The following is a 56,582-nucleotide window of genomic DNA, read 5'->3' as shown; positions in this document are numbered from 1 at the left end:
CTCGGTCACCCAGGCGCCCTGAACGCGCAGGGGCTTGGCTGCACCCATCGGCAGGAACAGGCCGTCACCCTGACCGATGAGCCGGTCGGCACCCGGCTGGTCGAGGATGACGCGGCTGTCGGTGACGCTGGTCACCGCGAACGCGAAGCGGGACGGGACGTTGGCCTTGATGAGACCCGTGACCACGTCGACGGACGGACGCTGCGTGGCCAGCACCAGGTGGATGCCGGAGGCACGGGCGAGCTGAGTGATGCGCACGATCGAGTCTTCGACGTCACGCGGGGCCACCATCATGAGGTCCGCGAGCTCGTCGACGACCACCAGCAGGTAGGGGTAGGGCTTGAGCACGCGCTCGGAGCCGGCCGGGAGCTGGATCTCGCCCGCCACCACGGCCTTGTTGAAATCGTCGATGTGACGGAACCCGAACGACGCGAGGTCGTCGTAGCGCATGTCCATCTCCTTCACGACCCACTGCAGCGCCTCTGCGGCCTTCTTGGGGTTCGTGATGATCGGAGTGATCAGGTGGGGCACGCCCGCATAGGCGGTGAGCTCCACGCGCTTGGGGTCCACCAGCACCATGCGCACCTCGCTGGGCTTCGCGCGCATGAGCAGGCTGGTGATCATCGAGTTGACGAAGGACGACTTACCCGAACCCGTGGATCCGGCCACGAGAAGGTGGGGCATCTTCGCGAGGTTCGCGACCACGAACCCGCCGCCGACGTCCTTGCCGACGCCGATGGTCATGGGGTGCTTGCTGCTGGTGGCAGCCGCGGAGCGCAGCACGTCACCGAGGGTGACCGTCTCGCGATCGGTGTTGGGGATCTCGACGCCGATCGCGCTCTTGCCCGGGATCGGCGCGAGGATGCGGACCTCGTTGGAGGCCACCGCGTATGCGATGTTGTTGGTGAGGGCGGTGATTCGCTCGACCTTGACGCCGGGCCCGAGCTCGATCTCGTACTGCGTGACCGTCGGTCCGCGCGAGAAGCCGACGACCTTCGCGTCGACCTTGAACTGCTCGAGGACCTCGGTCAGCGCCGCCACGACGGCGTCGTTGGCCGCAGAACGGGTGACCCCCGCTGGACCCGTTCCGAGCGTGGTGATGCTCGGCAGGTGATAGGGCGCCGCAGGAGCCTGCGGGCCGCCGGGACCGGGGCCGTCCGTGCCGAAGCTGGACAGTCCGGGAAGGTCGTCGTCCTCGTCCTCGAGGTCGACGCCGAGATCGTCCATCATGCTGGTCGCGCCGTGCGGAGCCGCCGGGCTGCTCAGCGAATCCGCGACGGCACGCACGTCCGAGAGGACTTCCGTGGCGGCATCCGGCGAGGCAGCCGGCACGCTTCGTGTGGGCGTGGGTGAGGTGATGGCCTGCTCGAAGCTGCCCTCGATACTCGGCTCCAGGAGCGCGGTGAGATCGTCGGAGCCGAGGTGCCCGTCCTGGTCCTCCTCGCGGCCGGTCTTGTTGCGCCGCCACCACGGCAGATCCGCCTGAGCGGGATCCGCGTTCTCTTCCTCATCGGACGGCTCGAAGCGCGGTTTGCGCTCACGCGGCTCGCGCGGCTCGGCGCCGAAGAGCCAGGCGTACAGCTCACCCAGACGGGAGAAGATCTTGTTCGGCGGCGTCTTGGTCAGAATCAGCACGCTCAGCAGGGCGAGGATCGAGAGCACGATGTACGCGCCGATCGCGGACAGCAGGGAAAGTGGCTGACCGAGCATCCAGCCGAACAGGCCCCCGGCACCGCTCAGCGCAGGCAGGCCCTTGGTTGGCTGCGGCAGGCCACCGGCCACGTGGCAGAAGCCCGCCAGCGAGAGCGTGAAGAGGATGAAGCCGATGCCGATGCGGCCGTTGTCGTGCACGGAGGACGGGTGGCGGAACAGCCACGCCGCCAGCAGGACCAGCATGACGGGGAAGACGAACGCGACACGGCCGATCAGCGCGCCGAACGAGTACGCGGAGATGTTGGTGGCGACCTCGGCGCCGATGAAGAACCACTCCACCACGGCGCCCGCGATGGCCAGCAGCACGAGGAAGAAGGGCAGCCCGTCGCGGCGCTGATCCTTCTCCAGGGTCTCCGGACCGAAGGCGCGGAACAGCCCGCCGACGGCGTGGGCCAGTCCGTTCCACGCGCGCACGGCGACGGGAGGCCTGTCGGCCTCGTCGACGAACTTTTTCGGCGCCGGTTCGGTCTTCCGTGCGCGCGGCGTCGTCTGCTTGGCCGGGGCGCGCTCCGTCTTGGCGGGCAGGCGCTCGGTCTTGGCCGTGCTGTTGGACGAACGTGGCATGCTCCCACGGTACGTCCGGCGTCCGACATCAGCCCGGATCGACGCGGCTTTTCAGCGGAGAGACGGGACGGCGAAGGCCGCTGCCGCAACGCGGCAGCGGCCTTCCGACGCTCTCAGGCGGAGATCACCAGCGGGACGATCATCGGCCGGCGACGCAGCCGCTGGTTCACCCAGCGCCCGATCGTGCGCCGGACGATCTGGCTGAGCGCATGCGTGTCGCGAACACCGTTGCCTGCGGCCTCGGCCAGCGCTGCGGCGATCTTCGGCTTGATGTCGTCGAATACGGCGTCGTCCTCGGCCATGCCGCGGGCGTGGATCTCCGGCCCCGAGATCACCTTGCCGGTCTTGGCGTCCACCACGACGATGATCGAGACGAACCCCTCCTCCGCGAGGATGCGGCGGTCCTTCAGCTCGTTCTCCGTGACGCCGCCCACCGAGGAGCCATCGACGTACACGAAGCCGAGGTCGAGCTGACCGACCACCTTCGCATCGCCGTCCTTGAGGTCGACGACGGTGCCGTTCTCGCCGATGATGGTGCGATCTGCCGGGATGCCGGTGTCCTGGGCCAGCCGGGCGTTGGCGACCAGGTGACGGTACTCGCCGTGGATCGGCATCACGTTGCGGGGCTTGAGGATGTTGTAGCAGTACAGCAGTTCGCCGGCGGCCGCGTGGCCCGACACGTGAACCTTGGCGTTGCCCTTGTGGACCACCGTCGCACCGAGCTTGGTGAGGCCGTCGATCACGCGGTAGACCGCGTTCTCGTTGCCGGGGATGAGGCTGGAGGCGAGGATGATGGTGTCCCCCGGGCCGGGCTCGATCGCGTGATCGAGGTTGGCCATGCGCGAGAGCACGGCCATCGGCTCGCCCTGCGAACCGGTGGACATGTAGACGATCTTGTCGTCCGGCAGGTCCTTCGCCTTCTTGTAGTCGATGAGCACGCCGTCGGGCACGTGCAGGTAGCCCAGGTCTTCAGCGATGGTCATGTTGCGCACCATCGAGCGGCCGAGCAGCGCGACGCGACGGCCGTGCTTGTGAGCCGCATCGATCACCTGCTGCACGCGGTGCACGTGGCTGGAGAAGCTCGCGACGATGACGCGGCGCGGCGAGCGGCCGATGACATCCTCCAGCACCGGGCCGATCGCGCGCTCCGTGGGCGTGAAGCCGGGGACGTCGGCGTTCGTGGAGTCCACCATGAACAGGTCGACGCCCTCCTCGCCGAGCCGGGCGAAGGCGCGCAGGTCGGTGATGCGGCCGTCCAGCGGGAGCTGGTCCATCTTGAAGTCGCCGGTGCCGAGCACCGTACCCGCCGGGGTGCGGATGACCACGGCGAGGGCGTCGGGGATCGAGTGGTTGACCGCGACGAACTCGAGGTCGAACGGGCCGACGGACAGCCGCTGGCCCTCGCGGACCACGCGGGTGTCCGCCTTGATGCGGTGCTCCTTGAGCTTCGCCTCGGTGAGGGCGAGCGTGAGCGCCGAGCCCATCAGGGGGATGTCATTGCGGTTGCGCAGCAGATACGGCACGCCGCCGATGTGGTCTTCGTGGCCATGCGTCAGCACGACGCCCTCGACGTCGCGGAGGCGATCGCGGATCGGCTCCATGTCGGCGAGGATGAGGTCGACGCCGGGCTGGTGCTCCTCGGGGAAGAGCACACCGCAGTCGACGATGAGGAGCTTGCCCTCGTACTCGAAGACGGTCATGTTGCGACCGACCTCGCCGAGACCGCCGAGCGGTGTGATGCGGAGGGTTCCCGCTTCCAGTGCGGGAGGAGTGACGATCGTGGTGCCTGCCATGTGGGCCTTTCAGCGTGTTGTGCCGTGCACCTTCGGCAGGGCTCCACCCGCCGCCGCGTTGCGATCCGGGCGGAAGTTGGAGAAGTCGACGCCCTCGACATCGGTCACGAGCGCCAGCTCGTCCTCGATGATCGCGGCTTCCCACTCCTCCGGCCCCACCAGGGGAAGGCGAACGCGGGGGCTGGAGATGCGTCCCAGCCCATGCAAGATGTACTTCGCGGCGATGGTCCCCGGCACATGCGTCATGGTGGCGCGAACCAGCGGTTCGAGCTTCTTGTGCTGTGCGGTGGCTGCCGCGAGGTCGCCGCGGTTGACCGCGTCGACGATGGTCCGATAGGGCGCTGCGGCGATGTTCGCCGTGACGCCGATGAGTCCGGTGGCGCCGATCGCGAGGTGCGGGAGCACGTTCGCATCGTCGCCGGAGAAGTACATGAGGTCGGTCTGGTTCAGCACGCGGCTGACCTCGCTGAAGTCGCCCTTGGCGTCCTTCACGGCGAGGATGTTCGGGTGCTTGGCCAGACGAAGGATGGTCTCGTACTTGATCGGGACGCCGGTGCGTCCGGGGATGTCGTACAGGATGACCGGGAGATCCGTCGCGTCGGCGACGAGACGGAAGTGCGTGAGGATGCCCGCCTGGGTGGGCTTGTTGTAGTACGGGGTGACGATCATGATGCCGTCGGCTCCGGCCTTCTCACTGGCCTTGTAGAGCTCGATGGCGTGCGCGGTCTCGTTCGAGCCGCCGCCGGTGATGATCTTCGCGCGACCGGCTGCGACGTCCTTTCCGACCTCGACCAGGCGCAGCTTCTCGGCGTCGGTCAGGGTGGAGGTCTCGCCCGTGGTTCCCGTGACCACGATGCCGTCCGCACCGCTGCGGATGACGTCGTCGATGTGCTTCTCGACGGAGGGCCAGTCGACCTCACCGTCGGCCGTCATCGGAGTGACGAGCGCGACGAGCACCTGTCCAAAGGGATTGCTCGTTTGCGTCATGCTCTCAGGGTACCGGTCCGAGGCGGTGCCGACGCACCGAGCCGTCACCGCACGTCTCGGGAGACGGCACAGCGCGCCGGTGCGTGCGTAGGCTGAGCGGATGACGTGGACGACGCGCGGATCGCGCACGGTGTACGAGAACCGCTGGATCAGCGTGCGCGAAGACCAGGTGACCGGTCCCGCGGGCGACGGCGTCTACGGTGTGGTGACCATGCAGCATCCGGCGGTCTTCATCGTGGCGGTGGACGACGCGGAGCGAGTGTGCCTGGTGCGTCTGGATCGATACACGACGGGGACGGGGTGGGAGGTGCCTGCCGGCGGAACCGACGGCGAGGAGCCGGAGATCGCCGCGCGACGGGAGCTGCGCGAGGAGACTGGTCTGGTCGCGACGGAATGGGCGATGATCGGCCGCATGAACGCCCTCAACGGCATCGCCGAGGCCCCGGAGTACGTCTTCCTTGCCCGCGGCGTCCGCGCGGTGGCCGACGATGGCGCCGAGCAGGCGTTGGAGGGCATCGACGCGGTGCGATGGGCCCCGCTGCCGGAGGTGCTGGCGATGGTGCGCGACGGTGAGATCTCCGACGGCGAGAGCGTGGCAGCGCTGCTGTACGCGCTGATCCATCTGCGTCCGGAGCTGCTCGCGCGCTGACAGATCACTGCCCGGCCTCGGCGTCCCGCACGCGATCCTCCAGCGCTCGCACGCTCCCCCGCAGCGCGCGTTCGGCGTCCCACCCGTTCTCGCGGGCCTGCGCGACGAGTGCGAGCAGGGCGTCCCCGAACTGCGCCTCATCGGCCGGCGCGACGCCGGGCGCAGCCGCCCGCACCCCGACCGACGACGCGCGACCGAGCACCTTCTGCGCGCGCGCCAGCGCAGGCATCGCGGCGGGGATGCCGTCGAGCACGCTGCGACGCTCGCGCTTCTCCGCCGCCTTCGCCGCGTTCCAGTGCCGGAGTACTTCCTGCGGAGTGCGGGCGATCTCCCCCGCGAAGACGTGCGGGTGGCGTCGGATCATCTTCTCGGCCAGATCATTCGCGACATCGTCGATGCCGAACTCCCCCGCACGCGCCGAGATCTCGGCATGGAAGAGCACCTGCCAGAGCAGGTCTCCCAGCTCCTCCCTCAGGTCGGCGCTCGTGCCCGTCTCGACCGCCTCGACGACTTCCGCACTCTCCTCCAGCAGGTACGGGATCAGCTCCTCGTGCGTCATCTGCTGCGTCCAGACGCATCGTTCTCGGACGTCGTGCATCACCGCCGCCGCGCGATCGAGGCCGGATGCATCGGAGAGGTGATCGCTCATGAGCCCGACGATACCCGCGCGGGAGGTGTCAGCCGCGCGCGGCCCGCGCCGCGTGTGACTGAGCGCGGCGGTAGGCGCGCGCTCGCACGCTGACGAACACCGCGGATGCGAGCATGGCGATCACGGAGCCGCCGAGCACGGCAAGCGTCACCTCGGCGCCGAGCTCGTGATCCGCACCGAAGGCGAGCTGTCCCAGCAGGAGGGAGACGGTGAATCCGATGCCACCCAGCGTTCCCGCCATGAGCAGATCCACGAGCGGCAGGCGCGCCGCCGTGCTCGTGCGCAGCAGCCGCTGGCCGATGAGCCCGGCCGCAGTGATGCCCACGATCTTGCCGACCGGGAGGGCGATCAGCACGCCCCAGAAAGCGGGGCTGAGGTTGGCCGGCTCGACAGCGGGAACGACCACGGCCGCCGCGACGAAGGCGAACACGGGCAGCACGACGCCGTTGACCGCCGGCTCCAGCACATGGGCGGTGCGATCCGCGGGGCGCGGGGCCATCGCCAGTCCCAGCGTGACACCCGCGATGGTCGCGTGCACACCGCTGGTCAGCACGGCGGCCCACGTAGCGACCGCGACCACGACGAGGAGGGCGACCCACAGCCCGCGTCCCCGCTTCGGACGCATGCGGCTGAGGAACGCGAACAGACCGACGAGGACCACGGCCAGCACCAGCGCGCCGATCTGCAGGTCCGCGGTGAACAGCACCGCGATGAAGACGATGCCCACGATGTCGTCGAGGATCGCCAGTGCCAGCAGGAAGACCCGGATCTTCGCCGGGAGCCCGGTACCGAAGACGGCGAGTACGCCCAGGGCGAAGGCGATGTCGGTGGCCGTGGGGATGGGCCAGCCCTGCGCGGTCCCCTCCCCCGCCGCGATCGCCAGGTACATCGCGACCGGGACGACCACTCCGCCCGCGGCCGCGATCGCCGGCACGAGCGCCTCCTTCGGCCGACTCAGGCGACCCACCGTGAGCTCGTGTCGCAGTTCGACCGCCGCCGTGAAGAAGAAGACGGCCAGCAATCCGTCGGACACCCAGTGGGCGATGGACAGCTCGAAGGGAGTGCCCGGGAAGAGCGGATGCGCCTCCAGCACGGAGATCAGGGCCGCGCCGACGGGAGAGTTGGCGAGGAGGAGCCCGAGGGCCGCTGCGGCGAGCAGCACGACGGCCGGAAACCGCGCCGAGCGGAGCAGGGCGACGAAGCGATGCGCGGGCGCCGGTGTGGCGGCGTGCTGCGGGGACGTGGGCGCAGGGGTGTTCTTCTCGTTCACGGGTGCCTTTCGCGTCATCACGAGGAGTTCTCTCCTCGCGGTCGACCAGGCTTCCCGACACACCGTGGCCCGAGGGCCCCACCCAGTCTACCCGGTCGGGTGATCGCTGCCCTCAGAGCGCCCGATCGGAGCGGTGTCGGGACAGGGACCGGCCGTAGCGCTCCGTCAGCTGCACCATGACGTCCGGGGTGTCGCGATCGACGCCGAACACGAAGCCGGGGAAATCCAGCTCCCGTTGCGCGGCGGCGATGCGGTCGTGCTCGTGCGGCGGGAGGATCTCGACCGGATCACCGATCGCGACCCACCCGATCGGGACGACGGTGTCCGGCGGAAGCACCGTGCGCAGATGAACGACGGCGTTGATGCGCACTTCGCTGCGCTCGCCGATGCGTGCTCCGTTGAAGACCCGTGTGCCGGTGGCGAGGAAGACCTCGTCGCCCACAGTGGCACCGCTGATGCTCGCCCCGGGCCCGATGAGGGTGTGGTCGCCGATGTGCACCGGGGCGGATGCGACGGCGCGGATCACCGCGTTCTCCATCACGATGACGTTCTCGCCGAGCGTGATGGCACCGCCCTCCGCCGTGATCACCGCGCCGTGCAGGATCTGGCAGTCTGCTCCGACCGTGACGTCCCCCGAGATGACCGCGGTCTGTGCGACGACCGCGTCGGGGTGCACCCGCGGTCGCACTCCCTCGTGCTCGAACTCCATGCCGTCACGCTAACGCTCCGCCGCACGGGGCGCCAGGAGGGGATCAGGCGGCGGGCTTCGGCTCCGGCAGCGGGTACAGCGCGGTGAAGAGCTGATCGACCCAGGCGATGAGTTCCGCATCCGGCATGGCCTCGCCACCGGGACGGGGAATGGGAACCACCACGGCCTCGCCCGAGGCGATCAGCTTGGCGTTGGGGTAGAGCCGCTGCATGCGCACGCGAATCGAGTCGGCGAAGTGCGCCGGGGCGATGCGCAGGTTGGGGCCCATCGCGACGACGTCGGTGAGACCGGCCTGCGCCGCTCGGCGTCGGAGGCGGGCGACGGCGACAAGGCCGACGACCTCCTCCGGGAGCGGGCCGTATCGATCGACCAGCTCGTCGATGACGAGATCGATCATGTCGTCCTTGGAGGTGGCCGTGGCCGAGGAGGACAGCTTCTGATACGCCTCCAGCCGCAGACGCTCGCTGTCGATGTACGACTCGGGGATGCGAGCATCCACCGGCAGCTCGAGCCGCAGCTCCGTGGGCCCCTCGGTCTCTTCGCCGCGGAACGTGGCCACGGCTTCCCCGACCATGCGCAGGTAGAGGTCGAATCCGACGCCCGCGATGTGGCCCGCCTGCTCAGCGCCGAGCATGTTGCCGGCGCCGCGCAGCTCGAGGTCCTTCAGTGCCACCTGCATGCCGGAGCCGAGATCGTTGTTGACGGCGATGGTCTGCAGACGATCGGCGGCGGTCTCCGACAGCGGCTTGGTGTCGTCGTAGACGAAGTAGGCATAGGCCCGCTCGCGGCCGCGGCCGACCCGCCCGCGCAGCTGGTGAAGCTGCGACAGCCCGTACTTGTCGGCCCGGTCGATGATGATCGTGTTGGCGTTGGAGATGTCCAGGCCGGTTTCGATGATGGTGGTGGACACCAGGACATCGAACTTCTTCTCCCAGAAGTCGTCCACCACCTGCTCCAGCTGGTGCTCCCCCATCCGGCCGTGCGCCACTGCGATGCGCGCCTCCGGGACGAGTTCGGCGAGTTCGTGCGCGACCCGCTGGATGGACTGCACCCGGTTGTGGACGTAGAACACCTGTCCCTCGCGCAGCAGCTCCCGGCGGATGGCCGCGGCGATCTGACGGTCGTTCTTCGGCCCGACGAAGGAGAGGATCGGGTGACGGTCCTCCGGCGGGGTGGCGAGCGTGGACATCTCCCGGATGCCGGTGACAGCCATCTCCAGCGTCCGCGGGATGGGGGTGGCACTCATCGCCAGGATGTCGACGTTCGTCTTGAGCTTCTTCAGCGCGTCCTTGTGCTCCACCCCGAAGCGCTGCTCCTCGTCGATGATCAGCAGACCGAGATCCTTGAAGATCACCTTGTCGGTGAGGATCCGGTGGGTGCCGATGACCATGTCGACCGTCCCGTCCAGCAAACCCGCCAGCACGTCGCGCGCCTGCTTGTCGGTCTGGAAGCGCGAGAGCGGGCGCACTTTGACGGGGAAGCCGGCGAAACGCTCGGTGAACGTCTCGAGGTGCTGCTTTACCAGGAGGGTGGTGGGCACGAGCATCGCCACCTGCTTGCCGTCCTGAATGGCCTTGAACGCGGCGCGGACGGCGACCTCGGTCTTGCCGAAACCGACATCGCCGGAGAGCAGACGATCCATCGGGATCGGGCTCTCCATGTCGTGCTTGATCTCGTCGATGGTCTGCAGCTGGTCGGGCGTCTCCGCGAAGGGGAACGCCTCCTCCAGCTCGCGCTGCCACGGGGTGTCGGGTCCGAAGGCGTGGCCCTTCGCCGCCATGCGCGCCGAGTACAGCTTCACCAGCTCCACGGCGATGTCGCGCACCGCCTTGCGGGCCTTCGACTTGGCGGCCGCCCAGTCGCTGCCGCCCATCTTGGAGAGCACGGGGGCCTCGCCGCCGACGTAGCGGCTCAGGAGGTCGAGCTGGTCAGTGGGTACGAACAGCTTGTCGCCCGGGTAGCCGCGCTTGCTGGGCGCATACTCGATCACCAGGTAGTCGCGCAGACTCTTCTGGGCGTTGCGACCGCCGGTGGACACCTCGCGCTGGGTCATCTCGACGAAACGTCCGATGCCGTGCGTGGCGTGCACCACGTGGTCTCCCGCCTTGAGCTGGAGCGGGTCGACCACGTTCTTGCGGCGCGACGCCAGCTTCTTCACCACCTGCGAGCCACCGATGGTACGGCCGTAGAACTCGCTCTCGGTAAAGACGGCCAGTTCCGCTTCGGCGGAGAGGAATCCGCTCTCGATGGTGCCCCGCACGAGCGTGGCCACACCGCGCTCCGGCGCTTCGGTGAGTTCCTCGACCACACGAGCCCCGAACCCGCGTTCGGACAGCACGTCGCGGGCTCGTTCGACCAGCCCGGTTCCCGCGGCGGCGACCACCACGGCCCAGCCACGGGCGAGCAGGTCGCCGATGTAGCTCGTGGCGCCCTCCACGTTGCCCTGGAACGACGGCACCGGTGAACCGGGGACCCGCACGTCGTCCGCGTCCTCCGCATCGCCCGGGTCGAACGGGCTGAGACTCCACCACACGCCGCGGCGGGCGTGCACCGCTTCTCGCAGCGCGCCCAGGGTCAGAAAATCGCCCGCACCGAGGTCGACGGGCGCGTCCGCTCCCCCTGTGGCGGCGTTCCACGCGGCCTCTAGGAACTCCCGGTTGGTCTCGCCGAGAGTGATCGAGCGAGACGTCGCGCGCTCCGGATCCACGAGTGCCACCGCGGCACGCTCCGGGAGGTAGTCGGCGAGGGAGACCAGCGGCCCGGCAACGGCGGGGCTGAGGGATTCCATGCCCTCCACCGGAATGCCCTCGGCCATCTTGGCGAGCATGCCCGCTACCCCGGGAAACGCCGGTTCGAGTTCCGCCGCCCGCGCCCGCACCGGCGCCGTCAGCAGCAGCTCGCGGCTGGGCGGGAGCACGACGGCGTCGATCTCACCCGGCAGCGAACGCTGATCGGCCACCGAGAAGGCACGGATCTGATCGACCTCGTCGCCGAAGAACTCAATGCGGTACGGGTGGTCGGCCAGGGGCGGGAAGACATCCAGGATGCCGCCACGCACCGCGAACTCGCCGCGGCGGGACACCATGTCGACACGCGCGTAGGCGAGCTCGACGAGAGTGGTGACCACCGTCTCCAGCTCGTGTCCGCGCTGGCGCACGGCGAGCTCGATGGGTGCGATGTCACCGAGCCCGGCGGCCAGGGGCTGCAGCGCTGCGCGCACCGATGCCGTCACCACGAGAGGCGCGGACTCGTCCCACTTCCGCAGCCGCCGCAGCACCGCCATCCGGCGGCCGACGGTCTCGGCGCTGGGGCTGAGGCGCTCATGCGGCAGCGTCTCCCAGGCGGGGAAGCTCATGACCTCCGCGCCCGGGATGAGGCACTCCAGGGCGGAAGCAAGGGATTCGGCACGGTGTCCGGTCGGGGTGATCGCCAGCAGCACCGGCGGACGGCCCGCGGCCGCACGCCGGTCCAGCAGCGCCGCCAGCGCTGGAGCGTCCAGCCCGTCGACCAGCGCGAAGTCGGCGTCGGCGGGCGCGGCGTCGCGCAGCGGCGCGAACGATTCGTCGGTGTTCAGAACGCGGACGATCCCAGACAACATCACCGAACGAGTCTACGCGGGGCCTCGGACACCGACTCCGCGGGCCGACGGCCGCAAAGCCCCTCGGGCCGGCCGGCGGTGAATGCCGAAGGCCGGCCGGCGGTGAATGCCGGAGTGTGCGGCGCAAGCATGAGGGTGTCCGCAGATCCGTCATGACTTCGCCGCCTGGTCCTCGGTTCGCGACATCGTCGGGTGTCCCTGCGGGCTCCTAGGATGGGCGTGTGAGCGACGCGAATCAGCGGCAGTACGACCCGACGACCGGCTTCGGATCGGATACCCCGGTGCCGCCCCCGGCCGCTGCCCCCTGGGGGCCCGACGCCCCCACGACTCCGGTTGCTCCGCCGACAGCACCAACGTACGGTTCCGCACCGGCGTATGGTGCCCCACCGATCCCCGGCGCCGTCTCTCCGGGCCCGGTCGACGCTTATGGAGCGCCAGCTGCTCCCCCTTACCCGGGCGCACCGGCGTATGCAACGACGCCTGCACCGTCGCCCGCCACGCCGCAACTCAACCCGGGCACTTCGGCACAGCCGTATGCGTCACCGTGGACGCAGCAGGTGAATGCCGCCTACGGCACCGGGCTGGATAACCCGCTGGGCCCTCGCCCGAGCACGCTCGGCACCGTCGCCCTGGTGCTGAGCCTGATCGCGACCGTGGGAGCCTCCCTCACCGCGGGCATCGCGGCGGTGCGGATCAGTCCGGCCTTTCTGGAGTTCGCTGCCAGCGGCGCGGACATCTCGGGCAGTCTCGCGTGGCTGAGCCCCGTGGCCGGATGGGAGCTCCTGGCGGAGATGTCTTTCTACGCCGGCACGGTGCTGGGCATCCTCGCCATCGTGCTGGGATTCGTGGCCGCGGCGCAGCGACGTGGACGGGGACGGGGCATCTGGGCGATCGTCCTCGGTTTCCTCGGGCTACCGGTCTTCTCCGGTGCGGTCGTCCTGGGCCTGGTCATCGGCGCGACACTCTGAGGTCCGCAGCCACGGTTTCAATCGGCCACGGTGTCAATCAGCCACGGTGTCAGTCCCGCGGAGCGTGAAAGCGCTGCTGCGCCGCGAGCAGGCCCTCGTCCACCGTCATCTCCACGGCGTCCGCGGCATCGGCGATCAGCATCGCCAGTTCCTGGCGCTGCGACGCAGGGAAGGGTGACAGCACCCAGTCCGCGGGATCCTGCCGCCCGGGCGGACGACCGATGCCCACGCGCACGCGCGGGAACTCGGGGGTGCCGAGCGCCTTCGCGACGTCCCGGACGCCGTTGTGCCCACCGTGGCCGCCGCCGACCTTCAGCTTCACGGAATCGAACGGGATGTCCAGTTCGTCGTGGATGATCACCACATGATCGGGCGCGATGCCGTAGAACTTCGCGAGCGAGGAGACTGGACCCCCCGAGACGTTCATGAAGGAGTTCGGCTTGGCCAGGATGAGCTTCGCCGCTCCGGGACGCAGCCAGGTCTCCGAGACGCGTGCACCGGCCTTGTGAGAGCTGAAGCGCTCGCTGCGGCGGGCGGCCAGCTCATCGATCACCATCTGCCCCACGTTGTGACGGGTCGCCTCATACTGCGGTCCCGGATTCCCGAGCCCGACGATCAGCCAGGTATCGGCCATGTTCCCTCCCGAAGAAAGCGCAGCAACAGTCTCTCAGCACCGTGACGGTGACCGGAGACGACGAAGGGGGCACGCCGAGCGCACCCCCTTCGCGAAGATCCGGATTACTCGGCGGACTGCTCCGTGGCCTCGGCCGCGTCGGCCTCGGCGATCTCCTCGGCTGCGACGTCGGTGGCGACCGGGATCGCGACAGCGACGATCAGCGTCTCCGGGTCGGCGGCCAGCGACGCGCCCTTCGGGAGCTTCAGGTCGGCAGCCGTGATGTGGGTACCGTCCTCGAGGCCCTCGACGGAGACCTCGACGTGCTCGGGGATGTGGGTGGCCTCGACCTCGAGCGCGATGGTGACCGCGTCCAGGTTGGCCAGCGTGCCGGGAGCGGACTCACCGACGAGCACGACGGGAACGTCGACGGCGATCTTCTCGCCCTTCTTCACCACGAGCAGGTCGATGTGCTCGATGATCTGGCGCACCGGGTCCTTCTGCACGTCCTTGACCAGGGTGAGCTGGTCCTTGCCGTCGACCGACAGGTCAAGCAGCGCGTTGGCCTTACGGATGATGAGGCTGACCTGGTGGCCCGGCAGCGCGACGTGCACCGGCTCGGTGCCGTGACCGTAGATGACGGCGGGGATCTGGCCGGCCGCACGCAGACGGCGGGCGAAACCCTTGCCGAAGTTGGTGCGGAGCTCCGCGATGACCTTGTTGTCGTCAGACATAGTGGTTCTCCTTCAAGCACACGGAATCGTGTGGTGGTCTGTGTTGGAGCCTCGACACGGGGGAAGCGAGCGTGGAGGCGTCCCGGAAGGGCCACTCACCACGTCGATCACGGACGCACGAATGCGTCCCTCGCCGAGGCCGATTCACCATCTTACCCGACGAGCCGGTAGCGTGGAACCACACCGAACCTGGAGGAGTGCGCATGACTGCCGCTGACGTCACCCACATCATCTTCTGGGCGATTCTCGCTCTGACCGGCCTCGGCACGGTGGGCGCGATCGGTGCCATGTTCTCCATGGGCCGCTCGGGCTACCGCAAAGACTGATGACAAACGCCACAGGCCGCCGTCGATGACGGCGGCCTGTGGCGTTTGTGCGTCACTGCACGCCGGAGCGGAGATCTCGCACGACGCGTTCGATCACCATGTCCAGGGGGTCGGCGATGTCCACCACACTCGCGTGCTCGTCTACGTCGGGACGCTCCAGGGTGTCCAGCTGCGACTGCAGCAACGCGGGCGGCATGAAGTGACCGGTGCGCGCCGCCGCCCGCTCGGCGAGCAGCTCTGCCGAGCCGTCCAGCAGCACGAAGTGCACGTGCGGCGCCGCCGCCCGGATCCGATCGCGATAGACGCGGCGCAGCGCGCTGCACGCGATCACCACGCCAGCACCGGCGTGAGCGGCGAAGGTCTCCCCCACCACGTCCAGCCAGGGCCACCGATCGTCATCGGTGAGCGGAGTCCCCGCGGCCATCTTGCGACGGTTCGCCTCAGGATGCAGGTCATCGCCATCGATGAAGGGAACGCCGAGCTCGGTCGCCAGGCGGGCGCCCACGGTCGACTTCCCCGATGCGGACACCCCCATCACGCACACCTGCGGATTCGTCACCAGTCGTGCACCGTCCCATCGGCCAGTCGGTTGAACGGCAGGTAGGCCTGCTCGTACGGGTACTTGCCCGCCTCGTCCTGGTTCAGCTCGACGCCGAGGCCGGGCCGGTCGCCGGGGTGGAGCAGGCCGTCCTGCCACGTGAACGACTGCTCGAACACCTGGTCGGTGGCCTCCGAGTGCTGCATGTACTCCTGGATGCCGAAGTTGTGGATCGCCAGTCCCAGGTGCATCTGCGCAGCCATGCCGACCGGGGAGATGTCGGTGGGGCCGTGGAAGCCCGACTTGATCTGGTACATCGCCGCGTAGTCGACCGTCTTCTTGAGGGGGCTGATACCGCCCATGTGAGTGACGGCACCTCGAACATAGTCGATGAGCTGATCGCGGATGAGGTCCTTGAAGTCCCACACCGTGTTGAAGATCTCCCCAATGGCCAGCGGCGTCGTGGTGTGCTGGCGCACAAGCCGGAGTGCCTCCTGGTTCTCCGCCGGCGTGCAGTCCTCCAGCCAGAACAGGTCGTACGGCTCCAGGGATTTGCCGAGCTTGGCGGCCTGGATCGGCGTCATCCGGTGGTGCCCGTCGTGCAGGAGCGGCAGGTCCGGTCCGAACTCGTTGCGGACGGCCTCGAACACGCCGGGCAGGTGACGAAGGTACGCGCGCGTGTCCCAGTCCTCCTCCACCGGCTTCGCCCCGCGTCGGGCCGGCTCGTGGTCGTAGCGGGCATCCCCGCCGCCTGCGTCCGCCGACTGCGATGCGATCCCGTAGATGGCTTTCAGGCCCGGTACGCCGGTCTGCACGCGGATCGCGCGATAGCCCTGTTCCTGGTGGGCGCGGATCGAGTCGAACAGCTCGGGGATGTCGATGCCGGATGCGTGCCCGTAGGCGAGCAGACCCCGGCGGCTGGCCCCTCCAAGCAACTGATACAGCGGCAGCCCGGCGGATTTGGCCTTGATGTCCCAGAGCGCCATGTCCACGGCGGCGATTGCGGCCATGGTCACGGGACCACGGCGCCAGTAGGCGCTGCGGTACAGGAACTGCCAGGTGTCCTCGATGCGATGAGCGTCGATCCCCTGCAGCAGCGGCACCACGTGCTCGGTGAGGTACGCGACCACGGCCAGTTCACGACCGTTGAGGGTCGCGTCTCCGAGACCCGTGATCCCGTCGTCGGTGGTGAGCTTCAGGGTCACGAAGTTGCGGCCCGGGCTGGTGACGATCACTTCGGCGCGATCGATGATCATGTCAGTCTCCTTCTGCTGCGAAACGGCGCAGCACCTCGGTTCGTTGTGACGCTGCCGGCAGCGCCCGCAGGTCGTTCGCGAGCGCCGCGGCGGCGGCATCGGGCGGGGCGAGCTCCACGATCGAGCGGACCCAGGTGTCGATCGCGAAGAGCTGGGCTGCTCCCGCGGTCAGGCCCGCGCGTTCCCGGGCGCGCAACGGCGCCAGCAGACGAGGGCCGATCTTGTGCTCGCTCCCCCGCGCGATCTGTTCCAGCCGGTGAGAGATGCGCGGGTTGTCGAAGCGGGTGCGAAGCTCCTCCAGCCAGGCATCGATGTCGTCGGCGTCCAGGTCGATGATCACCCGCTGCTCGGCCCACAGCGCCTCGGTCTCGGCGCGCAGCACCGGATCGGCGAAGGCCTGGTCGACCGTCTCATAGCCCGCAAGCCGTCCGGCTGCGGCAAGGTGGGTGTGGCCGGCGTTGAGCAGCCACAGCTTGCGCTCCTCGTACGGCGTGACGTCGGCGGTCAGCACGGCGCCGGCGATCTCCCAGGCCGGGCGGCCCGCGGCGAAGGCGTCGGCGATGACCCATTCGGAGAACGGCTCGCAGACTACGGGAACCCGGTCGTCCTCACCGGTGAGCGTCTGAACGGCCCGCACGTCGTCGGCGGTGACGGCCGGAGTGATCCGATCCACCACCGTGTCGACGAACGCGATGTTCTCGGCGATCCATCCTGCGTCATCGCCCGCCGCTGCCAGCACCGCGGCCCGCAGCGCAGTGCCGTTGCCCAGCAGGTTGTCGCAGCTGACCACGCTCAGCGGCCCGCCCCCGGCCCGGCGCCGGGCCGCCAGTCCTGCGGCGATGCGCGCGGGCGGCTGCGCACCGGAGCGGTATCCGGCTTCCGTGACCGTGACGGTGAGCACCTCGACGTCGCCGCTCGCGATCGTCGCGACCCACGTGTCATCGCCCGCGACTCCCGTTGCCGTGATCGACTCGATGATCGTCGCAGCATCACCGTCGGCCGAGCGCTCCAGCAGGGTGTACACGCCGTCCTGCGCCTTCAGCGCGTCGGCGAGCTCGCGGGAGCGGGATCCGAACGAGGCGATGCCCCATCCGTCGTCCGCAGCCGCATCGTTCGTCCGCTGCGTGTACCAGGCCTGATGGGAGCGGTGAAAGGCGCCGAGTCCGAGATGTGCCACGCGGACGGGCGGACGACCGCTGTGCGCCCTCATACGGCATCGACGGGTGCGTCACGCAGCTCGTGAAACAGTGCCAGCGCATCGCGCAGACGCTCTTCCAGCGGAAGCTGTGTCGTGAAGTCCTCCAGCGTGACCCATCCGTCGTAGCCGAACTCCCGCAGTGCCCGGAAGTAGTCGGGAACGCTGGCCTGACCGCCGCGCAGCGAGGCCCATTCCGGCGCCCACCGCACGTCGCCGTGGGGCCCGACCTCACCGGTGGGCTTCCACACCGCGTTCTTCACGTGGACGTGCGCGAGGTGATCGCCGAGGACCGACAGCGCGGCGCGGGTGAGCTCGTTGCCCTCGATGATCAGGTTGCCGAGATCGTGGATCACACCGATGTGCGCAGGATCGAACCGGTCGATGATCCGCATCGCGGCCGACGCCGAGGGGGTGATGGTCCGGTGGTGCAGCTCGATCAGGACCTTCACGCCCAGTTCCGCCGCCAGGGCCGTGTGATCGCTCAGCTCGCCGCGGGTGCGATCGGCGACGACACGGTAGTCCGCGACGTCGTTGGACGGCATGGTGACCCGCACCTGCCCGGCACCGAGCGTCGCGGTGGCGCGCAGCATGCGCTCGACATCGGCGGCGTTCGACGACTGCGCATAGCCGCCGAGGCCGCTCATCGCCAATCCCGATTCCGCGGTGATCCGGGCGATGTCGGGCAGCGAGTCCTCCAGGCCGGTGAGCGGCCAGGTGGAGCGGTTACCCGCCCAGAATCCGGGAGGCGTGGCATCCTCCTGGTCGGTGATGCGCCATTCGATACCGTCCCAGCCCTGGGCGGCGATGTTTCGCGCCGCCTCCTGCGGAGTCCAGTCCGGCGTCGATGCGGTGAAGACCGAGAACCTCATGCGATCACCCCTCCCGTACGCACGCCGGCATCGCTCAGTTCGCCGCTGAGGATCGCGTCGATGCGTACCGGCTCTCCGCTGGTCGCCGAGACGTACATTGCGCGGACGACGGCCAGCGACAGCAGGGCCTCTGGGACGCCGACGCGGGGCGCGCGCTCCTCCCGGATCGCCGCGAGGACGTCCCGGTACTGGCGGGCGTGGGCCTCGGCGAAGCTCGCGGGCCCCTTGTCGTCGCCGACGCGCTCGCCCTCGGGCACCACATCGGCGCTGCGCTCGCGCTCGTCGCCGTCGACGTAGAAGGCACCCAGCTGATCGTCCTCGACCGTGCCGGATCCGGCTGATCCGTAGACCGCGACGCGCACGGGAGCATGCGGGAAGGCGGCCGTGGTGGCGTGGAAGACTGCGAGAGCACCCGACTCGAAGCGGAGGGTGGCCGTCGCGACGTCCTCGATCTCGATGCGCTCGTGGGCGAGCAGGCCGGTCTGGGCGAAGATCTCCACCGGACGTCCCAGGAACCACACCAGCAGATCCACCGTGTGCACGCCCTGGTTCATGACCGCGCCGCCGCCATCCAGAGCCCATGTCCCCCGCCAGGCGCCGGAGTCGTAGTACTCCTGCGACCGCCACCACGGAACGCTGGCCACGGCGCTGGTCACGCGGCCGAACCGGCCGGAGTGGGCGGCCTCGGCGACGACGACCGCGCCGGGGTCGAACCGGTGCTGGCTGATCACGGAGACGACGAGCCCGCGTTCGGCCGCCGCTTCGGCAGCACGTGCCAGACGCAGACCCCGCTCCATCGACACATCCAGCGGCTTCTCGAGCACGACGTGGGTGCCGCGGGCGAGAGCGCGTTCGGCGAGGTCGACATGCGTGCCGCTGGGCGTGCAGATGGCCACAAGGTCGACGTCGGCCGGCATGTCCTCGATCCGCGCGTACTCCGCCGGCCGCTGGCCGCTCTCCGCCGCGATCTGGTCCGCGAGCGCGGTCGCCATGGCGGGGACGTCGTCGACCAGTGCGGTCACGCGCAGCCCCTCGACGCGGGCGATCGCCTGAGCGTGGTTGACGCCGATGATGCCGCAGCCGACGATGGCCACGGACAGGGGTGAAGGGGTGGTCATGACAGCGTGACTCCGATCCGGTCGGTGAGTGCGCGGAAGGCCCGGCCCGCGCGACCGAAGGCCGCGGGGCCCGAGAAGCCGCCCAGCGCGTTGTAGTCGGTGAGGTGAGGCTCCAGCGATGCGAACCCGGTGAAGCCGTCGTCGCGCAGCGCGGTCACGGTCTCCAGCAGTTCCCCGTCACCCTCGCCCGCGGGCACGACCACGCCGGTGGCGGCGATCGCGTCCTTCACCTGGAGGTACTCCAGATGCGGGCGGAGCATGGCGTACCCGTCGCTGAACGGGCGAACGCCCACCTGCACGAAGTTGGCGTTGTCCCAGGCCACACGCAGCCGGTCCGATCCGACCGACTCGATGACATCGAGCACGCGTTCGGGGACATCGCCGTAGATGTCCTTCTCGTTCTCGTGGACGAGGGTCACGCCCTCGCGCTCGGCGAGCGCCGCGAGTGCCGCCATCCGCACCAGCACGTCGTCGCGGATGCTCTCGGCGGTGCGGCCCTCCGCACGGAAGAAGGAGAAGATGCGGATGTAGGGCGCCTCCAGCACACGTGCCGCGGCGATCGCGCGCTCCAGCCGCGCGACCTCATGCTCCACCGGCAGGGAGACATCCACCTTGCCGATGGGCGAAGCGATCGCCGACACCCCCATGCCGCGATCCACCAGGAGCGAGCGCAGCTGCCCCAGCTGCTCATCGGAGAGGTCGACGATGTTGACGCCCCAGGCGCTTCGCACCTCGATGTGGCGGGCCCCGAGCGCCTGCAGCACGCCGATCTGCAGTACCGGGTCCGCATCGATCTCGTCGCCGAACCCCGAGAGGGTCCAGGCTGGTGACGTTTCGGTCATTTCACTCCTCCAGCGGTGAGGCCTCCGACGAGGTAGCGCTGGAACACGAGGTACAGCACGACGACGGGCGCGGCGCAGATGAGGGAGGCGGTCATCATCTGTCCGTACAGCGGAAGGGCACCGGTCTCCTGAGTGGCGCCGAATGTCTGCAGCGCCACCGCAGCGGTGCGTGAGGTGGCATTGGTCATCACCGACGCGAACAGCACGTCGTTCCAGCCCTGCAGGAAGGCGAAGATCGCGGAGACCACGATGCCGGGCCAGCTCAGCGGCAGCACGATGCGCGTGAGGATGCGGATGTTCCCGGCGCCATCCATGCGGGCGGCGTCCTCGAGCTCGCGCGGCAGGCCGCGGATGTAGGTGACGAGCACCCAGGTGGAAAACGGCAGGGCGAAGGTGAGGTAGGTCACGAACACAGCCCAGTGCGTGCCGATGGTGGGGATCCGCAGCGCTGCCGACATCGTCGAGAACACGACGAACACCGGCAGCAGCATGAGGGTGCCGGGCACCGACTGCAGACCGACGAGACCGCGGAGGATGGTGATCCGGCCGATGAAGGTGAAGCGCACAAGCACCCATGCCATCGACAGGGAGACCGCCGCGCACACGATCGCGACGGCGCCGCAGATCAGCAGGCTGTTGACGAGGCCCGTGCCGAGGTCGACGGAGGACCACACCTTGATGTAGTTGTCCAGGCGCAGCTCCCGCGGCCAGAACTCACCCGCCGCCACCGAGACGTCCGAGTTGATCGAGGCCAGCACCATGTAGAGCACGGGCCCGAGCACCAGCACACACAGCACCGTGTTGATCACGGCCAGCAGTGGCGTGGGCAGCAGGCGGGTGATGTGGGAGGAACGGGTGGAGCGGCGCTGGCGCGGATTGACCTGCGCGATGGTCGTGGTCACACTCATGACTTCGCCTCCTCACCGGTGTCGAGACGGACAGCGCGGAGATAGATGAACAGCGGGATGGCCACCAGCGCCAGCGATGCGACCGCCATAGCCGCCGACAGCCCGAAGCGGAAGCTCTGGAAGCTCGTCATGTACGTCAGCACCGGCAGGACCTCGATGTCCTTCGGGGCCGGGATGCCGAACAGCACGAACGGCATGGTGAAGGCGTTGATGTTGTGCAGGAAGGTCAGCAGGAACGCCAGCAGGACCGATCCGCGCAGGTAGGGCAGGATGACGCAACGAAGCTTGATGCCCCAGCCGGCCCCGTCAATGGCCGCGGCCTCGTGGACCTCGGGATCCACCGCCTGCAGGCCGGCAAGGGTCAGCAGGTAGATGAACGGCCAGCTCACCCAGAGCTGCGCGATGACCAGCGTCCAGTAGCTCAGCGGACCGTTCAGCCACAGTCCTGGCTGCACCCCGATCAGGTTGAACATGTGATCCACCGCGCCCGCGGGCTGGAACATCGTGCGGAACACGCTGGCCACCACGAATGCGGGCAGGATGTACGGGATCAGATAGACCGAGCGCACCAGACCGCGACCGCGGAACGCATTCTGCGTGGCGAGGGCGGCGAGCACCCCGATGGGTACGCTCAGCACCGAGACGATGAGGGCCACGCTCGCGCTGATGGCGATGCCGTGCAGAAGCGGAGACGACGTGACCGCCTCGACGAAGTTCCTGATCCCGATGAACGGGGCCGCCGTCCACTGCCGGATCGTGTACTGATCCAGATCGAGCAGGCTGATCCAGAAGGCGATCGCCAGGGGGACCAGGATCACCAGCACCATCAGCAGTCCGCCCGGAGTCAGCATCCAGAGCGGACGGGGGCGCTCCGCCGGCGGCACCTGCGAACGGCGCACGCGCCCGATCGATCCGCGGCGCGGGGAGACGGTGACGGCGGCCGCCGTGTCGGCAGGGCTCTCCCCTGCCGACACGGGTGTCGCCGACGTATCGGAGACGGGATTCATCGCGGGTCGCTCACTTGGCCTTGTCCAGCGATGACTGCGCCGCGGAGTTCGCCTCCGCGATCGCGGCGTCGATGTCCGATGCGGCCAGCCCGCCGGACTGCAGCTTCGGCAGCGCCTGGACCACGACGTTCGTGAGGGCGAGCTGGGTGTCACCCCACGCTCCCGTGAAGGGGGTGCCGACCGACTTGGCGGCGGCATCCAGAAGCGGTGCGAGGGTGGGGTTGTCCTTCTGCACCTGCTCGGCGGCAGCCACCGTGGTGGGCATCTCGCCGAAGGTGGCGAAGTACTCCAGTTGGGCCTCCGGCTCGGTGAGGATGCGGATCAGCTCGAAGGCCAGATCCTGGTTCTGGGAGTAGTTGGCAACCACCCAGTTGTCACCGGAGAGAATGCTGGCGGCCTCCACGCCGTCGGCTGGACGGGTCGTCTGCCCGGGCGGAACGGTGGGAAGCACCGCGTAGGCATAGCTGTCCTTGACGGCGGAGGCGTCCAGCGCCACCTTCGAGCTGGCCGAGACCATGGGAAGGAACGCAGCCTTGCCGTCTGCGAAGGCGGCAACGGCGTTGGAGTTCTTCCAGCCGATCGATGCCGGATCCACCGAGCCGTCGGTGAACCAGCCGAAGTAGGTCGCGTACGCGGCCGCCACAGCGGGGTCGTCGATGGTGGCCTTCTTGTCCTTCAGATCCAGGATCGGGTTGCCCGCCTGCTCGGCCATCCCCCAGATGAACTTCCACGGGTCGTAGCCGTCGGCATATCCGACCGCCAGTCCGTAGACGCCGTTGCCGGTGAGCTTCTTGGCATCCGCCGTGAGGTCGTCCCACGTGGTGGGCGGTTCGGTGATGCCGGCCGCAGCGAGCAGTTCGGTGTTGTACGCCATCACGAACGGACGGCTGGCGAAGGGGATCCCCACCTCCTCGGATTCGCTCGGGCCGGAGATGCCCAGGAGCGAGCTGACGAACTTGTCCCGGCCGCCGAGCTTCTCCCACTCGGCGTCACCGAGGGTGACGAAGGCACCGGTCGAGAAGGCGGTGGGGGTGAACGTCGTACCGAGGCCGTAGATGTCCGGGCCCTGACCGCTGAGCACGGAGGTCTGGATCTTCGTCAGCTCGTCGTTCGCGGAGGCGAAGGTCTCGAATGCCACCTTCGCGCCGGTCGCCTCCTCGAACTTGTCGCTGACGGACTGGAACCACGCCTTCTGCTCCTCGGGGTACAGACCGTTTGCACCGACCAGGACGTTGAGCGTCTTGCCGGTGCCGTCGATCGTGGTGCCGGACGTCGCGGAGTCCCCGCCTGCGCCGCCGGACGTGTTCGGATCACTGGATCCACTGCAGCCGGCGAGCGCGAGCGATGCGATCGCGAGGGCCGCGATCCCGGTCACCGTGTGCCGCAGAACATGCCGTTCTTTCATCGGAACTCTCCCTTGAGTGTGCGAGTGCTGTGCCCTCACAGTACGAACATGGCAAGCATGCCGCAAGCGCTTGCCACACTTTGCCACCGTGTGGTTATGTGTTCGCATGCCCACCGAATCCGCCGGCCAGCGTGGCCCGCGCGCGACCCTCGCCGACGTCGCCGCGGCCGCCGGCGTCAACCCTTCGACGGTGTCCCGTGCCCTCGCGACACCCGGACGCGGCAATCCGGAGACCCGCGAGAGGATCATCCGGATCGCCGAGGAGCTCAACTACACGCCGAGCCCCTCGGGACGTGCTCTCGCCTCCGGGCGCACCGGCGCCGTCGCGGTGCTGGTGTCGGATGTGACGAACCCGTTCTACTTCGGCATCATCCGCGGTGCCCAGCATGAGCTGCGCACCGCGGGGTACTCGCAACTGCTCGTGCACACAGAAGAGGATCCGAGCATCGAGGAGAGCACGCTCGTGCGGATGCGCGGCTCATTCGACGGCGCGATCCTCTCCGCTCCCCGCCTGTCCGACGCGCGTCTGGCCGAACTCGCCGCCGAGATTCCGCTCGTGGTCATCAACCGTCCCACAGCGGGGGTGCCGTCGGTGTTCATCGACACCCCGCGTGGATTCGAGCAGTCGGTGGAGCATCTGGTCTCCCTCGGCCACCGGCGCATCTGCTACGCCGCAGGTCCCACCAACAGCTGGGCCAGCGACATCCGGTGGCGGGCGGTGCGAGCGAGCGGAGAACGGCTCGGCATCGAGACCATCCGCATCGGGCCGTTCGAACCTCGCACCCGCTTCGGCGGCGCTGCCGCCGACGCCGCCCTGAACACGGGCGCGACGGCGTGCGTCGCCTTCAACGACCTGCTCGCCATCGGGATGCTCTCGCGGTTCGCCGAACGCGGCGTCCGCGTCCCCGAGGACATGAGCATCGTGGGCTGCGACGACATCTTCGGCGCCGACTTCTGCTCCCCGCCGCTCACCACGCTCACAGCGCCGATCGAGCGGGCGGGCCGCGTCGCCGTGTCGATGCTCATGGAGATGATCTCCCCCACCGCTCCTCAGGTCCCCGCGCGCACCGGTGTCCTGTTGGCCACACACCTCACCATTCGTTCCTCCACCGGCCCGTACTCCCCATCCGAACAACCCACCCCGTCTGGAGCGTCATGACAACGCTGTCCCCGCACCCCGACCGCCTCTTCCCCGCGGACACCGCAACGCGTGAGCTTGCGCGCAGACTCTACGAGTCCGTCCAGGCCGCGCCGATCCTTTCCCCCCACGGCCACGTCGATGCTGCCCTGCTCGCCGAGGACGAGCCCTTCCCCGACCCCGCGACGCTGCTCATCACCCCCGACCACTACGTCCTGCGCCTGCTGCACGCGACCGGGACCTCGCTCGATGCACTGGGGCGGGGGCCGTCTCCGGCTGATCCGCGCGAGGTCTGGCGAGCGTTCTGCAGCAACTGGGACGTGTTCCTGGCCACGCCCGTGCGCTTCTGGTTCGAGAGCACCTTCGCGGATCTCTTCGGCATCGATGAGCAGCCTTCCGCCGCGAATGCCGACGAACTGTACGACCACATCGATGCCCTGCTGCGCACCGAGGAGTTCCGCCCCCGAGCGCTGTTCTCACGGTTCAACATCGAGGTGCTGGCGACCACCGACGATCCGGCGGACGACCTCGCCGCCCACGCCCGCCTCGCTGCGGACCCGACCTTCACGGGCCGGGTCCTGCCCACCTTCCGGGCAGACCGCTACATGACGCCCACCGTGTCCGGATGGACCGAGTCGCTTGATCGCCTGAGCGCCCGCGCCGGCATCGCCTGCGACACGCACGCCGGATTGCTCTCCGCGCTGCGCGCGCGCCGGGAGGCCTTCCGGGCGGCGGGCGCAACGGCCACCGACACCGGCGTCGCCGATGCCGGCTCCGAGCCGCTGAGCGACACCGAGGCCGAGCGCATCCATGCCGCCGCCCTGCGCGGCCAAGCCACCGAGGCCGAGGGTGTCGCCTACCGGCGCACCATGCTGTACCGGCTGGCCGAGATGGCGGCCGAGGACGGCCTGGTCATGCAGCTGCATCCGAGCGTGATCCGCAACCACCACGCGCCCACGCTGCGCCGGTTTGGCCCGGACACCGGCCACGACCTGCCCGACGTGGCGTCCTACACCCGTCCGCTCACTCCGATCCTGCGCGACTTCGGCACCTCGGAGACGTTCCGGCTGGTGCTGTTCACCGTCGATGAGACGTCCTTCAGCCGGGAGATCGCACCGCTCGCCGGGTTCTACCCGAGCGTCTACGCGGGCGCCCCGTGGTGGTTCATCGATACCCCCGACGCGATCCTGCGCTACCGACGCGCCGTCACCGACAGCGCTGGTTTCACGAAGACCAGCGGGTTCATCGACGACACGCGCGCGTTCTGCTCGATCCCGGCGCGTCACGACATGTCGCGTCGCGTGGACGCGCGGTATCTCGCCGAGCTCGTCGTGGAGCACCGCCTCGACGAGGAGAGCGCGTTCGCCGTGGCGCACCGCCTGGTCGACGACATCCCGCGCCAGACCTTCCGCCTGTGACGGGCGGCCGTCACATCGCCGGGTCCGCACCGGCGAGCGCGGTAGCCTGAAAATCCACCTCTCACGTCTGGAGCAATCGCGTGTCTGAAACCACTCCTCGTGCCAACATCGGCGTCGTCGGCCTGGCCGTCATGGGATCGAACCTCGCCCGGAACCTCGCCAGCCGCGAGGGCAACACCGTCGCCGTGTTCAACCGCAGCTACGAGAAGACCGCCGATCTCATCGAGACGCACCCGGAGGCCGGATTCATCCCGGCGAAGGACTACGCCGAGTTCGCGGCTTCGCTGCAGACCCCGCGCACCGCGATCATCATGGTCAAGGCCGGCCGGCCCACCGACGCCGTGATCGAGTCGCTGCTCGAGGTGTTCGAGCCGGGTGACATCATCATCGACGGCGGCAACGCGCTGTTCACCGACACCATCCGCCGCGAGCACGCCGTGCGGGAGACGGGCGTCCACTTCGTGGGCATGGGCGTCTCCGGCGGTGAGGAGGGCGCGCTGAAGGGCCCGTCCCTCATGCCGGGCGGCTCGGACGAGTCGTGGGTCACCCTCGGCCCGATCCTGCGCTCCATCGCCGCGGTCGCCGAGGGCGAGCCCTGCGTCACGCACGTGGGTCACGACGGCGCCGGCCACTTCGTCAAGATGGTGCACAACGGCATCGAGTACGCCGACATGCAGCTCATCGCCGAGGCCTACGATCTGATCCGTCGTGGCACCGGCAAGACCCCGGCCGAGATCGCTGACGTGTTCGCCGAGTGGAACACCGGCGAGCTGGAGAGCTATCTCATCGAGATCACGGCAGAGGTGCTGCGCCAGGTCGACGCTGCCACCGGTCAGCCGCTCGTGGACGTGATCGTGGACGAGGCCGGTGCCAAGGGAACCGGCGCATGGACCGTGCAGACGGCCCTGAACCTGGGGACGCCCGTGTCGGGCATCGCCGAGGCGACGTTCGCGCGCTCGCTCTCCTCGCACCGCGAGCAGCGGGACGTCGCCGGCGTGCTGCCGAGTTCGGCCGTGCCGCTGTCGATCGACGACGCCGACGCGTTCATCGAGGACGTCCGCCTGGCGCTGTACGCCTCGAAGATCGTGGCCTACTCGCAGGGCTTCGACGAGATCCGCGCGGGTGCGGCCGAGTACGACTGGAACATCGACCTCGGCGAGATCGCCAAGATCTGGCGTGGCGGCTGCATCATCCGCGCGCAGTTCCTGAACCGCATCACCGACGCCTACCGCTCCGGCGAGGACCTGCCGGTGCTGATGGCGGCGCCGTACTTCGTGGAGGCTCTCGAGCGCGCACAGCAGGCGTGGCGCCGCGTGGTGGTGGCGGCGGCCCAGTCCGGCATCCCGGCACCTGCCTTCTCCTCCTCGCTGGCGTACTACGACGGCCTGCGCGCCGAGCGTCTCCCCGCCGCACTGATCCAGGGTCAGCGCGACTTCTTCGGTGCCCACACCTACCGTCGCACCGACAAGCCCGGCACGTTCCACACGCTGTGGTCCGCCGATCGCTCCGAGATCGAGGCCGAAGACACGCACTGATCCGCGGCCGCCTCCGCGAGAGATCCCGCAAGTCCGAGAAGCCCCGCCAACGCGGGCTTCTCGGACTTGTTTCGGTTTCGGGCGTTGTGTGGCGAGCGCAGCGCCGCGGGTGAGAACACCCTCATGCAAGATTTCGTGCCATATATGCGAGGTCTTGCTAATGTTCCAGACACCCCACCCCACGCATCCCACGGAAACACCTATCGAAGGAGATAGACATGTCCACTGCGGATGTGAACGACCGCATTTCCACAGCGATGCTGCACGCGATCGTCGGAGGCGAGATGAGGGTGCACCGCTACCTCACCGTCCGCCAGGATCGCGCCGTCTGGCTGATCATCATCGCCATCGCCGTCATCATCCTGATGGGGCTGATGGCGGCCTGGTTCGCCTACTGCCGGTGGCAGGGCGGATGGCCCGCCCTGAGCATGCCGAGCTGGACCACCGGCGGGGTCTGGAAGCTCTACTGCGAGAACTGATGCGAGGTGATGACGTGGTGGCAGCGACCCCTCGGTCCCGTCCGATCCTCGACGTGCAGGGCATCGGCAAGAGCTATCGGAAGACGCCTGTGCTCGTCGATTTCTCCCTGGCGATCGCGCCCGGCGAGATCCACGGCCTGCTCGGCCCCAACGGGTCTGGCAAGACCACCTGCCTCCACGTCATCACCGGACTCATCGGCGCCGACTCCGGATCGGTGCTGATCGCCGGGCTCAGCGTCGCGGACAAGCGCAGCAGGCACAGTTTCGGTTTCGCCCCGGATGATCTTCCCCTCCCCGAGGCCCTCACCGGCCGGGAGCTGCTCGCTTTCCACGATGCCCTCCGGGGCCGCGATGACCGCCGACGAGCCGCGGAGTTCGCCGGGCTGCTCGGGCTGGACGATGCACTCGACCGGCCCGTGGCGGAGTACTCGCACGGTATGCAGCGCAAGATCCAGCTCATCGCCGCCACGATGCACGACCCCGACCTCCTCATCCTCGACGAGCCGTTCCGTGGTCTCGATCCCGAGGCCGCCGCCACCCTTCGCACCCTCATCTCCGCGTTCGCCGCCTCGGGGCGCGCGGTACTCATCGCGACCCACGACATGCTGCGCGCGGAACGGGACTGCGACCGCGTCACGATCCTCTCCACAGGACGCACCGTCGCCACCGGTTCTCCCCACCGGCTGATCAGCGCGCACCCGGGCGCTGCCACATTGGAGAACGTCTTCATGTCGGCCACGGGACGAGCCGAGACCGCCACCCATCGAGCCGCGGCGATGTCCGTCGCCTTCCGTCAGAAAGAGAGCAGCAGATGAGCGTCACCCTTCGCATCATCGCGCACGCCATCGCGGGCATCGTCATCGGCTTCAGCAGCGTGTTCATCGCGGCGGCCGCGTGCCTCGTGGCCGCCTTCGTCGGTCGCTCCCGGGTTGTGCTGCCCGGCATCGTCGACGCGTGGACCACCACCGAGAACGGCGCCGCGGCGATCAACATCGATCCGAGCTTCACGGGAATGCTCATCGCGGCGCTCGTGATCGCGGTGGTCTACACAGCACTGAGCAGCGCCGCGGTGATGCGCCAGCGGCGACGAGCCACGGAGACGCCATGAGCGCGACCTCTGCGGTGGCTCGTGCCACCCTGACGCTCTGGGTGCGGGATGTGGCGCGCGTGACCCACACCTCGACACGCCAGGTGTTCGCCGGGGTCATCGTCTCCGCCGTGCTGGCGACCGCGCTCGGAGCCATGCTCGCTCTCATCGCCGCCGGTCAGATCGTCAGCGATGTACCCGCGGAGCTTCGCACCTCGATGCTTCGCAGTTCGCTCGGTGGCGGCGTCATCACCGCCGCAGCGATCGCCGTGGCGGTCGGTGCGTCGGCCCCACCGCGCACCGCGCTGCAGAACCTGATGGACCTGCTGCCGGTGGGCCGCGCTCAGGCTCGGCTCGGTCAGATGCTGCCCTCGTTTGCCGTCAGCGTGGCATACACCGTGGCCCTGTCGACGAGTGGTGCGCTCGTGCTCGTGCGGCTGAACCCGCATCCGGCCGCGAGCGCCGCCTCTCTCACGCTGTACGCGCTGCTCCTCGTCACCGCGCTCGTGTTGTCCACCGGGATGATGACCCTCCTGCACAGCGCGGCCTGCGCGCTGCGGCTCCCCCACCAGTACGGGATCGCCATCGCGGGAGTTCTCACGCTCGGTGCCGCGATGGGTGCGACCGTCCCCGACATCTTCGCGACCCAGCCGGCGGATGGGTCGGCGTGGGGGCCTCTCGACCTGCTCCCCCACCGGGCCTTCGCGCGATTCGCAGACGCATTCGCCCCGATCGACGGTGCGCTGCCGGTGCTGTGGATCGCCGCCGCCGCCGCGCTGATGTGGGCGGCGTCACGCACGACGGTGGCCGCCTCGGCGTCCCGCCGGCCCTCCTTCCCGCGCGGGACCCGGCCCCCGATGGCGACGGCGTTCTGGGCGCATGCGTGGGCGGAATCTCTCATCGCCGTCCGCAGCCCGCAGTTCCTGACTGTGGCGGTGCTCGCCCCCGTCGCGATGGCGGGGCTCTGGGCAGTCGCCGCGCACCCCGTCGTCGCCATGCTCGCACCGTCGCTGTCCGGCGCGGTCGTGGTGCTTCCCTTCATGCTCGCGCTCTACGCGGTCGGGCGCACCGCGACGTTCTCGTGGATCGCGCGTGCCTCGGGCGCGAGCGTGAGAGCCCACCTGGGCGCACGAGCGCTCGCCTACATCGTGGTGCCCACGCTGCTCGCTGCGCCGCTCGCGCTGATCGCGGTCAGCACCGGTCTCCTTCCCCTCGCGAACCTCGGCACCACGGCGCTGCGCTGTCTTCTCGCCACCCTCGCGGCCCTGCTGGCCGGCGCCCTGGTGCCCTACAGCGAACAGCAGCCCCTCTCAGCCACGGCAGGTGGATTCGTCCTCGCGGTCATCTACCTGCTGGTCTCACTCGGCATCACCTGGGTATCGACCGACGTGCTGCCCGACACCGAGGCCGGTCTGACCATCGCCGCCATCGCGGTGTTCGCGGGCGGATACGCGATGATCGGTGACCGCCTGCACGGGGCTGACGGACCACGTGCAGCCTGACTTCCCGGTGACGCCCGGTGTACGCCGCGTCGATGGCCGTCTGGTCCACGTGGGGCTGGGTCTCGCGATCCCGGACGACCCCGATCATCACGCGCTGGCTGCCGACCTCGGCCTGATCTCGACCCGCACCCGCGTCACGCTCGGGCGGTGGTCCTTCCTGTCGCCGCCCTGGTGGGGTTCTGCCGCGCGTCCGCTTCCCGCGACCCGGGGACGAGCGGTGCTGGCATCGATCGTCCACAACGCGGCGGGCATGGCGCCACAGCTCGTGCTCGCCCTCGGCGCCGTGGCGCTCGGCGGCATGGTCGCATCCACGGGCCTCGTCGCCGTCGGCACCGTGACGCTGGTGTGCCTGGGTTCGCTCCTGGTGCACGAGGCGGGCCACGTGCTGATGTTCCGCCTGCTGCTGCCCCGCGATGTGCCGGGGATCCTCGTCGTGCGCGGTCTGTCCTGCCGTCTGGTGCGCCCCAGCGGTGGCGCTGTCCGCGATGCGGCGATCGTCGCCGCCGGGGCTGCGGTGCCGATGCTGGTCGCCACCCTGCTGCTGCCCGCCATCGCGGTGGCGCCGCTGCTGGTGGCCTTCTGCGCGATGATCGCGCTCGCCCACGCCGCGGCACTGCTCATCCCCGCGGGTGACGGGGCCGCCCTGCGCGCAGCGCTGCGAGAGCGCCGGCGATCACAGCCAGTCGTGTCGTTTGAACACCCAATACAGCCCACCGCCCACGGCCACCATGAGGAGGAGGGCGGCGGGATATCCCCACGGCCAGGACAGCTCCGGCATGGCGTGGAAGTTCATGCCGTAGATGCCGGCGATGAGTGACGGTGCGAAGCCGATGGCCGCCCAGGACGAGATCTTCTTCACCTGATCGTTCTGCCTGATCGAGAACTCGGTCATCTTCGCCATCTCGGCGTTGCTCTGCTCCCCGACCAGGGTGGCGTGCACCGACAGCGCGTTGTCCAGCGTCTGGCGGAACCCCACCACCCGGCCGTGAGCGTGCTCGGCATGATCCGAGGCGGAACGATAGGCGGAGCGCAGGAACGCCGCCGCCGCGGGAAGGGCGTCGCCGAGGTCGTCCAGCATGTCGGGGACGGGAGATGCCGCGTGCTGCAGCCGGACGAGCTCACGCTGCAGGGCGAAGATGCGCCTCGACACGTCCGTGGTATCGGTGGCGAACAGCTGCTCCTCGATCTCGTCGATGTCCTGTTCGACGCCCTCCAAGACGGAGGCACTGTCCGCGAGCACGGTCTCGCAGATCCCCCAGGTGATGCCGTACGGCCCGGCCCCGGCCGCAACGGGATGTGCGCTGAGGAAGTCCCGCGCCGCATCGACGTCGACCCAGGCGGCGCCGCGGATGGTCACGACGCTCGCGGGGCCGACCACGATGGCCAGACTCGACAGCTCCACCTCCTCCGGCTCGTCCAGGTACCGCGCCGGCAGCAGCACGAGCACGGTGGCCGACTTCGTGTGCTCCACCTTTGCGCGTTTGTGGGACTGGCGCAGCATCGCGGGGATCACCTCGTGCCACCCCAGAGCGGCAGCGACCTCCTCCAGCGCCTCATCGTCTTCCAGGAGCAGATCGGCCCAGACCACGCCGTTGCCTGCGGTCGCTGCCGCAAGCGCATCGGCGTAGTCCTCTGCGGTTTGGGCCACGCCATCGATGTAGGTCCGCACGTCGAGCATGGCCACACCCTACGCGCCCCGGGCCCGCAGCGACGACGGATGGGGGCGCGTCGCCGGGCCCCCATCCGTCAGCCTCAGCGCGTGATGTCGCGCACCACCCCGTTCTCCAGGCGCAGGCGCCGGGTGGCCCGCCGCGCGACGGCCGAGTCGTGAGTCACGACCACCAGGGTCAGCCCCTCGCCGTGCAGTCGCTGCAGGACGTCGAGGATCTCGTCACGCATGCTCTCGTCGAGGTTCCCGGTGGGCTCGTCCGCGAGCAGGACCCGGGGCCGTTTGACGATGGCGCGTGCGATGGCCACGCGCTGCTGCTGACCGCCGGAGAGCTCGCTCGGACGGTGGTCGGCCCGCTCCGAGAGCCCGACGTGCTCTAGCGCTTCCTGCACTCGTCGCGCTCGGTCCGCGGCGGGCAGGTGCAGCGGTTCGAGCGCCATGTCGACGTTCTCCGACGCACTGAGGGTGGGGATCAGATTGAAGGCCTGGAAGACGAATCCGATCTCCTGCGCACGCACCTCGGTGAGGCGACGGTTGCTGGCGCGGGCGATCTCGGATTCTCCGATGCGCACCTCACCGGTGCTCGGCCGATCCAGGGCCCCGAGGATCTGCAGGAAGGTGGACTTACCGCCACCGGTGGGCCCCTGGATGGTGACGAACTCGCCGACGCCGATCTCCAGGCTGGTGCTGCGCAAAGCGGTGATTTCCCGCCCCTTCTGGCGGTATGTCCGGGTGACGTCGGTGAGGCGGAACATCGCACGGGGAAGATCGAGCGTGTCGTCCGGGGTCGTGATCTGCGTCATGGTCATGATGTGCTCCTGGAAGTGTGGGTCAGTTGACGGCGCGAAGCGCCTCGGACGGGCTGAGACGGGCCGCTCGCCAGCCGCCGAAGATGCCGGCGACCAGTCCGCCGAGAACGGCGACGCCGACGGCCGCGAGGATCACCCAGAGAGTGATCGGTGCGGACAGGGTGATCTCCGATGCCGTTTGCGCGCTTCCCGGGAACCCGCCTCCGGGGAAACCGCCCGGGCCGCTCATACCGGCGGTGGGCGCGGTGGAGATGGTCGGTGCGATCACGTTGATGGTGATGATCGCCGCGAGCCCCAGCACGATGCCGATGACGCCGCCGAGCAGTCCCTGGATGAGGGACTCCCCCGCCACCTGGGAGACGACGCGCGCATCTGACCAGCCGATCGCCTTCAGGGTTCCGAACTCGCGGGTGCGCCGCGTGACACCGCTCACCGTCAGCAGCACCGCCAGCAGGAGCGCGACGGCCAGCACGAGGATCGACAGCCACAGGCCGAGGTTGGTGATGAGGGAGGTGGCGCTGGAGAGCGAGCCGCTCACCGTCTCTGCGAGATCCGACTGGGAGTTGACGGTCGCGTCCGGAAGAGCGGCCGCGAGCGCGCTCTGCACGGCGCCGATCTCGCTTGCGGAGGCGGCCTGCACATAGACGGTGGAGACGACCGCGCCCGCCTCGGAGAGGGTCTGCGCGGTGGTCAGTGGCAGGAACACATCCGCGGCGGTTTCAGCCGCAGAGGAGCCCGATGCCACGATCCCGACGACCTCAACGTCTGTGCCTCCGACTTCGATGGTGCCGCCGACGCTGATCTCGTTCGCGGTCGCGTAAGTGGCATCGACGACGGCGACGGCCGCGTCATCGTCCGCGGAGGTGAGGAGGCGCCCGTCGGTGAGGGTCACCGAGGACAGCGGGCCCACGGTGGTCGCTGCCGGGTCCACTCCCAGCACGCTGAAGCTGTCGACCCCGAAGCTGCTGCCGCCGGCGCCGTCCGGGCCGCCCTGCGGCGGCGTTGCCCCCGGAGCTCCGCGGCCGGTCTCCGTCCCCCCCATCGGTGGTGCCGGGGTTCTGCTGCATCTGGGAGAAGTCGGGCAGCTCACCGCTGAAGGTGGTGTTGGTGAGGCTGAGCGTGCCGGTGGCGGCGGCGACCCCGTCGGTCGCGGCGACCGTCGCCACCGTGGTGGCGTCCAGCGTGCCCCGCATCATGTCCGTCATCAGCCGCGACGAGCTGAGGGAGGTCGTCCCGTCCGCGGTCTCGCCCGCGCCGGATCCGAAGTCGAACCGCTGTCCGCGCTGGCCATCGCCGGGCTGGGTGGCGCTGCCGGTCACCGTCAGATCGGTCCCCACGCCATACACGCTCGACAGCGCCTGTGCCTGCGCTTGGCTCACCCCGCCCGAGAGCGCGTTGACCACCATCACCAGCGCGATCGCGACGGCGAGTCCGATCGCGACGATGATGCTCTGCTTCTTGCGCCCGCTCAGCTCGCGGCGCAGGTATGTGAAGTACATCGTTCTCCGTCTCTGCTTCTGCGCCTGCGGTGTTCCCGGCGCCCTTCGACGCTAGGGATCGCTCTCATGCGTTCCGCCAGTGCTGGTTATGCGAGGCCTATGGATCCCGCCCGCTCACTCACAGCGAGGACATAGGCTCCTCCACAGGAACTGCATAGGTAGGCGCGCACAATACCCACATGGCACACACGACTTCCGCACTCACCCGGCCCGACGGCTCCCCGGTCCGCGTCGCCGTCGTCGACGACGAGCAGATGCTTACCGACCTGCTCTCCATGGCTCTGCGCATGGAGGGCTGGGACGTCAAGACGGCCGCATCCGGCCTCGAAGCGCTCGCTCTCGCCCGCGACTTCGCCCCCGACGCCATGGTGCTCGACATCATGATGCCGGACCTGGACGGCATGGGGGTGCTGCAGCGATTGCGGCAGTCCGGCAACGAGGTGCCCGTGCTGTTCCTCACCGCGAAGGACGCAGTGGGCGACCGTGTCGCCGGTCTCACGGCGGGCGGCGACGACTACGTCACCAAGCCCTTCAGCCTGGAGGAAGTGGTCGCGCGCCTGCGCGCGCTGATGCGCCGCGCCGGTACCGCACTGTCCGCGGAGGCCGAGCCGATTCTGCGGGTGGCGGATCTCTCTCTCAACGAGGACAGCCATGAAGTCATGCGCGGTGACGAGGAGATCGAGCTGACCGCAACCGAGTTCGAACTGCTCCGCTTCCTGATGCGTAACCAGCGACGCGTGGTCTCCAAGGCGCAGATCCTCGACCGGGTGTGGAACTACGATTTCGGCGGCCGGTCGAGTGTGGTGGAGCTGTACATCTCGTACCTGCGCAAGAAGATCGACGCCGGCAGGGAGCCGCTCATCCATACCGTGCGCGGCGTGGGATACATGGTCAAGGCACCGCAGTGAGCACGACCGACGCGGCTGAGCCGCGCGTAGCGGCGTCGCGTCGTCACTGGACTCTGCAGACGAGGCTGATGGTGACGGTGCTGAGCATCGTCTCGGTGCTGCTGATCCTCGTCGCCATCGTGGTCAGCGTCGTGCTGCGCGCGACGCTGGATCAGCAACTCAGCGACCGGGTGAAGAGCACGTCGGATCGCACCTCCGGCCAGATCGCCAGCGCAATCTTCCAGGGCTACACGGATCCCGCGCAGATTCTCGCCGCCGTGCACTCCCAGCCCGGCACCCTCCTGATCCTCCCCGATCCCGACGGCTCCTCCTACAACGGCGCCGTGGTCTCTGAGACCAGCATCACCTCCCTGGATTCCGAGGCCGTCACCGGCGGCATCCGCGACGCCCTCACCCGGCTCATCACTTCTGATCGTCCGCAGCCGCGCGGAACCGTGGACGTGCACATCGATGGCGGCGGGAGCTATCGTGTCACGGCCATCGTCATCCCGAACACGCAGGTCATCGGCCTGATCGGCCTCTCCCTCTCCAGCGTGGACGAACAGGTCACCATCCTGCTGTGGGCCGTCGCGATCGTCACCATCGGCGGGCTCATCATCCTCGCCCTCGCGACGGTGCTGGTGATCCGCTCGGGGCTGCGGCCGCTGCGCGAGGTGGTTGCCACGGCCGAGCAGGTGGCCCACCTCAAACTCGACGAGGGCCGCGTCGCCATCACCGATCGTGTAGCCCAGGAATCGGTCGACGACCACACCGAAGTGGGACGCGTGGGTGCCGCACTGAACACCATGCTCGATCACGTCGACGCCTCCCTGCAGGCCCGCGCCCGCAACGAGGAGCTGATGCGGCGCTTCGTCGCCGACGCCAGCCACGAACTGCGCACCCCTCTCGCCTCCATTCGCGGGTACTCGGAGCTGTCGCTGCGGTCGTCCGAGAACCCCGAGACCACCACCGCAGCGCTGGAGCGGATACAAGCGCAGTCGGTGCGCATGACCACCCTCGTCGAGGACCTGCTGCTGCTGGCGAGGCTCGACGAAGGCCAGGAGCTGGTGGTGGGTGAGGTGGATCTCACGCCCCTCGTCATCGACGCGGTCTCCGATGCGCGCGCCGCCGGCCGAGATCACAGCTGGAGCGTGGACGTCGAGGGCGAGTCGGTGATGGTGAGCGGCGACGCCGGCCGCATCGCGCAGGTCGTCACCAATCTCCTCGCCAACGCGCGCACGCACACCCCCGAAGGGACCGCGGTGGAACTGGGCCTGCATCGGGACGGGCACGAGGCCGTCATCACGGTGCACGACAACGGCCCCGGGATCGATCCGGCGGTGCGTGACGAGCTGTTCGAGCGGTTCTCCCGCGCCGACCGCTCCCGCGCGCGCAAGACCGGCGGCACTGGTCTCGGCCTCTCCATCGCGCGTGCGATCGCCGAGGCTCATCACGGCTCGCTCTCGGTGACCAGCGAGCCGGGCGACACCACCTTCACGCTGCGTCTGCCGCTGGTGCCGGTGACCGGCACCAGCGTGCCGCCCCCGGCGTCGCTCGCCGGCTGACCCACCCTCGCCGGTGCCCCCGGGTACCTCGCGCCCGGGGACTTCCGTCCGCGGGCGAGAATCATCGCATCGCGGCCAGTCTCGCCCATAGCGGGAAGTGTCACGGTGTGGCGGAGAGGTCGAGGCCGAGGCGGAGGGCGGGCGCACGAGGGCCGGTAGGATCGAGGGGGCGCGGGGACACCGCGCCGCAGAGAAAGGACAATCGTGCTGCGCACGCATGACGCGGGAACCCTCCGCGCTGAGCACATCGGACAGACCGTCACCCTCGCGGGTTGGGTTGCCCGTCGCCGCGATCACGGCGGAGTCGCCTTCCTGGATCTGCGCGATCGCTCGGGCATCGCCCAGATCGTGGTCCACGACGAGTCGGTGTTCTCGCCGCTGCGCAACGAGTTCGTCATCTCCGTCACCGGCACGGTGTCTCGTCGCCCCGAGGGCAACGAGAACCCCGACCTGCCCACGGGCGAGATCGAGATCAGCGCCGACGAGCTCACGGTGCTCAACACCTCGGCTCCGCTGCCGTTCCAGCTGGACGACCACGCCGAGATCGGCGAGGAGACCCGTCTGAAGCACCGCTACATCGACCTGCGCCGCGCGAAGCCGGCCGCCAACCTGCGGCTACGCTCGGAGGCGAACCGCGTCGCCCGTGACTTCCTGTACGAGAACGGCTTCCTCGAGGTCGAGACGCCCACGATGACCCGCTCGACGCCCGAGGGCGCGCGCGATTTCATCGTGCCGGCACGTCTTGCCCCGGGCAAGTGGTACGCGCTTCCCCAGTCCCCTCAGCTGTTCAAGCAGCTGCTGCAGGTGGGCGGCGTGGAGAAGTACTTCCAGCTGGCTCGCTGCTACCGCGACGAGGACTTCCGTGCCGACCGTCAGCCGGAGTTCACCCAGCTCGACATCGAGGCCTCCTTCGTGGAGCAGGACGACATCATCGCGCTGGGTGAGGAGATCGTGAAGCGCCTATGGGCGCTCATCGGTGTCTCCGTCGACACCCCGATCGAGCGGATCACGTACCACGAGGCGATGCGCCTCTACGGTTCGGACAAGCCCGACCTGCGCTTCGGCCTGCCGCTGGTGGAGCTGAAGGAGTTCTTCAAGGACACCGAGTTCCGTGTCTTCCAGTCGCCCTATGTCGGCGCCGTCGTGATGCCCGGTGGTGCGTCACAGGCGCGTCGTCAGCTGGATGGCTGGCAGGAGTGGGCCAAGCAGCGCGGCGGCAAGGGCCTCGCCTACGTGCTGGTCCAGGAGGATGGAACGCTCACTGGTCCGGTCGCGAAGAACCTCACCGAGTGGGAGTCGGCCAACATCGTCGAGGCGGTCGGGGCGAACCCCGGCGACTGCATCTTCTTCGGCGCCGGCGAGGCGAAGCCGACCCGCGCGCTCCTCGGCGCCGCCCGCGTCGAGATCGGTCACCGCACCGGCCTCATCAAGGACGGCGACTGGGCGTTCGTGTGGGTCGTGGACGCTCCGATGTTCGAGCCCGCCGCTGACGCCGTCGCCTCCGGTGACGTCGCCGTCGGCGCCGGATCCTGGACGGCGGTGCACCACGCGTTCACCTCCCCCAAGCCGGAGTTCTACGACACGTTCGACACCGACCCGGGCACGGCCCTCGCCTATGCGTACGACATCGTGTGCAACGGCAACGAGATCGGCGGCGGTTCCATCCGTATCCACGACCGCGAGCTGCAGGAGCGCGTCTTCGCGCTCATGGGCGTCACCGAGGAGCAGGCCACCGAGCAGTTCGGATTCCTGCTGGAGGGCTTCAAGTACGGCGCTCCCCCGCACGGCGGCATCGCGTTCGGCTGGGACCGCGTGGTCTCGCTGCTTGCCGGCGAGGACTCGATCCGTGAGGTCATCGCGTTCCCGAAGACCGGTGGCGGCTACGACCCGCTGACCGCGGCTCCGGCCCCGATCACCGAACTGCAGCGCAAGGAAGCCGGCGTCGACGCCAAGCCCGACGAGGCGAAGACGGACAAGGCTGCAGCCGAAGCCTGATTCCACGACGAAGGCCGGGTCCGGTGGGGCCCGGCCTTCGTCGTGTCCCGGCGCACACCGCGCGCGCTCGGCCCGCGCAGCGCCGGCCATGCACGAAGCCCCGCACCATGCACGACGCCGGGATAGGACAATCACGCCACACCAGGTCGCTCACCCGCGCACCACCCTCGGCCGACGATAGACGCCGACTTTCCTGACGCAGCGCGGTGGCGCCAGCAAGACGCCGGAGTTCCGGCCGGCTCAGTAGCCGGCGAAGGCGTCGGTGCGGACGGAGCGGGCGTCCGACAGCGCCGGGGCGAGCTCGGCGATCAGCCGCGGCGGCCCGGAGATCATCGCGTGACGCGCACTCAGATCGCCCACCACGGACGGCAGCGAGGCCGCGGTGAGCCGCTCGGTGACTGCCTCCCACCCAGCCGGAACAGTCTCCGGCGAGGCGTCGCGGGCGACCACGATGACGCGAGCCCCGGTGGTGGCGAGTTCGTCCGCATACGCGAGCTCCGTGACGGAGGAGACGACATAGAGCAGCACCGCGTCGCGCGCGGGCTCGCTGCGCAGCTGCGACACGAACGGGGTGACGCCGATCCCGGCCGCCACCAGCAGGACGGGCGCATCATCCGCAGGCAGCGTGAAGTCACCGTGCACACCGGTGGTCGAGACACGCGCGCCCTCGCGGAGAGCGCCCAGCGCCGTCTTGAACGAGGACTGGCGGCCATCCGGAACGCGGTAGGCGATGCGGATGTCCTCCCCCGGACGAGACACGATGCTGAACTCCCGGCGGGTACCGCGCGCGTCAGAACGGCGGTGCGGAACCTCCAGCTCCACGTACTGTCCCGGGGCGAAGGAGACCGGAGCGGTGGCGTGCAGCACCAGCTCCTCGATGGAGGGGGTGACGCGTCGTCGTGCCGCGAGAGTGAGACGAGCGCCGCGACGGACGCGGAACGCCAGAGCGAAGGCCAGCAGGTTGCCCACCAGGATGGCCACCTCGGGGAACATCACGAACGGGCCCAGGGCGAACGGCCAGCCCGCGAGCGCCCCCGCGACCACCGCCACGATGATCTGATCGCGGCGACGCGGCGGGAGGGTCAGTGGTTCTGTGATCATGAACAGTCCCGCGAAGAGGACCGGCGAGGACGCCACGGCGGTCCAGATGATCTGGCCGGGCGTCTGGGAGAGGCCGAACTGCGCGGCGGTGATGAGCCCTCGCGTCGCCCCCACGACGATCGCCACGGCCATGAAGAGCAGGGCGATCCGCAGCTTCTCCGCCCGCCACACGACGACCAGGCCGAGCACCAGCACGGCGATGGCGAGCTGCGGGGTCCCGATCCACCACATCGAGGAGCCGAGGCCGCTGACCGTGACGACGGCGGCGCCGAACGCGGCCGGGTTCAGCAGATGCCGGCCCCACGGGGCGAGGACGAACTTCGACGCACTCGCCGCACCACCCGCGAGGGCCAGCACCGCGAGCCCGGCCGGATCGGTGGTGGGAAACAGCACGAACAGCAGAATGAGCGCGGTGATGGCCCCGGACTCCAGTCGCAGCGGCCGACGGATGATGGCGTGGCCGATGACATCCACGACGCCGACGGATACCAGCAGGACCAGCGCGGAGAGCGCGAGCGATGCCGGCGTCGCCACGATACGCCCGGTGAAGGAGACCGCAAAGGCGATGCCGGCGAGCAGCATCAGAGCGAACAGGACGAGCCGGTACATGCCGACGGCACCCAGCACCGCGAGGATCCGGGTGCGGACGGAGGCGAGGAGGGCTCTCATGGGGGCTCCTGAGGGGTTCAGCGGAAGAGTTCGATGTTCGCGTCGGTCAGCTGGTGTTCGGCGCGCCCGTCGGAGAGCACGCGAATCCACTGTGCACCCCACGCATGGGCGAGTTCGAGGCCACCGTCGAAAAACAGTGCCGTGGCGAGCGCATCGGCGTGCATCGCGTCGGGCAGGAACGCCCACGTGGCCACGACGACGTCCACCGGGAGTCCCGTGCGGCCGTCCAGCACGTGGTGGAGCCCGTCACCCCACACCCGGCGATTGGTGGCTGACGCGCAGACCGCCCCGCTGCTGAGGGTGGCGACGCCGATCGCGCGCGTCGGATCGTACGGATGCTCCAGCGCGATGCGCACGGTCTCCTCCGCGGCGTCGAGTCGGATGTCACCCGACGCGTCGACGATCACGGTGCCGGGCGTCCGGGAGCGGATGAGAGCGAACACGCGATCGGCGAGGCGCCCTTTACCGAGCGCACCGACATCGATCACGGCAGGCGCGGAAAGCACCAGCGCGCCCCCATCCCAGTGCAGCGCGTCTCGCCACGACGGCGCGGGCATCGCCCGGCCGGGGGTTCCGGGGCGCACCCCATAGCCGAGTGCCTCAAGCGAACCTCCGATCAGCGGATTCACCGCGTCGTCGGTCGCCTCCGCGAGTTCGCGATAGACCTCGAACATCGGAGCAGCGTCAACGGGCGCCGCTGCGCGGCCGCCCCCGGCCAGAGCGGTGACGAGGGAATCGGACCGGAAACGCGACCACTCCCGGTCAAAGGCGTCGATCAGGGACAGGACGTCCGCCCGCAGTGGTTCCGGAAGGTCCCGCTCGGTGCGGATGGTCCACGCCGTGCCGATCGCGTCGAATCGCCACGACGCGTCCGCGCTCATGCCGCGGCTTCCGCCTCGATGGCGTCCACCGCCTGCATGAATCCGCCGCTGGTCAGCGAGGATCCCGAGACGACGGTGACGTTGAGCTCGTCGATCTTCTTGCCCACGACCTCGTCGGAGATCCCGCCGATGAACAGCGACTGGTACTGAGCGCTCTCGGCACCATCCGTGGTCCCGGTCACATCGACGGATTCGACGGTGCCGTCGGCGGTGATTGTCATGCTGACGTGCACCTTCTCGATGTTCCCGTGCGGGTTGGAATAGCTGCCGTCGCCCTCGTAGGTGCCGGCGACGTAACCGCCGGTGGTGCCGCCGGCGGAGGCGGTGGCGGGTGCGGAGCCGCTGGTGGTCGTACCGGTGCCGGAGACCGCGCCGGTGGTCGCGGTATCGGCTTCGGCCGCGCCGGCCGAGCAGCCGGCGAGCAGCGCGATCCCGGCGACCGACGCCAGCGTGGCGGCGGTGCGGACGGGCCGGTTCAGGTGGAGCGGGGTACGGGCCATGGGGTCCTCCTCAGGTCTTCTCCCTCAGATTAGGGATCGGACCACTCCGCTCCCCCTGAACGACCTATGCGTCTGCTGTGACCGTCAGGCCGCGCCGTCGAACATGCTGGTGACGGAACCGTCCTCGAAGACCTCCTGAATGGCCCGTGCGAGCAGCGGGGCGATCGGCAGAATGGTCAGGCCGGGGAAGACCTTGTCGGCGGGCAGCGGCACGGTGTCGGTGACCACGACCTCATCGATGGCCTCGCTCTGCAGGCGCTGCACGGCCGGGTCGGAGAAGATGGCGTGCGTCGCCGCGACGATGACGCGCTCCGCTCCGTTGGCCTTGAGCGCCTCGGCCGCCTTCTGGATGGTGCCGCCGGTGTCGATCATGTCGTCGACCAGGAGACAGACGCGACCGTCCACGGACCCGACGATCTCATGCACCGAGACTTGGTTGGCGACCTTCGGGTCGCGGCGCTTGTGGATGATCGCCAGCGGGGCGTTGAGGCTGTCAGACCAGGTGTCGGCTACGCGCACACGACCCATGTCGGGCGAGACGATGGTCAGCTTGTCGCGGTCGGACGCAGACAGGGTGCGCTCGAAGTAGTCCAGCAGCACGGGCTTGGCGAACAGGTGGTCGACGGGACCGTCGAAGAAGCCCTGGATCTGCGCGGCGTGCAGGTCCACCGACATGACGCGATCGGCGCCAGCGGTGGCCATGAGGTCGGAGACGAGCCGCGCGCTGATCGGCTCGCGGCCGCGACCCTTCTTGTCCTGACGCGAGTAGGGATAGTAGGGGGCGACCACGGTGATGCGCTTGGCCGATGCGCGCTTGAGCGCATCGAGCATGATCAGCAGCTCCATGATCTGCTTGTTGACCGCGCCCTCGAAGGACTGCACCACGAAGACGTCGCAGCCGCGCACAGAGACCTCGAAGCGGGTGTAGAGCTCACCCGATGCGAAGGTACGGTGCTCGGTCGGGGCAAGCTCGGTGCCCAGTTGCGTGGCGACCTGAGCGGCGAGCTCGGGGTGCGAGCTTCCGGAAACGACAACGAGACGCTTCTTGGTCTTTACCTCGAGACCGGGCGCGATGTCGTTTTCGCGATCGAGATCAACGGTCTTCTTCTTGCCCTTGCCTGCCATCTGCAGCCTTCTGTGCGTTTCGGGCGTCCTCGGCTGCCGCCGCGGCACGGGTGCCCTGCCTGTTCTTCTCGACCCAGCCCTCGACGTTGCGCTGCGGCGCCACGCTCAGGGCCAGCGCGCCCGCGGGGACATCCTTGCGGATGACCGCTCCTGCTCCGGTCTTCGCGCCTGCTCCAATCGTAACGGGCGCGACGAACACGTTGTGCGAGCCGGTGTGCACTTCATCCCCGATCACCGTGCGGTGCTTGGTGATGTCGTCGTAGTTGGCGGTGATCGCGCCGGCTCCGAGGTTGACCCCGGTGCCGATGGTCGTGTCGCCCACGTAGGACAGATGCGGCACCTTGGATCCGGCGCCGATCTGCGAGTTCTTGATCTCCACGAAGGTGCCGATCTTGCCCTCTTGCGCGAGCGTGGCCCCCGGACGGAGGTAGGACCACGGGCCGACGGTGGCGCGGTCGCCGATGACGGCGAGGGTCGCGTCGGTGCGCTTGACCACGGCGTCCTCGCCCACTTCGCAGTCGACGAGCGTGGTGTCGGGACCGATCGTGGCGCCCTCCGCGATGGAGGTGGCGCCCAGCAGATAGGTGTTCGGGAGGATCGTGACGTCCTGGGCCAGCGAGACCTGGTCATCGATCCAGGTGGTGGCGGGATCCATCACGGTCACGCCGTCGCGCTGCCAGCGGCGCACGATTCGCGCGTTGAGGATGCGCGCGACGTCGCTCAGCTGAGCGCGGTCGTTCACGCCGAAGGTCACGCGCGGATCAGCCGCGACCTCCGCCGAGACGCGCTCGTTCTCCGCGCGCAGGATGCCGATGACGCTGGTGAGGTACTTCTCGTTCTGGGCGTTGTCGGTGCCGATCCCGGGGAGAGTCCGTCGCAGCGCCGCGGCGGTGAAGACATAGACGCCCGCGTTGGTCTCGGTGACCGCCGCTTCCTCCGGGGAGGCGTCCTTCTGCTCGACGATGCGGGAGACGGAGCCGTCGGCATCGCGGATGACTCGCCCGTAGCCGGTGGGATCGTCGATGATCGCCGTCAGCAGCGTGGCCGCCGCACGGGTGGCGCGGTGCGCCGCGACGAGCTCCCGCATGGTGTCCGCCTCCAGCAGCGGGACGTCGCCGGAGAGCACGAGCACGTCGCCGTCGAAGTCGTCGGGCAGCGCGTTGACGGCCACCTCGACCGCGCGTCCGGTACCGGGGACATCGTCCTGATCGACCACGGCCACGCTCGGGAAGAGGTCCGCCAGGTGAGCGACGATGCGCTCGCGCTCGTGGCGCACGACCACCTCGACATGGTCGGCAGCCAGCTTCTCGGCGTTGACCACGACGTGCGCCAGCAGCGATCGTCCGCCGATCTCGTGGAGCACCTTGGGTGTCCGCGAGCGCATACGGGTCCCCTGCCCTGCCGCGAGGATGATGATGGCGAGATTGTTCTCCGACATGCTCCGCCGCCAGGACTCGAACCTAGACCTCACAGCTCCAAAGGCTGTCGTGCTGCCATTACACCACGGCGGATCCGCGACGATTTGTCGCGCGTACAGTCTGCCATGCGTGGGGACCGGAGACCGTGCGCGCCTGGCCCATAATGGACGGATGACCGGCAGCACGGACGAGGTGGACCGCATCGTCGATGCCTGGCTCGGCCAGCGCCCCGATCTCGACTTCTCCCCGCTGTCCGTGCTCTCGCGCGTCGACCGGCTCTCCAAGCACCTGGACCGCGCGCGGCGCGAGGCGTTCCGGCGCAGTGACCTGGAGCCGTGGGAGTGGGATGTGCTGTCGGCCCTGCGCCGCGCCGGCGAGCCGTTCCAGCTCAGCCCGAAGCAGCTCCTGCAGCAGACGCTGGTCTCGTCGGGGACCATGACCAACCGCATCGACCGCCTTGTGGGCCGTCGCCTGGTGCGTCGCGAGGCGGACCCGGGCGATGGTCGCAGCGTCCTCGTGACGCTCACCGACGATGGTCGCATCCGCGTCGACGCCGCTATCACGCGGCTTGTCGACGCGGAGGCTCACATCCTCTCGGTGCTCACACGCGCTGACCGTGAGCGACTGGCGACGCTGCTGCGGAAGCTGAATCTGGAGTTCGACTCGGAGTGACGCCCACGCGCGCGGCACGACGTTCGCGCAGGCGCGCCACGGCATCCACGCCCAGCCCGAGCACCAGCGACAGTACGATGCCGACGCCGGCTGCGAGCAGCGGGGAGTGACCGAACCACGTGGCCGCCAGCACGGAGAGCAGCAGGCACATCGCCGACCACAGCACCGCCCCCACGATGCTGATGGGCAGGAAGCGCCGGTAGGACAGGCGCGTGGCGCCGGCGGTCATGTTCACGGCGACGCGCCCGATCGGGATGTAGCGGGCTGTGAGGATGAGCAGCGCGGGACGCGCGACCATTCGCGCGCCGGCCCAGTCGAGCGCCGTCTGCACGCGCGGCCGGCGCATCCACGCCCACCGGTCGGTGCCGCACGCTCGCCCGATCGCGTAGGCGATCGAGTCCCCGGCGGCGGCCCCGATCGCGGCCGCGACGAGGACCGCGGTGAGGAAGAGCGGATCACCGCCCGACGCCAGACCGAGGGTGACGGCTGCGATCACGGCCGTCTCGCTGGGCACCGGAGGGAAGAACCCGTCGAGCAGGCAGAACACGAGGACCACGAGCGGCACCCAGGGAGCGGTGCCGACGGCGGTGAGGATCTCGGCGAAGTTCATGATTCCACGCTAGGAATCCGCGCCGTGCCGCGCGTCCGACCAGGGTAGGCGCCGACCCCCTACTGGAGGATGATTCCCCCGCAGGGTGGGAGGATGGGACGATGCCCATGCCCTCTCCCCTGCCCGTCAGAGACGGCGTCGGAGCGACGCGACTGCACGTGCCGCTGACCGGCCCGTGGCCGACGATTGCCGACCATATGGTGGAGCGGTTCGGGCATCTGGATCCCGAGGGGCTGTATGCGCGCTTCGAGCGGGGCGAGATCGTCGCTGCAGACGGCTCCGCCGTGGCCCGAAGCGCTCCGCTCGGATCACATGAGTTCGTCTGGTACTACCGGGAGCCGCCCGTCGAGAAGGAGATCCCCTTCCCGATCGAGATCCTGCACGTCGATGACGATCTCGTGGTCGTGGACAAGCCGCACTTCCTGCCGACCACCCCGGGCGGCAAGTATCTCCAGAACTCCGCTCTGGTGCGACTGCGAAATGCACTGCACAACCCTGACCTCACCCCCATCCACCGGCTGGATCGGGCGACGGCCGGTCTGCTCATGTTCTCCGCACGCCCGGCAACGCGCGGCGCCTACCAGCTGCTGTTCGAGAACCGCGTCGTGCGCAAGACATACGAGGCGGTATCTCGTCTCACCGGCTCCGCCCCCGAGCTGCCGCTCACCTACCGCAATCGCATCGACAAGCTGCGTGGCAACGTGTGCGTCCAGGTGGACCCGGATGCGGAGCCGAACTCCGAGACGCTGATCGAGCTGATCGGGACGGGTGAGAGCGGCGGCACCGATGCGGGCACCCCGGTGATCCACACTCTCCTGCACCCGCACACCGGGCGCATGCACCAGCTGCGGGTGCATCTGGCAGCGCTCGGGCTGGGCATCATGAACGACGGGTTCTACCCCGTCCTGCTTCCCGAGGTCCCCGACGACTTCAGCCGCCCCCTGCAGCTGCTGGCGCGGGAACTCCGTTTCACGGACCCGCTGAGCGGCGCGGATCGCGTCTTTCGCACCCGTCGCACCCTGCAGGAGGCTCCGCAGGGCTGAGCACGCCTCAGTCGATCTCCTCGACCCCTCGCAGCTTCACCTCCACCAGGTCGAGCTGCGCCTGGATGCGCCACGCCACGAGGTCGTCGATAGTGCCCTCGCGCCGCAACCGCAGCAGAACCTCACGCCGGCGATCCATCAGGGCCAGCCGTAGTCGCGTGCTCTCCTCGCGCAGCGCGATGGGCGACAGCGCGATGGTGTCGATGTCGGAGCTGACCGCGAGCATCTGCAGCCCGGCGCCGGCTTCTCGCTCGCCGTCGGCCATGCGTCCGGGCGGCACCTGGTCGTTGCTCGCGGCGACGTCGATCATCGTCTCCAGCTCGGCGTCTTCGCTGAGCTCCTCGGCGATGTCTGCCGCGTACACGAGACCTCGCTGGCGAGCCAGCGCGCGAGCATTGGCGTACTCCAGCTGCTCGTACCCCTCGCTGCGAATGCGATCACGCACGGCGTCACTGACGCCGTGCTCGACGGCGAGATCGTCGATGGCGGCCAGCGCCGCCCCGGAGATGGCCCGTTCCGCGATCTCGTACTCCTCGTCCGCTGCAGTGTCGGCGGGAAGCTTCGCCCAGCGGGCGATCGCCGGCAGCATCGGGCCCTGCACCAGCAGGCTGAACACGATCACCCCCGCCGTGATGAAGATGATCTCGTCCCGGGCGGCGACCGGCTGACCCGACGCCGTGACCAGCGGCACGGACAGCGCGATCGCCAGGGAAACCGCGCCACGGAAGCCGGCGAACGTGGAGACGATCCACATCCGCATGGGTATCGTGCGATCGCCACCGCTGGTTGCCGCGCGCAGTGCGCCGCGCGGGAGAGCGAACGGTGCGGAGAAGAGCTGGAACAGCAGGCGCACCACGATCAGCACGACCCAGACGACCACCGTGATGAGCACGAGACGGCCCACCTGCCCCCAGGAGCTCTCGAACAGCACGTGCATGACCTCGGTGCCGATCAGCACGAACAGCGCGCCGTTGAGGATGTAGGTGAGCACGGGGTAGACGGACTCCGCCTGGCGCCGGGATGCTGCCGTGGTGATGCGCGGCGAGACCCAGGCCACGATCAGCCCCGCGATCACCACGGCGAGCACCCCGGAGGCGCCGATGAGCTCGGCGACCAGGAAGGCGACGAAGGGCACCAGCAGCAGGGTGAGGTTGATCTCGAGAGTTCCGGTGAGACGGCGAAGCAGCAGATAGGCGAGCGCTGCGACGACGATCCCGGCGAGAGCGCCACCGAGATACGAATCGACGACGGTCCAGGTGACGGACAGCGGGGAGACCTGATCGCCCACGGCCAGCGACACCGCGATGGCGTACAGCACCAGAGCCGTTCCGTCGTTCGTCAGCGACTCGGCCTTCAGCTTCATGAACATCCGCTGCGGCAGCATACGTCCGAGTGCCGCCACAGCGGTGGCGTCGGGCGGGGCCACCGCGGCGCCGAGGATCAGGGCGGCCTCCCAGGGCAGCCCGAGCAGCACGGCGATCCCGGCAACGGCGAACGCCGAGGCGACCACCAGCAGGGTGGACATCGGTGCGATGTATCGCAGCGAGCGGCGGATCGCCCGCAGGGACGTGGTCATCGACTCCCAGAACAGCATCACCGGGAGGAACAACAGCAGCACCACTTCCGGCGGCAGCTGGATCTCGCGCGCCTGCGGCACGAACCCGATCACCACGCCCAGCACCAGCAGCACGAGGGGTGTGGCTACACGCAGGCGCGGCGCGAGCACGGTTCCGACCAGCACCGCCATCCCCAGCAGAACGGTGACTTCGAGCCCTTCCATACGGCTTCCTCTCCCCCGGCGGTCCGCGCGATGCGGACGGCGCGCAGCTCAGTCTGCGCCACGTCAGCCCCGGACGGAACGACATTCTCCCCAGGGCGACGCAAAGATTCAGCGTCCGAGTGGCCCCCGCGTATTCCCGGAACCGATACATTCGGATCGAATCGATTCAGCTTCCACCCCCGAGGACATCCACTCCCATGGACGCCGCCCTTCGCCGCCGCCGCATGTCGTTGTTCGTGCTCTTCTTCGTCCCCGGGATGATGTTCGCCTCCTGGGTGACCAGAACGCCCGACGTGCGCGACCTGCTGGAAGCCTCCACCGCCACGATGGGACTCGTCCTGTTCGGGCTGTCCGTCGGCTCGATGCTCGGGATCCTCTCGTCGGGCGCCCTCACCGCGCGCTTCGGCACCCGACCCGTCATCACGGTCGGCATATCGCTCCAGTTGCTCGCCACGCCCACGATCGGGGCCGGCGCCGCCATCGGCAGCGCGTGGCTCACCGCCATCGGTCTCGGTCTCATGGGATTGGGCATGGGCGGTGCGGAGGTGGCGATGAACGTCGAGGGCGCCGAGGTGGAACAGCTCGCGGGCGTTCCCGTGCTCCCCGCGCTGCACGGCTCGTTCAGCCTCGGCACCGTCGCCGGCGCGGTCATCGGTCTGGGCGCTGTAGCGCTGCACCTTCCCGTGCTCTGGCACCTGCTGATGGTGACCGTGATCGCCGTTCTCGCCGTGCTGCGGGCGCTGCCCGGCGTGCCGCGCTCGCAGGCATCGGGCCCGGTAGAGAAATCCCACCACGCTCCGGTGTGGCGCGATCGACGGCTGCTGATCATCGGGGTGATCGTCCTGGCGCTGGCGCTCGCCGAAGGCTCGGCCAACGACTGGCTGCCGCTGCTGATGGTCGACGGCCATGGATTCGATCCGGCGTGGAGCTCGGGACTGTTCGCCGTGTTCGCGGCGATGATGACCATCGGCCGCTTCTCCGGCGGTCCGCTCATCACCCGCTTCGGCCGCGCAGCAGTGCTCGGCGGCAGCGCGGCCCTCGGCGCGGTGGGACTGGCTCTCGTGATCTTCGCTGACAATCCGGTCGTCGCCGCCTGTGCCATCCCGCTGTGGGGGCTGGGAGCCGCGCTCGGCTTCCCCGTTGCGATCTCGGCGGCCGGGGACTCCGGCCCGAACTCCGCGGCGCGCGTCTCCCTGGTCGCGACGATCGGCTACGTCGCTTTCCTCGCAGGTCCGCCCGCGCTCGGCTTCCTCGGTGAGCACTTCGGTCTACGTCTCGCGATGATCCTCGTGCTCGTGCTGGTCGCACTCGCGGTCACGCTCACCCCGGCGCTGCGCGGCATCGGCGCCGCCGAGACGGAGGACGCCGCGCGCCAGCCGTGAGAGATCGAAAACGCAGCTCCGAGCCTCCTCGGAGCGGCGTTTTCGATCTCTGAGCGCTCAGCCGAGGGACTCGGCGAGCTCCAGCCAGCGCATCTCCAGCTCGTCGGCCTCGCCTTCCCACCCGGAGATCTCCGTCATGCGATTGCCGAGCGCGACGTAGTCGGACTGATCCATGTCGGCGAGCTTCGCGCGAGCGCTCGCCGCTGTCTGACGCAGCTTCTGGATGCGCCGTTCCAGCGACGCCATCTCCTTCTCGGCCTCACGCGCCTCCTTGCCGGTGAGCCCGGCGGGAGCGGCGGCATCGGGAGTCGCTGTGACGGATGCGGATGCGGTGCCCTGTGCCGCACGGCGCTTCAGGTACTCGTCCACGCCGCCCGGCAGGTGCCGCAGGTGCTGATCGAGGATCGCGTACTGCTGATCCGTCACCCGCTCCAGGAAGTAGCGGTCGTGGGAGACCACGATGAGCGTGCCGGGCCACGAGTCCAGCAGGTCCTCGAGTGCCGCGAGCATGTCGGTGTCGAGGTCGTTCGTCGGCTCGTCGAGGATGAGCACATTCGGCTGGTTGAGCAGGATCAGCAGCAGCTGGAGGCGGCGCTTCTGACCACCGGAAAGGTCCTTCACCGGGGTCGAGAGCTGGGCGCTCTGGAATCCCATGCGCTCCAGCAGCTGACCGGGAGAGAGCTCCTGGGCCTTCGACCCTGCGCCGAACGTGTAGGTGGTCTGCAACCGCCCGACGACTACGCGGACCGGCTCGTTGAGGTGCTCTTCGAGTTCGTCGAGGCGCTGTGTGAGTGTGGCCACCTGGACGGTCTTGCCGCGCTTGACCGTGCCGGACGTCGGCTCGATGGTGCCGGCGATGAGGCCGAGCAGCGTCGACTTGCCTGCTCCGTTCACGCCGAGGATGCCGGTGCGCTCACCGGGGGCGAGGCGCCACTCCACGTCTCGCAGCACGGTCTTGTCTCCGTAGGAGACGCCGGCGTCGAGGAGATCGACCACGTCTTTGCCGAGTCGCGAGACGGCCAGCGCCGACAGCTCCGTCTTGTTGCGGATCTCCGGCACATCGGCGATGAGTGCATTCGCTGCATCGATGCGGAACTGCGGCTTGCTGGTGCGGGCTGGGGCGCCGCGTCGCAGCCAGGCGAGTTCCTTTCGAGCGAGGTTCTGCCGCTTCGCCTCGATCGAGGCAGCCTGGCGGTCACGCTCGACCCGTTGCAGAATGTAGGCCGCATACCCGCCCTCGAAGGGCTCGACGATCCGGTCGTGCACCTCCCAGGTGTTGTTCGCGACCTCATCGAGGAACCAGCGATCGTGGGTCACGACGAGAAGCCCGCCCTGGTTCGCGGGCCAGCGCCGCTTCAGGTGCTCGGCCAGCCACGCGATCGCCTCGACGTCGAGGTGGTTGGTGGGCTCGTCGAGGAAGATCACGTCGTGATCGCCCGCGAGGAGGTGGGCCAGCGCCACACGACGACGTTGTCCGCCGGAGAGGTCGCCGACACGGGCATCCCACGGCAGGTCGCCCAGGAGGCCCGCGATCACATCGCGGATCTTGGCGTCCCCCGCCCAGACGTGTTCGGGGGTGTCCCCCACCACGGCGTGCGCGATCGTCTCGTCGTCCTCCAGCACGTCCTCCTGGCTGAGCACGCCGATCCGCGTTCCGCCGCGTACCGTGACGCGGCCGCCATCGGGCTCGACCAGGCCCGCGAGCATGCGCAGCAGACTCGATTTTCCGTCGCCGTTGCGACCGACGATCCCGATCCGGTCGCCCTCGTTCACGCCCAGCGAGACGGAGTCGAAGACGACCTTGGTCGGATATTCCAGGTGCAGGGCCTCGGCCCCGAGAAGATGTGCCATCCCCTCCAGGGTACGGGGTGCGCCCCGGCGAGATGGCTGGGCGGCGTAGCCCGGATCCTCCCCCGCTCCACCGCTGTCCACGCGAGGGCGAGGTTCGTCAGCCCTGAGCCGTTCCTTCATCCACCGCTCGGTGCCGTTGCCAGATCATGCCGACAGGACCGACGGGGACCGCGTCGCGGCTGATGACTCTGGTCGTAGCTGGTCGCCGCCTCTCCATCGAGAGTGCGTAGCGAATGGAGGATGTGATGAGAGAGCGTGCCGCCGAGCAAGAACCCGCCAGGGTGCACTGACCCTGCGAGGGCGCCAGAACAGCACCCGGACTAGGCTGGGAGGGCCGCTCGGCCCGACGGAAGGAATCCCATGCCCACCGCTCACATCAGCGCTCAGCCCGGTGACTTCGCTCCCTCGGTCCTCATGCCCGGTGACCCGCGTCGCGCGCGCCGCATCGCTGAGACCTTCTTCGACTCCCCGCGCCTGGTCACCGAGGTCCGCGGCATCGAAGGATGGACAGGAACCTGGAACGGTCATGACATCTCGGTGATGGCTTCCGGCATGGGAATGCCGTCGATGAGCATCTACGCGACCGAGCTCATCCGCTTCTACGGGGTGAAGCGGATCGTCCGCGTCGGCACGGCCGGCGGCATGGCCGATGAGGTGCAGCTTGGTGAGGTCGTCATCGCGAACGCCGCGCACACCGACTCGTCCATGGCCGACTTCCGCATCCCCGGTGTTCGCTTCAGCGCGGTTCCCAGCTACGACCTGCTCGAGCGAGCCGTCGCAACCGCTCGGTCGAAGGGACTCGCCCACCGGGTGGGCCCGCTTTTCAGCTCGGACACCTTCTACTCCGACCGTCCGGAGCAGACGAAGGGGCTTATCGAGCACCACACGCTCGCCGTCGAGATGGAGGCCGCTGCGCTGTACGGCATCGCGATGCGCGAGGGGGTTGAAGCCCTCGCCGTCTGCAACATCAGCGATCACATCATCCGTGGCGAGGAGATGAACTCCGACGAGCGCGAGACGCGTTTCGGCCCCATGGTGGAGGTCGCGCTGGGCGCACTGTTCGGCTAAGCGGCCCGGTGCACCCGCGAGGTCACGCGCAGATCACGAGGTCGTCACAGGTTCATCACGGGTGGCTGAGCAGGCCCTGTCGCTGATGCTCCCCCTCGTATGCTCGTGGTTCCGGCAGGCTTCTCCCGCCGGCCTCGACGTGTCGTTTCCCCCTCTGACGATCCGGCGATGACACGAACCTGCCCGCACCTGCGGCGCCCGACGCGGAGGCCCTCCACTCCATGCGACGACCCATCCGACACGCCCTCGCGCTCTCCGCGCTCCTGATGGGAGCGACGCTGACGGGCTGCGGGGCTCAGGCGACGGCCAGCATCGCCGGGTCGACGAGTGCATCGACCACCGTGGAGGGAACCGCGGACGCGCTGCAGGATGTGCCGACCCCCTCGACGACGCCCGGCGTCACCTTCAATCTGCTCGTCGACACCGAGGCCAAGACGGTGCTGGGCCTGGACTGCGACTCACTCGCCGCACTCACGGGGGTGGCATCCGTCCCAGGCGAAGAGGACACGGTATCCGCGGTCCTCACCGACCCCAAGACCTGGCAGGCTCACGAGGCGACGTCCGCGTTCGCCGAAGCCATCGCCGATGCCGCGATGACCGAGACCCAGCCGATTCGCGCCGCGCTCACCAGCATGAGCACCGATGAGACGGCGATGCTGAAGCTCATCATCACCCACACACCGTCCGTCACCGAGGTGCACCTCGGCGTCGGCTCGACGCCGTAGCCCGGCGCCGGCCAGCAGCACCCCCGCGGCGCCACGGCGTGCTGGACCCCGCCGCGCCGCGTTTCAGTACCAGGCTGCGTTTCAGTACCAGGCCGCGTTTCAGTACCAGAAGGTGAGGCACGGGGTGACGCTGCCGCGGAACAGCGCGTCCACCCGGTCCACCGCATCGGTGCGGATACGCCCGGCCGCAGCGAGCGTTCGCACACGGACACCGCCGAGGTAGATGGCTGACAGCTCAGCGATCCCGAGGGATGCCAGCGGGACGCTCCCTGTCGCCTCACCTTCTCTCAGGATCCGCACCTGAGCAGTGCCGTCATCGGCCACCTCGAGAAGGTAGCGGCCGGCGGTGATCCCCAGCGGGTCCGTGACGTCGAGCACGACGGATCCCGCCTGCTCGTAGCGGCGCGCCTGAAGCGCGGCTGCGACATCGACGATGCGGACGTACTGGTGATCGCGGAGCCTGATCTCGGCCGCACGCTGGTCGGCGATCATCCACCACAGCGGTTCGTCCGTGGATCGTTCGGTGGCCACGACCGTGCCCACCAGGTCATGCTCCAGGAGGAAATGCCAGAGCGCTGCGTAGGCGTCGTCGGTCGCGGCGTAGAGGAAGACCACCTCGAGCGTGGCCGGCGTGGGTGGCGTGCGATCGAGGGTGAAGGCCGCGAGTCCCTGGATCTCACCCGCCGCATCACGATACTGGATGGCGCGCACGGCACCCGCCGCTTCCGCGTCGCCCCGCAGGCGCAGCATGTCGTCCCAGTGCGGTCCCGGAACGATCACCTCGCCCGGAAGACGCAGGCGGATGCGCTCGTGCAGCTCCGGCGCGATGCGGCGTGCGTCCTCCCGGGAGACGTAGTCGATCCGCCCCGGGGCATCACCGCTCAGCCACCCGGCCCGTCGCGTATCGATGCGCCACGTGGCGGCCGCCGCTGCGGCGGCGAATCCGAAGCGGCCGTAGATGGTCGCCTCAGAGGCGGTGAGCATGGCCACCGGCAGCCCCGCACGCGCCGCTTCCCGCAGCTCCCCCGCCATGAGGGATCGGGCAAGGCCCCGACGCCGATGCGTGGCGGCCACCGTGACGGAGCTGATCGCGCTGGCTGGGACCGCGCGCCCGCCCGGCACGGTGAGCTCACTCAGCCAGGTGGCGAACGTGGCGACGGGCATATCCGGCAGAGCGCCCGCGGCGTCGTACACGCCGAGCCGGCGACGATATGCGGTGCCGGGGCGACCTGCCTCGTGATTGCGCTCCTCCGGCTCACGGTCCTGGAATCCGCGGCGCACCGCGGCACGCCAGGCGAGCGTGGATTCCTCGTCCTCCGCCAGACGCACCTCCAGTCCGCACGCGGCGATCTCTGCGGCGGCCTGTTCGTCGAGGGGCGCGGTGCGGAAGGTCTCGGCGTCGACAGTCATGTGTTCCTCCAGCGTCGTGGGCTCACCTCACGCTATCGGGTGCCGGCGACATCGAGTCGCGATCAGACGATGCGAGCGCCCGGCACGGGTCCGTGCGCGTGAACGCCGACGTACCCGACCGCCGCCAGTTCATCGCGCACCGCGAGCGCCGCCGTGGCGTCCGCGCACAGCAGGGCGATGGTCGGACCGGAACCGGAGACGATGCCCGCCAGCGCTCCGGCGCGCAGGCCCGCGTCGATCGTGTCGGCGAGGTCTGGCCGCAGGGAGAGCGCAGCCACCTGCAGATCATTGCCGAGCGCCTCGGCCAGCCGACGCGAGTCCCCCGCTCGCAGCGCGTGAAGCACCTCATCATCCACACGCGGTCGCAGAGGAACCACGGGGAGGTCTGCGCGGTGACGAACACGGATCTCGTCCAGGGCGCCATACACCTGTGGCGTGGACATGCCGATCTCGCTCGGAACGAGCACCCAGTCGAAGCGTCCCTGCGTGAGGGCAGGCGTCAGCTCATCGCCACGCCCGGTGCCGATCGCCGTCCCGCCGAGCAGGGCGAACGGCACGTCGGCGCCGAGGCGAGCCGCCAGCTCGTGCAGCTGTGCCGAGGACTGCCGCGTGTCCCACAGCGCATCGCAGGCGACCAGCGCCGCAGCGGCATCGGCTGACCCCCCGCCCATCCCGCCGGCCACCGGCACGCCCTTGCGGATGTGCAGGTGGACGCCCGATGTCACACCGGTGCTCTGGGCCAGCAGGCGCGCCGCTCGCAGGGCGAGGTTCGAGTCGTCCACCGGCACATCGGTGACGTCGATGAAGCCGTCGCTCTCCACGGTGAGTGAGAAGTCCTCCGCCGCGGTGGCGGTCACCTCCTCGTACAAGGACAGCGCCTGGAACGCTGTCGCCAGCTCGTGATACCCGTCGTCTTGCAGTTCGCCGACGCCGAGGTGGATGTTCACCTTCCCCGCCGCGCGCACGCGGACCGGGGCTGTGCCGGGTTCGTACGCGCCGATGCTCACAGATCCGCCGATGCTGCCCAGAGGTTGACGTCGATGGCATCGG

At 69.2% G+C, this 56,582-nt stretch carries 51 protein-coding genes and 1 tRNA gene (2 of these 52 cut by a window edge); 18 read left to right on the top strand and 34 right to left on the bottom strand.

Features of this window, described 5'->3' with window-relative positions; genetic code table 11:
* The 3 genes from LQ566_RS14090 to dapA form a co-directional block, all read right to left on the bottom strand.
* Positions 1-2,277 carry the 5' portion of an FtsK/SpoIIIE family DNA translocase gene (locus tag LQ566_RS14090; RefSeq protein WP_231092353.1) on the bottom strand. Its footprint begins 540 nt before the window's first position, so 2,277 of the gene's 2,817 nt are visible here — the first part of the coding sequence; its start codon is at positions 2,275-2,277; its stop codon lies beyond the left edge, outside the window.
* A gap of 113 nt (positions 2,278-2,390) precedes the next feature.
* Positions 2,391-4,070 carry a ribonuclease J gene (locus LQ566_RS14085; RefSeq protein WP_231092352.1) on the bottom strand — a complete coding sequence of 560 codons (1,680 nt, stop codon included), beginning with the start codon at positions 4,068-4,070 and terminating at the stop codon, positions 2,391-2,393.
* 9 nt (positions 4,071-4,079) lie between these two features.
* Entirely contained in the window at positions 4,080-5,057 is a 978-nt protein-coding gene (dapA, locus tag LQ566_RS14080) for a 4-hydroxy-tetrahydrodipicolinate synthase (protein ID WP_231092351.1), read from the bottom strand.
* A 100-nt stretch (positions 5,058-5,157) separates the two neighbouring features.
* On the opposite strand from dapA, the gene LQ566_RS14075 reads away from it, so the two are divergent.
* On the top strand, positions 5,158-5,706 hold the full coding sequence (locus LQ566_RS14075; protein WP_231092350.1) for an NUDIX domain-containing protein: 549 nt from the start codon (positions 5,158-5,160) through the stop codon (positions 5,704-5,706).
* Positions 5,707-5,710: 4 nt separating this feature from the next.
* Here the strand turns inward: LQ566_RS14075 and LQ566_RS14070 are convergent, their stop codons facing one another.
* The 4 genes from LQ566_RS14070 to mfd all read right to left on the bottom strand — a co-directional run bounded on the left by LQ566_RS14070 (position 5,711) and on the right by mfd (position 11,935).
* Complete coding sequence (locus LQ566_RS14070; RefSeq protein ID WP_231092349.1) at positions 5,711-6,355, bottom strand: nucleoside triphosphate pyrophosphohydrolase; 645 nt, start codon at positions 6,353-6,355, stop codon at positions 5,711-5,713.
* A gap of 28 nt (positions 6,356-6,383) precedes the next feature.
* A complete protein-coding gene (locus tag LQ566_RS14065; RefSeq protein ID WP_231092348.1) occupies positions 6,384-7,643 on the bottom strand; it encodes a Na+/H+ antiporter NhaA in 1,260 nt (419 codons plus the stop codon).
* 94 nt (positions 7,644-7,737) lie between these two features.
* A complete protein-coding gene (locus LQ566_RS14060; RefSeq protein WP_231092347.1) occupies positions 7,738-8,334 on the bottom strand; it encodes a gamma carbonic anhydrase family protein in 597 nt (198 codons plus the stop codon).
* Between the two features lie 43 nt (positions 8,335-8,377).
* Positions 8,378-11,935 (bottom strand): transcription-repair coupling factor, encoded by a 3,558-nt coding sequence (gene mfd / locus LQ566_RS14055; RefSeq protein WP_372459807.1) that lies wholly within the window; start codon positions 11,933-11,935, stop codon positions 8,378-8,380.
* 218 nt (positions 11,936-12,153) lie between these two features.
* Here mfd and LQ566_RS14050 point away from each other — a divergent pair, with 218 nt between their 5' ends.
* Positions 12,154-12,900 carry a hypothetical protein gene (locus LQ566_RS14050; RefSeq protein ID WP_231092346.1) on the top strand — a complete coding sequence of 249 codons (747 nt, stop codon included), beginning with the start codon at positions 12,154-12,156 and terminating at the stop codon, positions 12,898-12,900.
* A gap of 49 nt (positions 12,901-12,949) precedes the next feature.
* Here the strand turns inward: LQ566_RS14050 and pth are convergent, their stop codons facing one another.
* The gene (gene pth / locus LQ566_RS14045; RefSeq protein ID WP_231092345.1) at positions 12,950-13,534 is read right to left on the bottom strand and encodes an aminoacyl-tRNA hydrolase; all 585 of its coding nucleotides are present in this window, start codon (positions 13,532-13,534) and stop codon (positions 12,950-12,952) included.
* Between the two features lie 104 nt (positions 13,535-13,638).
* Entirely contained in the window at positions 13,639-14,247 is a 609-nt protein-coding gene (locus LQ566_RS14040) for a 50S ribosomal protein L25/general stress protein Ctc (protein WP_231092344.1), read from the bottom strand.
* Positions 14,248-14,450: 203 nt separating this feature from the next.
* Between LQ566_RS14040 and LQ566_RS17535 the strand changes: the two genes are divergently transcribed.
* A complete protein-coding gene (locus tag LQ566_RS17535) occupies positions 14,451-14,573 on the top strand; it encodes a hypothetical protein (RefSeq protein ID WP_269143188.1) in 123 nt (40 codons plus the stop codon).
* Between the two features lie 52 nt (positions 14,574-14,625).
* Here the strand turns inward: LQ566_RS17535 and LQ566_RS14035 are convergent, their stop codons facing one another.
* The 9 genes from LQ566_RS14035 to LQ566_RS13995 are packed head-to-tail and all read right to left on the bottom strand — an operon-like array spanning position 14,626 to position 23,714.
* On the bottom strand, positions 14,626-15,132 hold the full coding sequence (locus tag LQ566_RS14035; RefSeq protein ID WP_231092343.1) for a gluconokinase: 507 nt from the start codon (positions 15,130-15,132) through the stop codon (positions 14,626-14,628).
* Complete coding sequence (manD, locus tag LQ566_RS14030; protein WP_231092342.1) at positions 15,129-16,367, bottom strand: D-mannonate dehydratase ManD; 1,239 nt, start codon at positions 16,365-16,367, stop codon at positions 15,129-15,131. Before manD ends, LQ566_RS14035 begins: the two co-directional genes overlap by 4 nt.
* A gap of 1 nt (position 16,368) precedes the next feature.
* Positions 16,369-17,577 carry a mannitol dehydrogenase family protein gene (locus LQ566_RS14025; RefSeq protein ID WP_231092341.1) on the bottom strand — a complete coding sequence of 403 codons (1,209 nt, stop codon included), beginning with the start codon at positions 17,575-17,577 and terminating at the stop codon, positions 16,369-16,371.
* Positions 17,574-18,434: a sugar phosphate isomerase/epimerase family protein gene (locus LQ566_RS14020; RefSeq protein WP_231092340.1), complete on the bottom strand. Its 861-nt coding sequence runs from the start codon at positions 18,432-18,434 to the stop codon at positions 17,574-17,576. Before LQ566_RS14020 ends, LQ566_RS14025 begins: the two co-directional genes overlap by 4 nt.
* Entirely contained in the window at positions 18,431-19,552 is a 1,122-nt protein-coding gene (locus LQ566_RS14015) for a Gfo/Idh/MocA family protein (RefSeq protein WP_231092339.1), read from the bottom strand. The genes LQ566_RS14020 and LQ566_RS14015 overlap by 4 nt, the downstream gene beginning before the upstream one ends.
* On the bottom strand, positions 19,549-20,394 hold the full coding sequence (locus LQ566_RS14010) for a sugar phosphate isomerase/epimerase family protein (protein ID WP_231092338.1): 846 nt from the start codon (positions 20,392-20,394) through the stop codon (positions 19,549-19,551). Before LQ566_RS14010 ends, LQ566_RS14015 begins: the two co-directional genes overlap by 4 nt.
* Positions 20,391-21,302 carry a carbohydrate ABC transporter permease gene (locus LQ566_RS14005; protein WP_231092337.1) on the bottom strand — a complete coding sequence of 304 codons (912 nt, stop codon included), beginning with the start codon at positions 21,300-21,302 and terminating at the stop codon, positions 20,391-20,393. The genes LQ566_RS14010 and LQ566_RS14005 overlap by 4 nt, the downstream gene beginning before the upstream one ends.
* On the bottom strand, positions 21,299-22,309 hold the full coding sequence (locus LQ566_RS14000; RefSeq protein WP_231092336.1) for a carbohydrate ABC transporter permease: 1,011 nt from the start codon (positions 22,307-22,309) through the stop codon (positions 21,299-21,301). The genes LQ566_RS14005 and LQ566_RS14000 overlap by 4 nt, the downstream gene beginning before the upstream one ends.
* Positions 22,310-22,319: 10 nt before the next feature.
* Complete coding sequence (locus LQ566_RS13995; protein WP_231092335.1) at positions 22,320-23,714, bottom strand: sugar ABC transporter substrate-binding protein; 1,395 nt, start codon at positions 23,712-23,714, stop codon at positions 22,320-22,322.
* A 106-nt stretch (positions 23,715-23,820) separates the two neighbouring features.
* Here LQ566_RS13995 and LQ566_RS13990 point away from each other — a divergent pair, with 106 nt between their 5' ends.
* From LQ566_RS13990 to LQ566_RS13960, 7 genes are all read left to right on the top strand, one after another.
* Complete coding sequence (locus LQ566_RS13990) at positions 23,821-24,873, top strand: LacI family DNA-binding transcriptional regulator (protein ID WP_231092334.1); 1,053 nt, start codon at positions 23,821-23,823, stop codon at positions 24,871-24,873.
* On the top strand, positions 24,870-26,270 hold the full coding sequence (gene uxaC, locus LQ566_RS13985) for a glucuronate isomerase (protein ID WP_231092333.1): 1,401 nt from the start codon (positions 24,870-24,872) through the stop codon (positions 26,268-26,270). Before LQ566_RS13990 ends, uxaC begins: the two co-directional genes overlap by 4 nt.
* Before the next feature lie 80 nt (positions 26,271-26,350).
* Positions 26,351-27,805, top strand: a complete 1,455-nt coding sequence (gene gnd, locus LQ566_RS13980; protein WP_308071022.1) for an NADP-dependent phosphogluconate dehydrogenase — start codon at positions 26,351-26,353, stop codon at positions 27,803-27,805.
* Positions 27,806-28,023: 218 nt separating this feature from the next.
* Positions 28,024-28,284 (top strand): hypothetical protein, encoded by a 261-nt coding sequence (locus LQ566_RS13975; protein WP_231092332.1) that lies wholly within the window; start codon positions 28,024-28,026, stop codon positions 28,282-28,284.
* Between the two features lie 17 nt (positions 28,285-28,301).
* Positions 28,302-29,099, top strand: a complete 798-nt coding sequence (locus LQ566_RS13970) for an ABC transporter ATP-binding protein (protein ID WP_231092331.1) — start codon at positions 28,302-28,304, stop codon at positions 29,097-29,099.
* The gene (locus LQ566_RS13965) at positions 29,096-29,392 is read left to right on the top strand and encodes a hypothetical protein (RefSeq protein ID WP_231092330.1); all 297 of its coding nucleotides are present in this window, start codon (positions 29,096-29,098) and stop codon (positions 29,390-29,392) included. The genes LQ566_RS13970 and LQ566_RS13965 overlap by 4 nt, the downstream gene beginning before the upstream one ends.
* Positions 29,389-30,873 carry a hypothetical protein gene (locus LQ566_RS13960; protein WP_231092329.1) on the top strand — a complete coding sequence of 495 codons (1,485 nt, stop codon included), beginning with the start codon at positions 29,389-29,391 and terminating at the stop codon, positions 30,871-30,873. The genes LQ566_RS13965 and LQ566_RS13960 overlap by 4 nt, the downstream gene beginning before the upstream one ends.
* 673 nt (positions 30,874-31,546) lie before the next feature.
* Here LQ566_RS13960 and LQ566_RS13955 read toward each other — a convergent pair.
* From LQ566_RS13955 to LQ566_RS13940, 4 genes are all read right to left on the bottom strand, one after another.
* Complete coding sequence (locus LQ566_RS13955) at positions 31,547-32,551, bottom strand: magnesium and cobalt transport protein CorA (RefSeq protein ID WP_231092328.1); 1,005 nt, start codon at positions 32,549-32,551, stop codon at positions 31,547-31,549.
* 74 nt (positions 32,552-32,625) lie between these two features.
* Positions 32,626-33,345: an ABC transporter ATP-binding protein gene (locus LQ566_RS13950; RefSeq protein WP_372459809.1), complete on the bottom strand. Its 720-nt coding sequence runs from the start codon at positions 33,343-33,345 to the stop codon at positions 32,626-32,628.
* 28 nt (positions 33,346-33,373) lie between these two features.
* The gene (locus LQ566_RS17700; protein ID WP_231092326.1) at positions 33,374-34,282 is read right to left on the bottom strand and encodes an ABC transporter permease; all 909 of its coding nucleotides are present in this window, start codon (positions 34,280-34,282) and stop codon (positions 33,374-33,376) included.
* Entirely contained in the window at positions 34,200-34,850 is a 651-nt protein-coding gene (locus LQ566_RS13940) for a hypothetical protein (RefSeq protein ID WP_231092325.1), read from the bottom strand. Before LQ566_RS13940 ends, LQ566_RS17700 begins: the two co-directional genes overlap by 83 nt.
* Before the next feature lie 179 nt (positions 34,851-35,029).
* Here LQ566_RS13940 and LQ566_RS13935 point away from each other — a divergent pair, with 179 nt between their 5' ends.
* The 3 genes from LQ566_RS13935 (at position 35,030) to aspS (ending at position 39,297) form a co-directional block, all read left to right on the top strand.
* Positions 35,030-35,758 carry a response regulator transcription factor gene (locus tag LQ566_RS13935; protein WP_231092324.1) on the top strand — a complete coding sequence of 243 codons (729 nt, stop codon included), beginning with the start codon at positions 35,030-35,032 and terminating at the stop codon, positions 35,756-35,758.
* On the top strand, positions 35,755-37,302 hold the full coding sequence (locus LQ566_RS13930; RefSeq protein WP_231092323.1) for a sensor histidine kinase: 1,548 nt from the start codon (positions 35,755-35,757) through the stop codon (positions 37,300-37,302). The genes LQ566_RS13935 and LQ566_RS13930 overlap by 4 nt, the downstream gene beginning before the upstream one ends.
* Before the next feature lie 204 nt (positions 37,303-37,506).
* Positions 37,507-39,297: an aspartate--tRNA ligase gene (aspS, locus tag LQ566_RS13925; RefSeq protein ID WP_231092322.1), complete on the top strand. Its 1,791-nt coding sequence runs from the start codon at positions 37,507-37,509 to the stop codon at positions 39,295-39,297.
* A 240-nt stretch (positions 39,298-39,537) separates the two neighbouring features.
* Here aspS and LQ566_RS13920 read toward each other — a convergent pair whose 3' ends face one another.
* The 6 genes from LQ566_RS13920 to LQ566_RS13895 form a co-directional block, all read right to left on the bottom strand.
* On the bottom strand, positions 39,538-41,067 hold the full coding sequence (locus tag LQ566_RS13920; protein ID WP_231092321.1) for a ferredoxin--NADP reductase: 1,530 nt from the start codon (positions 41,065-41,067) through the stop codon (positions 39,538-39,540).
* Between the two features lie 17 nt (positions 41,068-41,084).
* Positions 41,085-41,948 (bottom strand): FAD:protein FMN transferase, encoded by an 864-nt coding sequence (locus LQ566_RS13915; protein WP_231092320.1) that lies wholly within the window; start codon positions 41,946-41,948, stop codon positions 41,085-41,087.
* Complete coding sequence (locus LQ566_RS13910) at positions 41,945-42,448, bottom strand: FMN-binding protein (RefSeq protein WP_231092319.1); 504 nt, start codon at positions 42,446-42,448, stop codon at positions 41,945-41,947. Before LQ566_RS13910 ends, LQ566_RS13915 begins: the two co-directional genes overlap by 4 nt.
* An 84-nt stretch (positions 42,449-42,532) precedes the next feature.
* Positions 42,533-43,573, bottom strand: a complete 1,041-nt coding sequence (locus LQ566_RS13905) for a ribose-phosphate diphosphokinase (RefSeq protein ID WP_231092318.1) — start codon at positions 43,571-43,573, stop codon at positions 42,533-42,535.
* Positions 43,542-45,011, bottom strand: a complete 1,470-nt coding sequence (gene glmU, locus LQ566_RS13900) for a bifunctional UDP-N-acetylglucosamine diphosphorylase/glucosamine-1-phosphate N-acetyltransferase GlmU (RefSeq protein ID WP_231092317.1) — start codon at positions 45,009-45,011, stop codon at positions 43,542-43,544. The genes LQ566_RS13905 and glmU overlap by 32 nt, the downstream gene beginning before the upstream one ends.
* Before the next feature lies 1 nt (position 45,012).
* Positions 45,013-45,084 (bottom strand) — tRNA-Gln (locus LQ566_RS13895).
* Between the two features lie 78 nt (positions 45,085-45,162).
* Here LQ566_RS13895 and LQ566_RS13890 point away from each other — a divergent pair.
* A complete protein-coding gene (locus LQ566_RS13890) occupies positions 45,163-45,663 on the top strand; it encodes a MarR family winged helix-turn-helix transcriptional regulator (RefSeq protein WP_231092316.1) in 501 nt (166 codons plus the stop codon).
* Here LQ566_RS13890 and LQ566_RS13885 read toward each other — a convergent pair.
* Entirely contained in the window at positions 45,593-46,273 is a 681-nt protein-coding gene (locus LQ566_RS13885; RefSeq protein WP_231092315.1) for a DedA family protein, read from the bottom strand. The genes LQ566_RS13890 and LQ566_RS13885 overlap by 71 nt on opposite strands.
* 101 nt (positions 46,274-46,374) lie before the next feature.
* Here LQ566_RS13885 and LQ566_RS13880 point away from each other — a divergent pair, with 101 nt between their 5' ends.
* Positions 46,375-47,316 carry a pseudouridine synthase gene (locus LQ566_RS13880; protein WP_231092314.1) on the top strand — a complete coding sequence of 314 codons (942 nt, stop codon included), beginning with the start codon at positions 46,375-46,377 and terminating at the stop codon, positions 47,314-47,316.
* Between the two features lie 7 nt (positions 47,317-47,323).
* Here the strand turns inward: LQ566_RS13880 and LQ566_RS13875 are convergent, their stop codons facing one another.
* A complete protein-coding gene (locus LQ566_RS13875) occupies positions 47,324-49,096 on the bottom strand; it encodes a Na+/H+ antiporter (protein WP_231092313.1) in 1,773 nt (590 codons plus the stop codon).
* 197 nt (positions 49,097-49,293) lie between these two features.
* Here LQ566_RS13875 and LQ566_RS13870 point away from each other — a divergent pair, with 197 nt between their 5' ends.
* Positions 49,294-50,478 (top strand): MFS transporter, encoded by a 1,185-nt coding sequence (locus LQ566_RS13870; RefSeq protein WP_231092312.1) that lies wholly within the window; start codon positions 49,294-49,296, stop codon positions 50,476-50,478.
* Positions 50,479-50,535: 57 nt separating this feature from the next.
* Here the strand turns inward: LQ566_RS13870 and LQ566_RS13865 are convergent, their stop codons facing one another.
* Positions 50,536-52,329, bottom strand: a complete 1,794-nt coding sequence (locus tag LQ566_RS13865; RefSeq protein WP_231092311.1) for an ABC-F family ATP-binding cassette domain-containing protein — start codon at positions 52,327-52,329, stop codon at positions 50,536-50,538.
* 360 nt (positions 52,330-52,689) lie between these two features.
* Here LQ566_RS13865 and deoD point away from each other — a divergent pair, with 360 nt between their 5' ends.
* Positions 52,690-53,397, top strand: coding sequence for a purine-nucleoside phosphorylase (gene deoD, locus LQ566_RS13860; RefSeq protein ID WP_231092310.1), 708 nt, complete (start codon positions 52,690-52,692; stop codon positions 53,395-53,397).
* A 221-nt stretch (positions 53,398-53,618) separates the two neighbouring features.
* A complete protein-coding gene (locus LQ566_RS13855) occupies positions 53,619-54,122 on the top strand; it encodes a hypothetical protein (RefSeq protein WP_231092309.1) in 504 nt (167 codons plus the stop codon).
* Positions 54,123-54,221: 99 nt separating this feature from the next.
* Here the strand turns inward: LQ566_RS13855 and LQ566_RS13850 are convergent, their stop codons facing one another.
* The 3 genes from LQ566_RS13850 to LQ566_RS13840 form a co-directional block, all read right to left on the bottom strand.
* Positions 54,222-55,532 carry a GNAT family N-acetyltransferase gene (locus tag LQ566_RS13850; protein WP_231092308.1) on the bottom strand — a complete coding sequence of 437 codons (1,311 nt, stop codon included), beginning with the start codon at positions 55,530-55,532 and terminating at the stop codon, positions 54,222-54,224.
* A gap of 62 nt (positions 55,533-55,594) precedes the next feature.
* Entirely contained in the window at positions 55,595-56,539 is a 945-nt protein-coding gene (locus LQ566_RS13845; RefSeq protein WP_372459806.1) for a 4-(cytidine 5'-diphospho)-2-C-methyl-D-erythritol kinase, read from the bottom strand.
* Positions 56,536-56,582 carry the 3' end of an aldo/keto reductase gene (locus tag LQ566_RS13840; protein WP_231092307.1) on the bottom strand. Its footprint extends 1,015 nt past the window's final position, so 47 of the gene's 1,062 nt are visible here — the last part of the coding sequence; its start codon lies off the right edge, out of view; the stop codon is at positions 56,536-56,538. Before LQ566_RS13840 ends, LQ566_RS13845 begins: the two co-directional genes overlap by 4 nt.

This window comes from Microbacterium nymphoidis (genome assembly GCF_021044885.1).
Lineage (GTDB): Bacteria > Actinomycetota > Actinomycetes > Actinomycetales > Microbacteriaceae > Microbacterium > Microbacterium nymphoidis.
Note: the sequence above shows the minus strand (reverse complement) of the source record. Positions and strands in the feature narration are given on the sequence as shown.

Excerpts from the sequence above, each read along its gene's own strand:
- LQ566_RS14085 (WP_231092352.1), bottom strand. The coding sequence starts at position 4,070 with ATGGCAGGCACCACGATCGTCACTCCTCCCGCACTGGAAGCGGGAACC.
- dapA (WP_231092351.1), bottom strand. The coding sequence starts at position 5,057 with ATGACGCAAACGAGCAATCCCTTTGGACAGGTGCTCGTCGCGCTCGTC.
- LQ566_RS14075 (WP_231092350.1), top strand. The coding sequence starts at position 5,158 with ATGACGTGGACGACGCGCGGATCGCGCACGGTGTACGAGAACCGCTGG.
- LQ566_RS14070 (WP_231092349.1), bottom strand. The coding sequence starts at position 6,355 with ATGAGCGATCACCTCTCCGATGCATCCGGCCTCGATCGCGCGGCGGCG.
- LQ566_RS14065 (WP_231092348.1), bottom strand. The coding sequence starts at position 7,643 with ATGACGCGAAAGGCACCCGTGAACGAGAAGAACACCCCTGCGCCCACG.
- LQ566_RS14060 (WP_231092347.1), bottom strand. The coding sequence starts at position 8,334 with ATGGAGTTCGAGCACGAGGGAGTGCGACCGCGGGTGCACCCCGACGCG.
- pth (WP_231092345.1), bottom strand. The coding sequence starts at position 13,534 with ATGGCCGATACCTGGCTGATCGTCGGGCTCGGGAATCCGGGACCGCAG.
- LQ566_RS14040 (WP_231092344.1), bottom strand. The coding sequence starts at position 14,247 with ATGTCTGACGACAACAAGGTCATCGCGGAGCTCCGCACCAACTTCGGC.
- LQ566_RS17535 (WP_269143188.1), top strand. The coding sequence starts at position 14,451 with ATGACTGCCGCTGACGTCACCCACATCATCTTCTGGGCGATTCTCGCT.
- manD (WP_231092342.1), bottom strand. The coding sequence starts at position 16,367 with ATGATCATCGATCGCGCCGAAGTGATCGTCACCAGCCCGGGCCGCAAC.
- LQ566_RS14025 (WP_231092341.1), bottom strand. The coding sequence starts at position 17,577 with ATGAGGGCGCACAGCGGTCGTCCGCCCGTCCGCGTGGCACATCTCGGA.
- LQ566_RS14020 (WP_231092340.1), bottom strand. The coding sequence starts at position 18,434 with ATGAGGTTCTCGGTCTTCACCGCATCGACGCCGGACTGGACTCCGCAG.
- LQ566_RS14015 (WP_231092339.1), bottom strand. The coding sequence starts at position 19,552 with ATGACCACCCCTTCACCCCTGTCCGTGGCCATCGTCGGCTGCGGCATC.
- LQ566_RS14010 (WP_231092338.1), bottom strand. The coding sequence starts at position 20,394 with ATGACCGAAACGTCACCAGCCTGGACCCTCTCGGGGTTCGGCGACGAG.
- LQ566_RS14005 (WP_231092337.1), bottom strand. The coding sequence starts at position 21,302 with ATGAGTGTGACCACGACCATCGCGCAGGTCAATCCGCGCCAGCGCCGC.
- LQ566_RS14000 (WP_231092336.1), bottom strand. The coding sequence starts at position 22,309 with ATGAATCCCGTCTCCGATACGTCGGCGACACCCGTGTCGGCAGGGGAG.
- LQ566_RS13995 (WP_231092335.1), bottom strand. The coding sequence starts at position 23,714 with ATGAAAGAACGGCATGTTCTGCGGCACACGGTGACCGGGATCGCGGCC.
- LQ566_RS13990 (WP_231092334.1), top strand. The coding sequence starts at position 23,821 with ATGCCCACCGAATCCGCCGGCCAGCGTGGCCCGCGCGCGACCCTCGCC.
- uxaC (WP_231092333.1), top strand. The coding sequence starts at position 24,870 with ATGACAACGCTGTCCCCGCACCCCGACCGCCTCTTCCCCGCGGACACC.
- LQ566_RS13975 (WP_231092332.1), top strand. The coding sequence starts at position 28,024 with ATGTCCACTGCGGATGTGAACGACCGCATTTCCACAGCGATGCTGCAC.
- LQ566_RS13965 (WP_231092330.1), top strand. The coding sequence starts at position 29,096 with ATGAGCGTCACCCTTCGCATCATCGCGCACGCCATCGCGGGCATCGTC.
- LQ566_RS13960 (WP_231092329.1), top strand. The coding sequence starts at position 29,389 with ATGAGCGCGACCTCTGCGGTGGCTCGTGCCACCCTGACGCTCTGGGTG.
- LQ566_RS13955 (WP_231092328.1), bottom strand. The coding sequence starts at position 32,551 with ATGCTCGACGTGCGGACCTACATCGATGGCGTGGCCCAAACCGCAGAG.
- LQ566_RS13950 (WP_372459809.1), bottom strand. The coding sequence starts at position 33,345 with ATGACGCAGATCACGACCCCGGACGACACGCTCGATCTTCCCCGTGCG.
- LQ566_RS13940 (WP_231092325.1), bottom strand. The coding sequence starts at position 34,850 with ATGTACTTCACATACCTGCGCCGCGAGCTGAGCGGGCGCAAGAAGCAG.
- LQ566_RS13935 (WP_231092324.1), top strand. The coding sequence starts at position 35,030 with ATGGCACACACGACTTCCGCACTCACCCGGCCCGACGGCTCCCCGGTC.
- LQ566_RS13920 (WP_231092321.1), bottom strand. The coding sequence starts at position 41,067 with ATGAGAGCCCTCCTCGCCTCCGTCCGCACCCGGATCCTCGCGGTGCTG.
- LQ566_RS13915 (WP_231092320.1), bottom strand. The coding sequence starts at position 41,948 with ATGAGCGCGGACGCGTCGTGGCGATTCGACGCGATCGGCACGGCGTGG.
- LQ566_RS13910 (WP_231092319.1), bottom strand. The coding sequence starts at position 42,448 with ATGGCCCGTACCCCGCTCCACCTGAACCGGCCCGTCCGCACCGCCGCC.
- LQ566_RS13905 (WP_231092318.1), bottom strand. The coding sequence starts at position 43,573 with ATGGCAGGCAAGGGCAAGAAGAAGACCGTTGATCTCGATCGCGAAAAC.
- glmU (WP_231092317.1), bottom strand. The coding sequence starts at position 45,011 with ATGTCGGAGAACAATCTCGCCATCATCATCCTCGCGGCAGGGCAGGGG.
- LQ566_RS13890 (WP_231092316.1), top strand. The coding sequence starts at position 45,163 with ATGACCGGCAGCACGGACGAGGTGGACCGCATCGTCGATGCCTGGCTC.
- LQ566_RS13885 (WP_231092315.1), bottom strand. The coding sequence starts at position 46,273 with ATGAACTTCGCCGAGATCCTCACCGCCGTCGGCACCGCTCCCTGGGTG.
- LQ566_RS13880 (WP_231092314.1), top strand. The coding sequence starts at position 46,375 with ATGCCCATGCCCTCTCCCCTGCCCGTCAGAGACGGCGTCGGAGCGACG.
- LQ566_RS13875 (WP_231092313.1), bottom strand. The coding sequence starts at position 49,096 with ATGGAAGGGCTCGAAGTCACCGTTCTGCTGGGGATGGCGGTGCTGGTC.
- LQ566_RS13870 (WP_231092312.1), top strand. The coding sequence starts at position 49,294 with ATGGACGCCGCCCTTCGCCGCCGCCGCATGTCGTTGTTCGTGCTCTTC.
- LQ566_RS13865 (WP_231092311.1), bottom strand. The coding sequence starts at position 52,329 with ATGGCACATCTTCTCGGGGCCGAGGCCCTGCACCTGGAATATCCGACC.
- deoD (WP_231092310.1), top strand. The coding sequence starts at position 52,690 with ATGCCCACCGCTCACATCAGCGCTCAGCCCGGTGACTTCGCTCCCTCG.
- LQ566_RS13855 (WP_231092309.1), top strand. The coding sequence starts at position 53,619 with ATGCGACGACCCATCCGACACGCCCTCGCGCTCTCCGCGCTCCTGATG.
- LQ566_RS13850 (WP_231092308.1), bottom strand. The coding sequence starts at position 55,532 with ATGACTGTCGACGCCGAGACCTTCCGCACCGCGCCCCTCGACGAACAG.